This window comes from Thalassospira sp. (assembly GCF_040218635.1).
Taxonomy (GTDB): Bacteria; Pseudomonadota; Alphaproteobacteria; order Rhodospirillales; family Thalassospiraceae; genus Thalassospira.
This window is the reverse complement of record NZ_JAVJRB010000013.1, coordinates 172,441-228,994: the sequence shown is the minus strand read 5'-3', so window position 1 is coordinate 228,994 and position 56,554 is coordinate 172,441. Positions and strand designations below refer to the sequence as shown.

Below are 56,554 nucleotides of genomic sequence, written 5' to 3'. Positions count from 1 at the left end.
ACTGTCGGTACGTTCGGCAAATTGCCTGAAGAACGACAATATCATCTATATCGGTGATCTTGTTCAGAAGACCGAAGCAGAAATGCTTCGTACGCCGAACTTCGGTCGTAAGTCGCTGAACGAAATCAAAGATGTTCTTGCTCAGATGGGCTTGCATCTCGGTATGGAAGTCGGCGGTTGGCCGCCGGAAAACATCGAAGAACTTGCTCGCAAGTTCGAAGATCCGTTCTAAGAACGGGTCTTCGGCCTTCGGGCTGTTATCGGAGCATTCTTGCTCCAAACCGGAAAGATCGAATTGTTTGGCATTTCCGGCGGGCTAGTTGCCCACACCGCACGTGCATGACCTGACTTTGTTCAGGGTGGCGGCGCGGTTTTACAATCGGTTTCGTGAGCGAAGCCAGGTTATTAAGGAGAGTTACCATGCGTCACGGTATGCACGGCCGTAAGCTTAATCGTACGTCGTCCCATCGTAAGGCGATGTTTGCCAACATGGCAGTTTCGCTGCTCACCCACGAGCAGATCAAAACGACTCTTCCGAAGGCCAAAGATCTTCGCCCGTATGTCGAAAAACTGATTACGCTGGGCAAGCGGGGCGACCTGCATGCACGCCGTCAGGCTATTTCGATCCTGCGTGATGACAAAATCGTAGCCAAGCTGTTCGGCGAAATTGCCGAGCGTTATAAAGAGCGTTCGGGTGGTTACACCCGTGTTCTTAAAGCCGGCTTCCGCTATGGCGATGCAGCACCTGTTGCTGTTATCGAACTTGTTGAGCGTAATGCAGATGCAAAGGGTGCAGAAGACCGCGCCCGTGTTGAAGCAGAGGGCGAAGGCGAAGAAGCAGCTGCTGAATAAGCAACGCTTCGGCCTTTAAGAAACAAAAACGGGCGACGCCAAATGGTGTCGCCCGTTTTCTTTTGACCATTGGTCTTTGAATTTTTGGTCAATTTGTCCATATTTCCGACACGGTTACGCGGCAGTTCTAGTTTTCCTAATGCAATAATTCTGGCCGGGCGTATCCAACACGCCCAATGTTAGATTAAACAAACCGACCAAACACAGATTGACAGAAATGAGAGAGAGCGACGTGCAGCTAAGATGGACCCCGACCATTTTGACAATTGCGCTGATCACGATGATGGCAGTTGTTGGCGTAAATCATACAGCCCATGCCCAAAGTGATGACCGGCGCTTGCCGACCAGTCAGACCGAAATCAAGATGTCGTTTTCACCGCTGGTCAAACAAACCGCACCGGCTGTGGTCAACATCTATACCAAAAAGGTGGTCAGTGAACGTCAGCGCACGCCGTTCTTTAACGACCCGTTTTTCAAACAGTTCTTTGGTGATCGCTTTGGCGGCGCAGTCGGTGCACCGCGCCAGCGTGTTGAACGTTCGCTGGGCTCCGGGGTGATTGTTTCGGGCGACGGCACAATCGTTACCAATCATCACGTGATCAACGGTGCCAGCGAAATTCGCGTGGTCCTGCATGATAACCGCGAATTTGATGCCGATCTGGTAGGCTCGGATGAACGTACCGATCTTGCCGTTTTGAAACTGCGCGATGTCGAAAATGAACTTCCGGCCGTTACCTTTGGCGATTCGGATGCTGTTGATGTCGGGGACCTGGTCTTGGCCATCGGTAACCCGTTCGGGGTCGGCCAAACGGTAACCAGCGGTATTGTTTCGGCCCTTGCGCGTGCCGGTGTCACCGGACAGGATTACCAGTCTTTCATTCAGACCGATGCGGCGATTAATCCGGGGAATTCTGGCGGGGCATTGATCGATATTGACGGGAAACTGATTGGCGTAAACTCGGCGATCTTTACAAAGTCAGGTGGATCAAACGGTATTGGCTTTGCCGTGCCGGTCAATATGGTCAAAGTCGTCATGCGCGGCCTGATCAGTGGTGATTTGCGCCGTCCATGGCTGGGGGCAGCTGGGCAGGCGGTAACAGCCGATCTTGCATCATCGCTTGAACTTGATCGCCCGCACGGGGTTTTGATCAGTGATGTGCGCGAAGGCAGCCCGGCCGCGCGGGGTGGTCTGCGCGCCGGGGATGTTGTGATCGCGGTCAACGGGTTGGCAGTTGATAACCCCAACGAGCTGAAATTCCGCATCGCGACGCTGGAACTTGATAAAGGGGCCGAACTTTCTGTCCTGCGTCAGGGTAAGGAGGTCGTGCTTCCGATGCCGCTTGAAGTCGCCCCGGAATTGCCCGCACGTGACGAAAGCGTGATTGATGGTGCCAATCCTTTCAGCGGTTCCAAGATTGCCAATATGAACCCGGCACTGGCCGATGAACTTGGCATTGATACGCTGAGCCAAGGGGTGGTTGTTCTTGCCGTCGCACGTGACAGCCTTGCCCGACGTACCCGTCTTCAGGCCGGTGACTATATTGTCGAAATCAACGGGCAGAAGATTGATACGGTGGCACGGCTTAAAGAAGTGATCCGTGCAGGCGAACGCAGCCGCGACTGGAAAATTGCGGTCAAACGCGATGGCAAAGTTCTGACCGGCGAGTTTACGCTGTAATCAGGTTCCGTCATTCATCTGCACACCAAACCCCAAAGGCGCGATCCGACTATCACACGGGTCGCGCCTTTTTTGTGTCTGTATGACGCAGCATAAACAATGCGCCACAGGTCAATATCCCCAGAAGGATGGTCAGGATAATGGCGTATTGTCCATAATCATCAATCAGCACGCCAAACAGAAACGGTGCAGCGGCCTGCGCAAAGCGCGACGGGGCCATGACATATCCTTGCCGTGCACCGTAACCAACCGGGCCAAAGATCACTAAGGGTAATGTGCCCTTGGCAATGGTCAGAATACCGTTGCCAACCCCGTGCAGGCTGGTGAACAGCATCCCGACCGGACCACCAAACACCAAAAGCAACACGGCCCCAATCGGGTGCGTGATTGCGGCCAGCCGTGATGAAATCAACGGATGCATTTTCTTTAGGAAACCAAATTCCAGAAGGCGGCCTGCAACCTGTGCCGGACCGACAAGCGATGCGGCAATCAGCGCATCTGTTGTATCCATTCCCGATAATTGCAGCAATCTGGGCAAATGGGTCGCCATGGCGGTTGCGGTAAACCAGCTTGCAGCAAAGACAATGGCAAGCAACACCATCTGAAGATTAAAAATGTCCTTGCGCGCGAGCTTGACCGGGACAGGCGAGTTCGTTCCTAAGGGCTTATCATCGCTGCTTTCTATCCCATCATCTGACGGCGTGTGTTTGGCGCGCGGGATCAAAAGCAGGTTTAAGGGCAATCCAAGAACGATATGCATGGCAGCCCAGAAATAGCATGCCGTGCGCCAGCCAAATTCAACTTCAAGTCCGGCGGTAATCGGCCAGCAGATCGTACTGGCAAAACCGGCAATCAGGGTGATCCCGGTAATGGGCCCACGCGCATCATGGCCAAAAATCCAGCTAAGCGTGGCAAAGGCAGATTCATAAAGCCCCATCGACATGCCAACCCCGATCACGCACCATGCAATGCACATCATGGTCAGGCTGTCCGACATTCCCAAAAGTGCTAATCCGGCCGCAAAAATCACACTGGAAACCGCAAGAACCGTACGCCCGCCAAATTGATCAATGCGCGCCCCCGCAGATGGCCCAAACAAGGCGGCAACGACAAGGGCGAGTGAAAAGGCCCCGAATGCCCAGCCGGGCGGGATGCCCAATTCATTGGCCATCGGTTCGGCAAGGATGGCGGGCAGATAAAGCGTGGTGCCAAACGCCAATGTCTGACCCGTGCCAAGCCCAATCACGATGGGCAATTTGGCCGGTGCATTCACTGCTGTCATCTTACACCGTAATCATGATGGTATAGGGCGCTGACAAAGGGTTATTCACAGCAGGTGCCTCCGTCCAAGCTTGGGGATTGAAAACCCGGTTCGGTCGCCATATCGCGGCTGGCGACAATATGCTGGGTGACTTCCATCCATGCCTCGGTCGCGATCAAAAAGGCATCGCGGCCTTTGTCGGTCAGGGCATAGACTTTGCGTTTTCGGCCCTGAACGGTTTCAGGCCGGGATGTGAGATAACCGCCCGCTTCGAATTCATTAAGCACCGGATAGACTGTGCCTTCGGATGGGGAACAACAGCCATTTGTGGTTTTTTCAACCGCTTGCACGACCTCGTAGCCATGCATCGGCTTTCGGTGCAGAACGCACAGCACGAAAAACTTCGACAGGGACATCTTGATCGTTCCCTGCCAATAGGCCCGGTTGGTGTAATCAACATTAGGTGTCATGACGGTTGGCTTTCGAACTGCAGATGCCGCTGAACGCTATGCCTCGACCATCGAGGTGTCAATCGACAATGTTTCGTCTGTCATCCGTCTTGGCGGCATGGTAGTTTTCGCAAAAGTCACCCGTTTCCAATCAGCATAGTAATGATTTTGCATGGTTTCCCTGTTTGAAAGTCAGGTAACGCGCCCGTTGGCCGACAGACTACGTCCGGCAAAGCTTGACGAAGTGGTCGGGCAGGGACATTTGTTTGGCGAAGACGGCCCGATCACGCGCATGATCAAGACCAGTCGGGTGCCTTCTGTTGTGTTGTGGGGCCCGCCGGGCTGTGGCAAGACCACATTGGCACGCCTGATGGCCGATGTTGCCGATATGGCGTTTGAGCCGTTATCGGCGATCTTTTCCGGGGTGGCCGATCTTCGCAAGGTGTTTGAACGTGCGCGTGGGCGTCGGTCCACCGGCGGGGCGACATTGCTGTTTATCGATGAAATCCATCGTTTCAACAAAGCCCAGCAAGACAGTTTCCTGCCCTATGTCGAAGACGGCACCATTACCCTGATCGGGGCAACAACCGAAAATCCGTCGTTCGAACTTAATGCCGCGTTGTTATCGCGCTGTCAGGTGCTTGTGCTGAAGCGTCTTGACGATCAGGGGCTTGAAGAACTTCTGGTGCGTGCAGAAAAGGAAATGGGGTTTGATCTTCCGGTCACCCCCGAAGCCCGCGAAACCCTGTGTGCGATGGCCGATGGTGACGGACGCTATTTGCTGAATCTGGCGGAAGAATTGTTTTCCATGCCGCCAAGTGATGATGGCCCGCTTGGCGTTGCCGAACTTGCCCGCACTGTGCAAAAGCGAATGCCGATCTATGACAAGGGCGATGACAGCCATTACAATCTGATCAGTGCGCTGCATAAATCCATTCGCGGATCTGACCCGGATGCCGCACTTTACTGGTTTAACCGGATGTTGGCCGGGGGCGAAGACCCGAAATTTCTTGCCCGGCGTCTCACCCGAATGGCGGTCGAAGATATCGGTTTGGCCGATCCGCAAGCCCAACAGTTTTGCATCAGTGCGTGGGAATCTTATGAGCGGCTTGGCAGCCCCGAAGGCGAGTTGGCCTTGGCACAGGCGGTGATTTACCTTGCCCTTGCGCCGAAATCGAATGCCGGCTATTCGGCCTATAAAAAGTCCCTGAAAATTGCACGGGAAACCGGATCTCTTACGCCACCGGCCCATATTCTTAATGCGCCAACCAAACTGATGAAAGATATCGGGTATGGCAATGGGTATGCCTATGACCATGATCAGGAAGACGGTTTTTCCGGGCAGAACTATTTCCCCGAAGGCATGCGCCGGCAAAATTTCTATGAGCCGGTTGAACGTGGGTTTGAACGCGATCTTAAAAAGCGGGTCGAATATTTCGATAAGCTGCGTCAGGAACGTCAGAAGAAACGCGGTGATGAATAGCTGACTATTGGTTAGTTGTTATTTTGGAAACAATCTGGTGAAGACTCTTGGGATAAACACCAAACAGAAGACAGGTTAGGTTCAGGTCAACAAATTAACACCGATCTGGAGACCCCAAATGACCAATATTCTGCACGTGAATGCATCTGTGAATGGTGAGAATTCCAACTCCCGCCAGGTCGCGTCCAAACTGATCAACCGTATTGTTTCCGCAAACAGCTCTGCCAATGTTGTCGAGCGCGATACCAACGCGCTTACCGCCCTGACGGGCGAAGTTGTTGGCGCATTCTACACGCCGGAAGAAAACCGCACTGACGCCCAGAAAGAAGTCATTGCTGTTTCCGACAAAATGGTTGCCGAACTTCAAGCTGCTGACGTCGTTGTCATTGGTGCGCCAATGTATAACTTCAGCGTTCCTTCGACACTTAAAGCATGGGTCGATCTGATTGCCCGCGTTGGTGTGACTTTCCAGTACACCGAAAATGGCCCGGTTGGCCTGTTGACCGGCAAGAAAGCCTATGTCGTTGTTGCGACGGGTGGCGTTCCGGTTAACAGCCCGGCTGACTTCGCATCGCCATATCTGAAACAGGTTCTTGGTTTCGTTGGCATTTCCGACATTGAAATCATCGATGCATCCGGTTTCGCGGTAAATGCCGAAGAAGCCATGGCACGTGCGATCTCGAATGTCGAAGCCGTTGCCCTTCCGTCTGTTGCCTAAGATCAGGCCAAGTTTACCAAACGTAATGCGAACCCGGTAATCAACGAGCTTCCCCTTCCCCCCGTATCGTTGGGTGCCGGATTTAGCATAAAAAGAATGCCCGACTGTTTCCTCAGTCGGGCATTTTGATTCCAGTGAAATCCGTACTATTGTGATGTCCTATCGGCGTTCGGTGGTTTTGACCAAGAAGCGTTTTGAACAGGTGGGTGGTGCAATTGAAACGGTTTGCGATGGTTGCTATTTGGGGACTTCTCGTGCTGGCCGGGCTCTTTGTGGTCGTGCGCTTTTCCGGCCTGATTGATCATATGCTGCCTGCAGGTGATCCACCCAATTACACATTTGATCCGGGGGCTGATATACCCCAAAGCAATAACTTCTTTATCGCATGCCCGGATCGGTTGGCCCCCAAGACGGACCGGAAAATGCAAAGTCCGGTCTTTGATGCGGCTGCCTCGACCTTGGCGGATCTTTTGATTGAAACCGCACCGGCGCACGGCATGACCTTGATGCGCGGTGCAAATGGCGCAAAGCCGGGAAAACTGTATTTTCTGGCACGCAGCCCTGTTTTTCATTTTCCCGACTGGGTTGAAGTCGAACTCATTTTACCAGAAACCGGCAATGAAGTGACCTTCTGCATGTTTGCCCAATCGGTGTATGGCAGTGAGGACCTTGGCCAAAATGAAAAGCGTACACGTGCGTGGATTGCTGATGTAACGGTCAGAATGGGGCAGGCGGGCTAGATCAAACTTAGGCAATTGAAAATACGTGTATATTGCGGTCTGATAGCAGATCGAATTCACGATCAGGCTTTGGTTGAATTAAGGCCCTGTTATTGCCTTGGCCCTATACCGTTTTCACACGTGACTTTTGATCCTTGAAAGAATAGGTTCCGCGCCATGCAATTTTCACCGTTGTTAATCGCTTCCATTGCCTTGGGCGGCGCCATTGGTGCGGTCGCACGTCACAGTGTGTCTGTTATGATGGGCTCTATGCTCGGCAGTGGATTTCCCTGGGGAACCTTGACGGTCAATATCGTCGGTTCGTTCCTGATGGGGGTGTTGATCGAAGTCTCGGCCTTTAAGCTTTCGATGGGGCCTGAGATGCGCGCACTCCTTGTGACCGGTTTTCTTGGGGCGTTTACAACTTTTTCGACTTTCTCGCTGGATGTAGCGACCCTATATGAACGGGGCAATATGGGCGCAGCCGCCCTTTATGTGATTGTTTCCGTCGTGGTTGGTATTTCGGCATTGTTTGGCGCAATCGCGCTGGTAAGGGGTATTCTGCAATGAGTGGTGTCACTCTGCGCAAGGTCAAGGCTGACGAAGCTGATATTCGGCTTGATCGTTGGTTTAAGCGCAACTGTCCTGAATTTACCTTCGGGCAGGTTCAAAAGTTCCTGCGCGGCGGTCAGATCCGTGTCGATGGCAAACGTGCCAAGGCCAACCAGCGTGTTGAACCGGGACAGGAAATTCGTGTCCCGCCGGTTCCTGTCATGTCGGGTGGCGGGGAAGAACCATGGTCAAAAGACGGGTCTTACGATCCGTCCGAAGTCCAGCAGCGCAAACATGCCGGTCCGGCAAAGTCCGATGCCAGCGAAGCAGAACTTCAGGCCTTGCGCGATTCTGTCCTTTTCTATGACGAAGTTGTCATGGCGATCAATAAACCTGCGGGCTTGGCCGTGCAGGGCGGGACCAACACATCCTTGCATATTGATGGGATGCTTGATGCGCTGAAACTTGATAGCAAGGAACGTCCTAAGCTTGTTCACCGTCTGGATAAAGACACCAGTGGTGTCTTGCTTTTGGCCCGTTCGTCATCCGCAGCCAATGCGCTGACCAAGGCGTTTAAAGACAAATCAACCCGCAAACTTTATTGGGCCATCGTCACCGGTGCGCCGGTTGACCGCGAAGGCCTGATTGATGCGCCATTGGCAAAACTGTCTGGCAAAGGCGGGGAGAAAATGGTCATCGATGAAAAGCAGGGTAAATCAGCCCAGACCGTTTACCGCCAATTGCACCGTGCAGGGCGTCGGGCGGCTTGGTTGGCATTGTCACCATTGACCGGCCGTACCCATCAGCTGCGCGTTCACTGCGAAGCCATGGAATGTCCGATCTTGGGCGATGGTAAATATGGTGGGCCAAAGGCCTTTGTTGATGGCATGTCCAATCAGATGCATCTGCATGCGCGCGCGATTGATTTCCCGCATCCGGTCACCGGACATCGTGTGGTGATCGAAGCACCGGTGCCTGCGCATTTTGCCGAAAGCCTCAAGGCGCTTAACTTTGATCCGAAAACGCCGACCAAATTCCTGACCCCGGAAATTCACCGGGAAAAGGAAGAAAAGCCGAAACCAAAGGCAAAACCGTCGCGTCTGCGCAAAAGATGACGCCGATCTGATTATGGCCTAAAACCGCGAAAAGCCGACGCAGTGCGTCGGCTTTTTCGTCCCTGTCAGAGGTCAAAACCAAAAGGCGTTGAATGACATTTGTAGGTGATAGCGGTAATTAGTGTTTTCTGAAACGTTCGATGAAGGCATCTCGCACCCGGTTCAAATGTTGGGCATGAACCGTGTTTCCCGTACGTTCACACATTTCAGCTTGGCCTTTTATCATGACCGCAATCCGTTTGCGGCCTTGCGGTGTGTGGATCATGCTTTCGCCTTCCTCCAAGGCGGTTACAATTGGGACTTGCTCACACTCAGCAATAGCGAGAATTTCTTCCTCCTTAAGATCGCTGAAATCGATACAGTCACGTAGCGTGAGCATCTTCTGCCTCCGCTGTTATGAGCCAGACCAAAATCATACGCCTCCTTACGGATGATCAAAAGTCGATCAAAATTAACCATTGATTTCCATTGCTTCGGCGGCAGTGAAAAATGCTTCCGCATTGCAGCAGTGAGAGACTCGATCTTTGGCGTCCGATCTATTAGTCTCCGCCTTTCTGAAAATCAGGATGAAAGACCCCACATGGCCAATGACCCGCTTAGACTTGTAATATTTGATTGTGACGGCACCCTTGTTGATAGCCAGCATGCGATTGCACATTGCATGGATCATGCGTTTTCAGAGCATGGGCTGGATTGCCCGGGATTGGAAAATACCCGCACAATCATTGGTCTGAGCCTGCCGGAAGCCATTTCAAAGCTAGCAGCCCCCAAGCGTATTGAAAACGATCTGATTGATGCGGTGACGGCTGCTTATAAGAATGCGTTCTTTGCCTTGCGCCAGACGCCTGATTTCCACGAACCGCTTTTCCCCGGTGTGCGCGAAGTTCTTGCCGAACTGGATCGTCGTCAATGGCTGAGCGGTGTGGCGACGGGTAAGGCCCGCCGTGGGCTTGATGCTGTTTTGGCGCGCAACGAGTTGGAAGGCCGTTTCGTAACGCTCCAGACTTGCGACAATCATCCGTCAAAACCCAATCCGGCGATGTTGATGGCGGCCCTTGAAGAAACCGGGGTTGATGCACCCAATGCGGTGATTGTGGGCGATACCAGCTATGATATCGAAATGGGCCGTGCGGCAGGAATGATCGCCATCGGGGTTGACTGGGGCTATCATGACGTTGATACGCTGCATGCATCCGGTGCGCATGCCGTGATTAGTCATTTTGACGAACTTGCCTTTGTTCTCGACAAGATCTGGGAAAATAACCGTGACGCCGCTTAAAAATCCCGAACTTGCCCCGATCCGCTTTGAATTGACCGTGGCAATTGATCCAGAAGATGCGTTTGACGCCTTTACCAAGGGATTTGGTGACTGGTGGCCAACCGATAGTCATTCCCTGTCTAAAAAGGACTGCATCGCGATTGAGTTCAACTCAGGCGTTGATGGCAAGATCATTGAACGGGCCAAAGGGCAAAAGGATGTGGTTTGGGGCACCGTTAAAAAATGGCAGCCCGGCGAACATCTGTCCTTTACCTGGCATCCGGGATGGGGGGCAGGCGACTTTACCCTGATTGATGTGAGCTTTGATCTCAATGACTTTGGCCGATGTGTTATCCGGCTTGAACATAAGGCATGGGAAAATCTCGGCGAAATCGCGCCGACCTTGCGCGATGGGTATCTTTCGGGTTGGGAATTTGTCTTTGGCGAATGTTTTGCCAATTACCTGCGCACATCACGCAAATAGAAGTCGGTAAAGACCAACAGGTCCAAACGTACGAAAAAGGGCACCCGTTGAGGTGCCCTTTGCGATGTCGGATATGTGTTGGTTTTAGAACAAGCGTTCTTCGATCAGTTCACGCTGCAATTTGACCGGGTCGCGGAACCAATGGGTGTGAAAACCCATTTCGCGGGCTTGCTGGATGTTCTTTTCACTGTCATCGATAAACAGCGTTTCGCGCGGGTTCAGTTTGAACCGTTCACAGACCAGATCAAAAATCCGTGGATCAGGTTTGGCGAGTTTTTCCTGACCAGACACCAGAATGCCTTCGAAATGGTTCAAGAATTCAAACCGCTCCAACGCATGCGGCCAGGTTTCCGCGGACCAGTTGGTCAGGGCGAACAGGCGGACTTTCTTGCGTGTTTTCAAATCTTCAAGAATGCCGACGGTGCGTTCAATCGCACTTTTCATCATCTCCGGCCAGCGGTCCTGCCATGCGGCAATTTCATCATGATAGTGCGGATAGCGATGCTGCAAATCCGGGATCGAATTGGCAAAGCTCAGCGCACCCTTATCATGCAAGAAATTCCAATGCGGATGACAAACTTCATTCAGAAATTTTTCCATCTCGGCCGGATCGTCAAAGATTTTGCGATACAGATGACGCGGGTCCCAATCGACAAGAACACCCCCAAGGTCAAACAGAACGGTTTCGATGTCGCGCATGATATTTCCTTGCAGCAATAGCGTAATATTGCCCCGTTAAATCAGGTGAGGGACGCATTCGCAAGCGGCAGTTTCTTGAAAGCTGTCCGATGTCCTGATCTTATTGCGCAACAATGTCGTAAAGAACCAGACGGCAACCAAGTGGCTGATTGAACGCAGATGACACGATTGTCATTTGCCAATCAGGCATGCTGTCGCAAATGATGGAAATCCAACAAACAAGAATCAGAGGAGGCTTGAACATGTGTACGCTTGATGGATGTGGTTCCCACGAACATCTCGGTCCGCCGCCCAAGGCAACCGACGAAGATCGCCGACTGTTTCTCAAAGGTGCTGTTGCCCTGCCACTCGCCGTTATTCTTGCCGACCCGATGCTGGCCCATGCGGCGGGATCAATGCTTGATAAGGTCACCATCACAACGCCGGAAGGTGACAGCATGGTCGCCGAAATCGCCATGCCGGCAACATTGCCTGCGCCGACCGTCATTCTGATCCATGAATGGTGGGGGCTTAATGATCATATCCGCGCGGTTGCTGCGGAATATGCCAAGCAGGGATATATCGCCCTTGCGGTTGATCTGTATGGTCAACCACCTGCAACCACGCCCGATGGTGCGAAGGCCTTGATGTCGGGGATGGACCCGGTCGCCGCAACGCGCAAATTGCAGTCATCGGTCGAGTTCCTGAGAAACCATAAGGATTCAACAGGTAAGGTCGGATCGGTTGGCTGGTGCTTTGGCGGTGGCTGGTCGCTTAATACCGCCCTTGCCACCGATATTGATGCGGCTGTGATCTATTACGGCAATGTCAATAAAACACCCGAACAGGTCGCGACCTTGAACGCGCCATTGATGGGGCATTTCGGTAGCCTTGATAAAAGCATCAACAAGGAAATGGTGGATGGTTTTGAGCGGTCCTTACGGATCGGGGGCAAGTCGCTTTATAAATTCTACTGGTATGACGCCGATCATGCGTTCGCCAACCCGACCGGTGGCCGCTATGACAGCGAGGATGCCATGCTTGCCTGGGATCGCACCATGGCATTCTTTAAATACCATTTGAACAAGGCATAGCGCGGATCACGGATCTTGTGCGCAACAAAGAAGGCCGGGCATGATACCCGGCCTTCTTGCTTTTAATCTTTGAACGGGTCTGAATTTCTTAAACGCTTTGATTGCCGCGGTTGGCCCATTTGGTCGAACGGCGTTCAATGACGTTAAAGATTTCATACATCGCAATCCCCATCACCGCGATCACCAGAAGACCGGCAAACACCAGCGGCATGTTGAATTTCGACGATGCCGACAGCATCAGATACCCAACGCCGACATTCGATGCCACGGTTTCGGAAATGACCGATCCGACAAAGGCCAGCGTGATCGCGACTTTAAGCGATGCAAAGAAATACGGCATCGCGCGCGGGAACCCGACCTTGATCAGGATGTCACGGCGGGTGGCACCAAGGGAACGCAACACATCACGCAATTCCGGCTCAAGCGTTGCAAGCCCGGTCGCCACATTGACCACAATCGGGAAGAACGAAATCAGGAACGCGGTGATAATCGCCGGCACGGTTCCAATGCCAAACCACATGACCAGAACCGGGACAAGGGCGACTTTCGGGACGGAGTTAAACCCGACCAAAAGCGGATTGGCTGCGTCATAGATCGCCCGGCTTGATCCGACAAGTGCGCCAAGGACCACGCCAAACACCACCGCAATGGCAAAGCCCGCCAGCGTTGTATAAAGCGTATGAACCGCATGCATCCAGATCGCTTCATGAAACTGCCAGCCGACAATGATGCTTTCGGACGGGGTTGGCAGGACATAGGGCGGGATGTTGAAAATGCGGACAATCAATTCCCACAGGACGAACAGGCCGATGGCGCTAAGCCACGGGGCTGCTTTGGAAAGGTTGAGTTTCTTGGTCATAATATCTGCCCGTCCCCCTTCAAGATTCTCGCACGTCACGGATGTGACTGCGCAGTTCGTGGACAAGATCAATGAAAGGCGGGGTAAAGGTCACTTCCTGATCCCTTGGACGGGGCAGGGTGTTTTTACGTTCAACCAGAATTTTACCCGGACGTTTGGACATCACATAAATGGTGTCCGCCAGATAGGAAGCTTCGCGCAGATCGTGGGTCACCAGAATGACGGTAAAGGGACGCACCATCCAAAGATTCTGCAAAATGTCCCAAAGCTCTTCACGGGTGAAGGCATCAAGCGCGCCAAATGGCTCGTCCAGCATCAGAAGATCTGGTTCATGGATCAGCGACCGGCAAAGGGATGCACGTTGTTGCATGCCGCCGGATAGTTCCCACGGGAATTTGCCTTCGTGGCCTTCAAGGCCAACACTTGCCAGAAGTTTGCGCGCACGTTCTTCATATTCTGCGCGATGTTTGCGCAGACGATTGCGATGCGGTTTGACGATTTCCATGGGCAACAGCACGTTATCAAGGGTTGTGCGCCATGGCAAAAGGGTCGGGTTCTGAAACGCCATGCCAACAATCTTGAGCGGCCCGGTGACTTCCTGATTATCCACAATGACGGAACCCTCAGAGGCGGGCATCAGGCCGGATACCAGCTTAAGCAAGGAAGACTTGCCGCAACCTGATGGGCCAACAACAGCGATAAACTCACCCTTGTCGATCTTCATGTTGGTGGTATCAAGTGCCAGTTCATCGCCTTCGCTATAGCGAAGTGTTACGTCATTGAGTTCGACAAAGCTCTTCGACACTGCAGTTATTCCCCCTGCTTGTCTCGGTCGTTTTTATTATATGTTTGGATCAAAGTGATCCGGGGCAGCACAGCCGCCCCGGATATCATAGGTGATTACTTGATCTTACGGTCTTCTTCGCCCGGCATAAATATATCGGTGAAGACATCGCCAACGGTTGGCTTGTTTTCAAAGCCGAATGCCAGTGCAACCTGATCGATGGCCTTTGCCATACGGTCGGTCTTCACAAGGCCCATGCCGTTTGCGATGCTATCGGGGGTGACGACGTTTTCATCAATCGCCATCTGCAGACGCTGCAATTCCAGATCAGAATCGATCAGCGGATCGACTTCTTTCAGGGCCGCGATGGCCGATGCCGGATCGGCAATGGCTGCGCGCCAGCCTTTGACAACACCGCGCAGGAAGGCCCGCAGTTCTTCAGGATGGTCTTCCATCATTTCTGGCGATGCCAGAAGGCCGTTGCCATAGAAGTCCATGCCGAAATCTTTGTATTGGAAGACGGTCAGGTCATCTTTGGTGATACCCTGTGCCTGCAAGTTCAGGACCGAGGTGAAATAGTGACCGGAAATCGCATCCACATCGCCACGCACCAACATCGGTTCACGAAGCGGCGGGTCCATGCTTTCCCAAGTCACGGCATCCAGCTCAAGGCCGGTTGCCGATGCAAAAGCCGGATACAGTTTACGCGATGCATCAAAGACCGGTGCGCCAAGGGTCTTGCCAATCAGGTCTTCAGGTTTGGTGATGCCTGATTTTTTCAGCATGAACAGCGCGAAAGGCGGGCGGTCATAGACCATAAAGATCGATTTCATCGCCCGGTCCGGGTTCGATGCATTAAACTCGACCAGCGAGTTGATATCGGCAAGCGATACGTCATAAGCACCACTGGCAACGCGGGTGATCGCACCGACCGAGCCATTGCCCGAATCAATGGTCACATCCAGACCTTCTTCTTCAAAATATCCGTTCTTCTTGGCCAGAAGATACGGTGCAGCCGGGCCTTCATATTTCCAGTCGAGTGAAAATTTGATCGCCATTTCTGCCATGGCAGAATGTGCGCCAAGTGCGAATGCCGCACCAACAGCCGCACCCAAAAGACGGTTCGTAAACGTTGTCATTTTATTAGAAGCCTCCTGTTTCGGGTCGATTATGCCGACCCTGAACCCGAATAAATTCCCTGAGAACATAGCAATGTGCATGCCATGTCACGAATTCGCCCGCTTTTCGCGGATTTGTAATTTCCATATCGCACAGTAGTGTTGTTTGTTTTTTGGTCAATGGGGTAAATTGACCAAAAATTATACAGAATTTCTTGATAATCGCTCATTTGGCGATCTGAGCCTGTTAAACCCCTTGCACAGAGCGCCGCTTTTAGGCATATGGCGATCATGCTTACAAAAACGATCAATCGATTCTACAAAAAAGCCGAAGCTGTCGCAGATGACAGCGGTTCGGGCTGGCGCGTGCATCTTGATGGGCGTGCGGTGAAATCACCGGCAAAGGCCGAGTTTCTCTTGCCTTCCGAAGTTCTGGCACAAGAAATTGCGGCCGAATGGGAAGCACAGGGTGAAAAAATCCTGCCCCATACCATGCCGATCATGCAGCGTGCTGCAACCGCCATCGACCGTGTGGCACATCACCGTCCCATGGTGATTGGCGAGATTGTCGGGTATGGGCGGTCTGACCTGTTATGTTATCGGGCGACATTCCCCGAAGACCTGATTGAACGTCAGGCAAAGGCATGGCAGCCGCTTCTCGATTGGGCGCAAAGTGATCTCGGCGTTGCCTTGGCCGTAACCGAAGGCGTCATGCCGATCGATCAGGATGATCACGCCTTGCTGCGCCTGCAGGATCATGTCGAAGGCCTGGATGACTATTACCTGACGGCGTTGCACGGTCTGACAACAGTATCTGGCTCCGTGATCATTGGTCTGGCAACGGTCAAAGGCCATATTGATGCGCAGAAGGCATTTGAATGCGCCATGCTTGATGACGAATACGCCATCGAACAATGGGGCGACGACGCCGAAGCCGTCATCCGCCGCGACCGCCACAAGGCAGAATTGCTTGCGACCGGGCGCTATCTTGGTCTTTTGACGAAGTAATCCAAAAATCATCGAACTGAAATTTGTCGAATTCAAAAGGAGCGGGTGACCGCTCCTTTTTCTTTGGCAGAATGCGGCGAGCGGAGGCCGATCAGGGCAGAACAACAAACCCAATCGGGTGCGTTGCCATAATCCTTTGGTCGTAAAACAAAAATGCTGTTGGGGGCAATTTGTTTACTGCGCGAAGGTTGAAGCCTCTTTTTGATCTATTCCAAAGAAAGTGCCGCAAAAAGGACTTTTCTGCTCATTGGTATAGCTGTAAAGGATCCTTCCTATACCAATGTATCGTACTTTTAAAAGTGCTAATAAGTTTGCAATTGCGCGTCTGTGCCTAGGACCTTGGGTCGTCTTTCAGTGTGTCTCGCGCAATTGAGTGAGGCGCAGAATGCTGAAATCGACGGAATCAAAAAACATTACCGAGAACGAACGTGACCCTGTTGAAGTGGGATGTTTCGGTGTGCTGAATTTCCTGGAAAAGGGGATTACGGGACACTTTCCGGAAAATATTCTGTACGAATATGATTGCGAAAACCCGGCGCGTAGCTTCGTCAGTCAAAGTGTGCAGCGTGTCTTGGGTTATCGGCCTGATGAATTCGATCTCATGTGTGACAGTTGGTGGCGCATTTATATTCATTCTGACGACCACGCAAAAATAGAGGCACAAGCAGATCCGGCTGTTTGGACCGAGGGCGAAATCAAACGTACTTTCCGTCTGCGTCACAAACATGGTCACTGGGTTGAGATGTTCGATCAGGCTATTGTCCGCGAACGGGCTGGCGGCGGAAAAATCGTCAGTGGGTGTCTACGGGATATTTCGTCTAGGCAAAGTATGCAGTCGGCCCTGCTAACAAGCAGCCATCGTTATCAACGATTACTTGGGTCTTTGGCCGAAGGTGTCGTTGTCCACAACGTGAATGGCGAGATTGTCGACTTTAACAATGCATCCTTGCGGATACTGGGTCTGAATCGCGACGAATTAAGTGGTGTGACGCCGATTGACCCGCGCTGGAGTTGTGTTCGCGAAAATGGGGAGCCCTTCCCTGGCGATGAACATCCGGCGGCAATCGTGCTGAAAACAACCAAACGCCAATATGGTGTGGTGATGGGAGTCCGTCGCCCTCAAGCCGGTTTTGCCTGGATCAGGATCAATGCGGAGCCGCTGTTCAAAGAAGAAACTGGCGACTTTGACGGTGTGATTGTTTCTTTTGCCGACATCACGCAGATCAAGGAAGTCGAAATCGCCCTGAACGAGCGCGAGCAACGCTACCGTCAGATGTTTCAGAATACGACAGCGGTCAACTTGCTGGTGGACCCGTCAAACGGCCAAATTGAAGATGCCAATCTTGCCGCACTCGCCTTTTACGGGTTTGAACGTGAAGGCCTGATTGGGCGCACAATGGACGACATCAACCTTGAGAAGGTCGAAACCGTACGTCGTTGTATGGCGACTGTGACCGAAACCGGGGTCGGTACATTTTCTTTCCGCCATCAATTGGCTTCGGGGGATGTGCGTGATGTGATTGAGCATGCAGGATTGGTTTTGCTGCATGATCAAAAATACATCCATTCCACGATCTTTGATGTGACAGAACGCAAGCTTTATGAACGCCAACTTGAAGCGGTCAACCAAGAGCTTGATAGCGAACGCCAGCGCCTGAATGAGATCATTTGGGGGACCAATGTCGGCACATGGGAATGGCATGTCCAGACCGGGGATGTACGTTTCAATGAACGCTGGGCGGAGATTATTGGCTATCGTCTCGAAGAGCTGGGCGATGAAGGGATCCAGACCTGGATGAAATATTGCCATCCGGACGATCTTGAACACTCCAACAGATTGCTGCAGCGCGTCTTTGACAGGAAAGACGGGTATTACGAGTGCGAATGCCGCATGCGCCATCGCAACGGTGAATGGGTTTGGGTTCTTGATCGTGGCAAGGTCGTAGAATGGGATGCCAATGGCAAACCCCTTCGTATGTCAGGAACCCATACTGACATTACTCTGTCCAAGAAAACCGAAGAGAAAATTCGCCATCTTGCCCAAACCGATCATCTGACGGGCTTGGCAAATCGTCACCAGTTTAACGGAATGTTGTCACAACTTGTCCATTTGAACCGGCGACTGGGCAAGCATGTTGTTCTGATGCTGCTTGATCTGGACTATTTCAAGTCGGTGAATGACACCTATGGCCATCCAGTAGGGGATAAGTTGTTGATGCAGGTGGCCAAGATCATCAAGGCCCATTCGCGTGACGCCGACGTCGTTGCGCGTCTTGGCGGGGATGAATTTGCTGTCATTTTGCCGCTGATTGATGATGTGCGCGATGCCGCGACACCGGCCAAGCGCATTATCGAGGAAGTATCGCAGCTTCATAACATTGATGGGCATGAAATTCGCATCGGGATCAGTGTCGGCATTTCGACCTGTCGCAGCCGCGAAAGTGATGCTGAAGTGATCTACCGAGATGCCGACAAGGCGCTATATCAGGCCAAGAAATGCGGGCGTAACCGGTTTTGTTATTATGACAGTGAAGTTGGCGGCGATTGCAGTGCGGTTGACCCGAAGCTTTGCGGTCGTTGCGTTCTGGGCGGTGACGTCGCCAAATAAGTGTAATAACAGTGTGCTGAAATCCAGAACGATCCGTGCTGTACTCTAGACTTTAGTTCAGAGCATCCGCATTTAACGCAATGACGCTAGGGAAATCAGGCCTTTGCGGCTTAAAGTGGGGTGGCTCGCGAGTGCTAAAAATAATTGGCATTCCAGTACCGAATAATGCTATTTGAATCCCATGACCCGTGCATTGGGCGAAATGCGCGGACCGGCCGGTTACAGCAAGGAAAACGCAATATGCAAGATATCGTCGCCAAACTCGAAGCGAAACGCGCCGAAGCCGCCATGGGCGGTGGTCAGCGCCGCATTGATAATCAACATGCCAAAGGCAAGCTTACCGCGCGAGAGCGGCTTGACGTGTTGCTCGATGTTGGTTCGTTCGAAGAATGGGATATGTTTGTCGAACATGATTGTGTCGATTTCGGCATGACCGAAAACCGCATTCCCGGCGATGGTGTGGTCACCGGCCACGGCACGATCAATGGTCGTCTGGTCTTTGTTTTCTCACAGGATTTCACGGTCTTTGGTGGCGCACTTTCGGGCGCGCATGCCCGTAAAATCGGCAAAATCATGGATCAGGCGATGAAGGTCGGCGCCCCTGTGATCGGCATCAATGATTCAGGCGGTGCCCGTATCCAGGAAGGCGTCGAAAGCCTTGCCGGCTATGCCGATGTGTTTCAACGCAATGTCGAGGCATCCGGCGTCATTCCGCAAATTTCCCTGATCATGGGACCCTGTGCCGGTGGTGCGGTCTATAGCCCGGCCATGACCGACTTTATCTTCATGGTACGTGACAGCTCCTATATGTTTGTCACCGGCCCGGATGTTGTCAAAACCGTCACCCATGAAGAAGTCACCCATGAACAACTTGGCGGGGCATCAACCCATACCAGTGTGTCGGGTGTGGCGGACCTTGCCTTTGACAATGATGTGGATCTTTTGCTGCAAACCCGGCGTTTCATGGACTTCCTACCACTGTGCAACAAGGAAGACCCACCCGCGCATCTGTGCGAAGACCCGATCACGCGTGATGACATCTCGCTTGATACCCTGGTGCCCGAAAACCCCAACATGCCCTATGACATGAAGGAATTGATCACCAAGGTCGTCGATGAAGGCGATTTCTTTGAAGTTCAGTCCGATTACGCCAAAAACATTATCATTGGCATGGCGCGCATGGATGGCCGCACGGTCGGTATTGTTGCCAACCAACCCATGGTTCTGGCCGGCTGCCTTGATATCGACAGTTCGAAAAAGGCCGCACGCTTTGTGCGCTTCTGCGATGCCTATAACATTCCGATTGTGACCTTTGTTGATGTTCCGGGCTTCATGCCGGGCACCGCACAGGAATATGGCGGCATCATCAAACATGGTGCGAAACTGCTTTATGCCTATGCCGAGGCAACTGTTCCCAAGGTCACCGTGATCACGCGCAAAGCTTACGGTGGCGCCTATGACGTTATGGCGTCCAAGCATCTGCGCGGCGATGTCAATTATGCCTGGCCAACGGCGGAAATTGCCGTGATGGGGCCAAAGGGGGCGGTTGAAATCATCTTCCGCGCGGATATGAATGATCCGGCCAAGATCGAAGCCCGCACCGAAGAATACCGCGAAAAATTCGCCAACCCGTTCGTCGCGGGTCGCAAGGGTTTCATTGATGATGTCATCATGCCGCACGGTACGCGCCGTCGCGTGTGCAAAGCACTTGGCATGCTGCGCAACAAAGACATCAAGAACCCGGAAAAGAAACACGGCAACATTCCGTTATAAGTCGCGAAGACAATTTGGGAGATAGAAGAATGTTTACGAAAATCCTGATTGCCAACCGCGGTGAAATTGCCTGCCGTGTGATCAAATCAGCCCGCAAAATGGGCATCAAAACCGTTGCGGTTTATTCCGATGCCGATAAATCGGCCCTGCATGTGCAAATGGCCGATGAAGCCGTGCATATCGGCCCGGCCCCGACCAACCAGTCCTATCTGATCATTGATAAGATCATTGCCGCCTGCAAATCCACCGGGGCGCAGGCAGTCCATCCGGGCTATGGGTTCCTGTCGGAAAATCAGGCCTTTGCCAAGGCGCTGGATGCCGAAAAAATTGCCTTCATCGGCCCGCCAAACGGCGCAATTGCCGCCATGGGCGATAAAATCACATCCAAAAAGATCGCTTCTGATGCCGGTGTTTCAACCGTTCCGGGCTATATGGGCGTGATCAAGGATACCGATGAGGCGGTTAAAATCGCCAATGAAGTCGGCTATCCGGTGATGCTCAAAGCATCGGCTGGCGGTGGCGGCAAGGGTATGCGTATTGCGCGCAATGACGCCGAATGCCGCGAAGGGTTCGAACGCGCCACGTCTGAGGCCGCAAGCTCGTTTGGTGATGACCGCGTCTTTGTCGAAAAGTTCGTCGAAGAACCGCGCCACATTGAAATTCAGGTGCTGGCCGATAAGCACGGCAACGCGATTTATTTGGGTGAACGCGAGTGTTCAATACAGCGTCGCCACCAGAAGGTCGTCGAAGAAGCCCCTTCACCCTTTATCGATCCCGCCACCCGCAAAGCCATGGGCGAACAGGCCGTGGCACTGGCGCGTGCTGTTGATTACTGTTCGGCCGGGACGGTGGAATTCATCGTTGATAAGGACAAAAATTTCTACTTCCTTGAAATGAACACCCGTCTTCAGGTCGAACATCCGGTGACCGAGCTTGTCACCGGCCAAGACCTTGTCGAATGGATGATCAAGATCGCCGATGGTCAGGAACTGACCCTTAAACAGGATGACGTCACCTTGACCGGCTGGGCGATGGAAAACCGCGTCTATGCCGAAGACCCGTTCCGCGAATTCCTGCCATCCACCGGGCGTCTGGTGCGCTATCAGCCACCAGCCGAAAGTGCGACGGTGCGTGTCGATACCGGCGTTTTCGAAGGCGGCGAGATTTCGATGTATTACGACCCGATGGTCGCCAAACTGATCACCTATGGCGAAACTCGTGATCAGGCGATTGCCGAAATGCGAAGCGCGCTTGATGCCTATTACATTCGTGGTATTTCGCACAATATCCCGTTCCTGGCCGCTGTTATGGCCAATAAACGGTTCCAGGACGGCAACATCACCACCAATTTCATTGCCGAAGAATACCCCAACGGGTTCTCGGCGGATGATTTGCCAAATGATGATCCGGCAACCCTGATCGTGGTCGCGGCCTATCTTAACCAACGCTATGTCGAACGTAATTCCGGCATCACCGGACAGGTCAGCGACCATCCGCTGGAAGTCGCCGAAAGCTGGGTTGCGGTCAGCGGCGATGAGCACACCCCGTTTGATATCGAATTTGACGGTGTTAACGGCGATTACATTGTCGCGATCGGGGATCGCAGTTACGGCGTCGTATCAGACTGGAAGATCGGCGATGCGATGTTTGTCGGTGAAATTGATGGCGCGCCGGTCTGTGTGCAGATCGATATTGACGGCATCGGCTTCCGCCTTTCATCGAACGGTGTTCAGCGCGGCTTCAAGGTTCTGCTGCCCCGCGTTGCTGAACTGCAAAAACTGATGCCGTTCAAAGCCCCGCCAGATATGTCGAACTTCCTGCTGTCGCCGATGCCGGGCTTGCTGGTCAAAGTTTCGGTCGAAGAAGGCCAAACCGTTCAGCCGGGGCAGGAGCTTTGCATTCTTGAAGCGATGAAAATGGAAAACGTCCTGAAATGCGAAAGCAAAGGTGTGGTCAAAAAAATCCATGCCGAACAGGGCGCAAACCTGTCGGTTGATGCCATCATCATCGAGTTTGAAAAAGAGGAATAGGCCGCCCGATCCCTCTGTGGCGATGCTTGATAAAGACGCTGGCGATCAAATCGTCAGCGTCTTTTGTTTTAACCTGTTCAAACTGTTGTCGTTTCAACCCCTTTCGAACGATCCAAACGCATATTAAATACACATAACGGGTCTTTACGCAGGATTTGGCGTGCCATATGGTCGTTAATCAAGGGTGCGATACCCGCATGCAAAGGCCATCCAATAACAAGAAACGAGGCGTGAATATGTATAAACTGATTGCTTTTGATGGCGATGATACCCTGTGGCACAACGAGCCACTTTTCCGCGAAGCCCACATCCAGCTGCGCGAAATGCTCGGTCATTATGTTCCCGCAGAACAGGTCGATGACCGTCTGTATCAGGCCGAACTGGCCAATCTTTCGATCTATGGCTATGGCGTGACCGGCTTTACGCTTTCAATGATCGAAACAGCGATTGAACTTTCAGATCGCAAGATCAGTGCCGAAGACATTCACAAGCTTGCCGAGATCGGCAAATCCATGTTGCGCGCGCCGACCCGTATTATGGACGGGGCCGAAAAAGTGTTGCGCCAATATGCGAAAAACCCGCGCTATAAGGTGGTTCTGATCACCAAGGGCGATCTGATTGCCCAGCAGCTTAAAATCGACCGGTCCGGGTTCGAAGACCTGTTTGACGGGATCGAGATCGTTTCGGAAAAAGATCCGCTGACCTATCGCAATATCTTCGGGCGATATGGCGTAGAGCCGGAAGACGCGATCATGATCGGCAATTCGATGAAATCCGATATCTTGCCGGTCCTTGCGTGCGGTGGTGCTGCGATCCACATTCCTTATGAAATCACCTGGGTCCATGAAATGGTCGACCAGACCGAAATCGAAAACCAGAATGTCGTGACGGCGGAAACCATTGCCGATGTGCCCGGGATCATAGAAAAACTTGAAAGCGAAAAGACCAGCGGGAGTATGGAGCATGTCTGATTGCGCCGGTTCTGAAATGTCGACACAGGCTGTCTTGGCCAACGGTCCGGCCGCCGATCTTGATCCGCAAACCAAGCTTGAACTTGAAGCTGCGGCTTTTCGCGGGCTTGTCGCGCATCTTCAGGACCGTAAGGACGTTCAGAACATTGATCTGATGAACCTTGCCGGGTTCTGTCGCAATTGCCTGTCGAAATGGTATCTGGCAGCGGCGCGCGAAAAGGATGTTGCAATGGATTATGACGGGGCGCGCGAAGTCGTCTACGGCATGACCTATGACGCATGGAAAGATACCCATCAGGCAGCGGCATCGGATGAACAGAAACAAAAGTTTCAGGACACCGCGCATCTGCATGCCAAAATTCCCGGTGCGAAGTAACCGGCATATAAGCAAACCGGCAAAGGAGGAGGCCTGTCATGACCGATACGCGTCCCGATCCCGCAACCGGGTCTGGCAATATTTCCGTGCATGTGCGGATAGAAGGCAAGGTACAGGGTGTCTGGTATCGTGCCTGGACGGTTGAACAGGCGACCAAGCGGGGGTTGACCGGCTGGGTGCGCAATCGCACCGATCATACTGTTGAAGCCGTTTTTTGCGGCCCGGTCGAGGTCGTGCAATCCATGGTCGTCGCCTGCCACGAAGGACCGCCTCATGCGCGGGTGGACCGCATTCATGAAGAACCCGGTCTTGAAGACGGGTTCACATCGTTTGAAAAGCGGCCAACGGCCTGAAACGCCTGCGTTTGGCGCTATTGTCAAAATACCTTCATAAGCCTTTTTCCATGGAATACTGGAAAAAGGCTTTTTAATTGCTGCGGTGCGGTGGCATGCTGTTTCAATCTTGTCTGGATGGTCAGCATCCACCAGACGGGAAACCAACAGGGAGAATGAAAATGACTTTTATCGCTAAATCATTTGGCGTTGCTGCCATTGTCGCGACCGGTGCGTTTGTTGCATTTGGCGCACAAGCAGAAGAACCTGCACAGAATGATGGTTTGAACGGCACACTTTGGCTGCAAACATCGGTTGAATATAAAACAACTGCGATGTCGGTCTATGCCGGTGCGACCCGTTTGCTGGGTGCGGCCATTGGCGATCACAGCTGGACCGCCGCCCTTGAGCAGGACGGCAACTATATGGCCAAGCCGCCAGCCGTGATTTTGGATGTGGATGAAACGGTTCTTGATAACTCCAAATATCAGTCTTGGGTTGTGACCGAAAATTCCTATTACAGCTCCAAAACCTGGGCGAAATTCGTCCATGACATGGTTTCGACCCCGACACCGGGCGCGCTTGAATTCACCAAGGCTGCTGCTGCACACGGTGTTGAAGTTTTCTATATTTCAAATCGTAAGGCACCGGAAGAAGCCCCGACGATTGAAAACCTGAAAAAATACGGCTTCCCGTATGCTGATGAAAAACACGTCATGCTGCGCGGTGAGATCGAAGCATGGGGTTCCGCCAAAGCGCCGCGTCGTCAGGCCGTTGCTGATGACTACCGTGTCATCATGATGTTTGGCGATAACTTCGGCGACTTCACCGACGATATCGATGGCACCATTGATGAGCGCCTTGAAGTCATGGACAAATACGGATCCTACTGGGGTGAACGTTGGTTCATGTTGCCAAACCCGAGCTACGGTTCATGGGAAGAAGCAGCATTTGGTGGCGACTGGGGCAAGTCAGGCGAAGAACGCCGTCAGGACAAGCTGAACGCAATGGACCCATGGGCTGGTCCGGGCGAATAAGCTTGTCTGATAAGCCGATCTGTTTAAGGGCGTCCCGATGGGGCGCCCTTTTTTGATCTGCGGATGGTGGGGGATGGGAACCCTGAGCTAAACGACTTTGCCGGGATTAAGACGGTTGTTCGGATCAATCGCGGTCTTGATCGCACGCAGCAGTTTCATCTTTTCATCACTGGCATACCGCGCCAGCTCGTCGCGTTTAAGTTGACCAATGCCATGTTCGGCACTGATCGATCCGCCAAGATCGGCGACGATGTCGTGAATGACGCTGTTCAAGCTTTCCCAACGTGCCAGATAATCGGATTTCTCCATGCCGACCGGCTGGCTGAAATTAAAGTGGATATTACCATCGCCAACATGCCCGAACGGGCAGGGGCGGATACCGGGAATAAGCGCCTGTGCCGCAGCCATACCGCGTTCGAGAAGATCAGGCACACGTGATACCGGAACCGATACATCATGCTTGATTGATCCGCCTTCAAACCCTTGTGCTTCGGGGATGCCTTCGCGGATCGCCCACAGGTTTTTGCGCTGCGCATCTGATTGGGCAATTGTCGCATCACTTGCCAGACCGATTTCAATCGCCTTGCCCAGCAAATCGACCAGAAGCGTTTGCAAATCGTCATCCGGGCGCGACGAGGTCAGCTCGATCAAAACATGCCAATCCGTTTTGGTCGCCAAGGGCCGTGTCAGGTTGGGTAAGTAGGTGACGGGCAAATCGTGGGCAAAGTGGCTTAGCAACTCAAACGCCGATACCGCATCCCCGCTGTGGCGGCGCGACAGGGCCAGAAGATCAATCGCGCATTCCGGCGATGGCACGGCAATCCATGCGGTGGCAATGTGGATCGGCTGGACAAAAAGCTTCAAGGTTGCCTTGGTGATAATGCCAAGCGTTCCCTCGGACCCGATAAACAGATCCCGCAGATCATAGCCGGTATTGTCCTTGCGAAGCTTTGAGAGCCCGTTCCAGATGCTGCCATCGGGCAAGACGACCTCAAGCCCTAAGACAAGATCGCGCGCATTGCCATATCGAATAACGTTCAAACCACCGGCATTGGTCGCAAGGTTCCCGCCGATCTGGCAGCTTCCTTCGGCCCCTAAGGACAGGGGGAATAACAGTTCATGTTCGGATGCGGCGTCCTGAATGGTCTGAAGGATCGCACCGGCTTCGACGGTTGCCGTGAAATCGCGTGGATCAATTTCGATGATGCGGTTCATGTGTTTGAGGTTCACCAGAACCTGTTTGCGCTCCGCCACAGCACCGCCACAGCGCCCGGTATTGCCGCCTTGTGGGACGATGCTGATATTGTGTGCGGCACAAATCGCAACGGCCTTGGCAACTTCGTCGGTGTTTTTCGGGAACAGGATAAGTTCGGCATGACCCTTGAACTTGCCGCGTGCCTCGTGATTATGCGTGCTCAGAACATCAAGATCCATGCTCCAGCCCTTGGGGCCAAGCAGGTCTTTCAATTCGTTGATCACGGCATCGGGCAGAAAGGGCATATCGTTGGTTCCGCTTAAGGCGACGGGTGCGGCGCGCGCGGGGCGGCTGCCCGTTTCATCCGGTCATTGATCGCAAGGCCAAGTCCCTGATCAGGGATCGGCGCAATGGCAATGCCGTCAAAACGTTTCTGATCGGCTTCGTGAAGCTTGGCAAACAGATTGGCAGCAGCCTCAACATCATCGCCCTTTTTCGACAGCCACAAAACCGCATCAAACCCCTTGGTAGTGCAATCGCCAAACGCGAGTAAGATTTCATTGCCGTATTTCGCCGTGTTGGCGGTGGTGGCATCAAGGCGCACAGGCAGGCCCGGCGCATAATGGCTGGTCAGCATGCCGGGGCTTTTGGGTGCTGTGTCATCGGTTTCGGCCATGACAACATCGGTTCCAAGTATGTCGGCAACCTGATCACGCGTGATGCCACCCGGGCGCAACATCACTACCCGATCCGTCGTCAGATCAATCACCGTGCTTTCCAAACCAACACCACAGGGCCCACCATCAAGGATCATGCCAATGGCATTGCCCAGCGAATGGGCGACATGGCCTGCCGTCGTCGGGCTGATGCGCCCGGACCGGTTGGCCGAGGGGGCGGCAATCGGGCGGTTCACCGCACGCAGCAACTCACGCGCCATCGGATGGGCCGGAACACGCACCGCAATGCTGGACAGGCCCGCTGTTACCAACTCACACACGGTGCTTTCTTTGCGTTTTGGCAGAACAAGGGTCAGGGCACCGGGCCAGAATGCATCGGCAAGTTTATCGGCACGCGCGTCAAACACAGCATGCTGTGCGGCCGCATCGCGGTCGGGAAAATGGCTGATCAGGGGATTGAAGCTTGGTCGCTTCTTGGCGGCATAAATACCGGCAACCGCATCGGCATTGGTGGCATCCGCACCCAATCCGTAAACGGTCTCAGTCGGAAAGGCGACCAATTCGCCCGCGCGCAGTTTTCCTGCGGCCTGACTAATGGCGCCTTCGGAATAGGGGCGAATGGTAAGTGCAGGGCACATGCAACAATCTCTGAAAAGATAAGCTACTCAAATACCTAGCGACGATACTTGCCGAAGACAAGGACGATTGCGGAATTGACGGTGAGGATTGCTAAAAATATCGGGACATAGAAGGGGGATTTGCCCCAAACAGCTCAGAGCCGCCATAAAGAATGGCGGCTCCAATTTACGCTCTAGCCCGGTTTCGCCCTGCAGTGGTGAAACAAGACCGCGTCGCCGTGATTCCGGCGGCTATTTACGTCACCTACACTGTGTGTGGCGATAAGATGTGTGTAATCTAAAATACGCGAAAAGTCAATAAAACTGCGGGTTTTTGCGATGAAAACTTCACCGGAAACAAAAGCGGCCTACATAATGTGCGCTGCACACAACACAAGCCGCTGATCAGGCGTATTAATTTATAAATGCCTTCGCTGCGCGGCAAATTACGCTTGGTATTTTACCGGAACGGATGGGCTGCGTGCGATGAAGAATGGATTGCGAAAATCGGCTTTGCCATAAAGGAATCGACTGCCATCCATATTTTCAACCAAACCACCGGCAGCAAGTAAAACCGCATGACCAGCCCCGATGTCCCATTCCATGGTCGGGCCAAGGCGCGGATAAAGGTCTGCTTCCCCCGCTGCCACCAGACAAAGCTTTAACGAACTTCCCGCAGGGCGCAGTTCCTTGACCGGAAGATCGCCGAGAAACGCCTTCATGGCTTCAGGGTCGCCATGCGATCGTGATCCAACCACAACAACGCCGTCTTCTGGCATGTCGCGCACGGTGATGTTGGTTGTGACCGGGGCGGCATCGCCATCAATCAATTTCGCACCATCGGGCCCGCCGTAATAAAGCTTTTCAATCGCCGGGGCATAGACCACGCCCAGAACCGGCTGTCCTTTGGCGATCAGGGCGATATTGACGGTGAACTCGCCATTGCGTTTGATGAATTCCTTCGTACCGTCCAGCGGATCGACCAGCCAGAAAAAATCCGTATCCGCACTAACGTCCGGCACATCGCCCTTCGCAGCACTTTCTTCCGAGACGATTTTAACATCCGGGGTCAGTGCGCGCAGGCCCGGCAGGATAACGGCCTCTGCCGCGTCATCGGCTTCGGTTACGGGCGATGCATCATCCTTCGAACGCACGTCGAAATCGATTTTATAGATTTCCATCATCGCTGCACCCGCCTTGCGGGCAATTTCGATCAATCCGTTTTCAAGCGCATCGGCATTGGCGGGCAGGGCAAGGGGCATTGCGATCTCGTTTGTTGGCGTGAAGTCACTTGTCTCACTGTCCTGTTGGGATAGGGAATTTTCGCACCAAGGTCCAGCCTGTGATGACGCAAAACCAGGATTTCAGGATTTTTTCCTGAACCGGGCGGTCATAACGGCCTTAAGGGCGCTTAGCAAATCTGCGCTAAACCGATCAGGATCAACCACGACCGGGCCAAGGGCAGGTGTCGGGGTAATGCCCGGTAAAATATCCTGATCACGCCACTCCGGGATCAAATCTTCCATCATCTCGACCAGTGTAATCGCGGTGGCGACATGGTTGGTCTGAATGCTCGCACCCCAGCTTTGGGCATCTTCGCGGCTGGCAAACAATGGGCAGAATTTTTGTCCATCATTCGTGGTATGGAGCAACCAGCCATTATGATACAGCGCCCAGACCCCTTCCCACTTTGCGACCTTTGCAATGAAATCGCTATATCTATCGTCGCTCATCGGGAAGTTGCAATCTGCCAGAAACCGGTCGGTCGAACGTCCTTGGCCGACAGGCCGCGCGTAATAAACCGCTCAGCCCGCAGGGTATCGGACCAATGATCCATCGGAAGCCCGGCCTTGCGTTTGAGATGGGCCAAAAAGTCGGCGGGTTCGGGCAATTGATCCCAGACTTGCGGCAGGAACAATCCCCGCCGATTGCCGTCTGACAAAATAATCCCGTCTTCAAACGGGGTAAGTTTACCGATTAAATCGGCCTGACTGGTAAACGGAAAAGGATGCGGCGGCGACAGGACCGAGATCGATAATTCCAGATCATCCTTGATCTCGTCCATGCTTAATCCCGGAAAACGCGGATCGCGAAAGGCGGCCTTAAACGCATTCTCGCACAGATCATTTGCAAGCCCCGTATGGGCAATAATCGATCCGATGCAGCCGCGCAATTGCCCGGCTTTTTTCAAGGTGACAAAGCTTGCACCGGGGGCATTAAGCGCCGGGTCAATGTCATTTGGCGAAACGCGAAGCGGCATTCCGTGTTCAAGCCCATGCAGGATCGATTTGCGGCACAGATCAAGCATCGCCGCACCATGGTTGCTGATCAGCTTTTCGGTCGCACCGGTAAAGTCATTTTCCTGATCGTTTGTTGATGTCACTTGCGCAACCCCGTCATAAAGCGCCCACGCGCCATATCCGACCACACGGGATTTATCCCCGGTAACATCGCCGGAATTGCGCATGCCAAGGGTTGCAATCCGCATGTTGCGTTTGCGTGCCGATAACAACATCCCGGCAACCGGAAGCGCGCCACAGGCATCATCGCTTCCGATGTTTTCCGCATCAAAGGCCTCGATCATGGCGCGTGTGCGGCCATCCATGTTTTTGGCGGTGTCATAATCATGGAAATGCGACAGATCGGACGAAATCACGATCAATGTTTCCGGCCCGCCCCAAAGCTTCTCAATCACTTCATTGACCTGACGCGGGCTGCACCGACCAACCAAAAGCGGCACAATGCCGATATCCGCATTCTCGCCAAACAGGCGCTGGATGAACGGCAATTCGATCTCAAGCCCGTGTTCCTGCTTATGCGCGTCATCAAGGATCTGAACCTGCGGCAGGGCAAGGGCAGTTTGCAGCGCGCCAAGATCACAGCGCAAATTGCCAAGCGGTGTGGCAAAGCCGTCTGCCTTAGCCAAGGCAATGCCCTGAAACGCCATGCGGTGCGCCGGACCAATGATCAGGATGCGCTTTATCTTGCCTTTCAACGCCCGAACCGTCGCAAAACCAAGGGCTGCAATCGCACCTGAAAACATCAATCCGGCATGCGGCACAATGATCGCCTTGGGGATCGCGTCATCCTGCGTCACATCGGAATGCAAAGCGGCATCAATCAGCCCGTCAATCTCGCTGCGCAGAATATCGGCATCAGCAGGATAAAACGATCCGGCAACGGCAGGTGGTCGGATGATGGTCATTTCTCAACCTAGTCAGAGGCAGTTAGTTTTTTCGTTCGAGGTATGTTTCGACGATATATAGAAGGTTGGCAGTCGCATGGTGTATCGCAAGGCGGACAGCTTTATCTGAAACATTTCTATCTGGTGCGCCATGACCCCCCTCTTTATTTCGTATTTCTCCTAATGCTTTCAATTCATTTGCAATAGGGACAGCTTTATCTCTCGAAATTGTTGGGAAGAGGTCATTTTCCATCGCCCTTTGGATCAGCGGCATATATGTGTCTTTGGGGCCGTAAACAATATTTAGGTCATCAAAAATGATCTTAAGAGTTGCTTCAATAGACTTAACTGTATTGTCAATTGCGGTTTGGAGACTCTCTTGCGTTCCGCTTTTGTAATCAATGAACGCTTGCCTTAAGTACCCATATGGCTCGGCTAGGAAATCTTGGTTTAAAAGACTGATAGTCGGAATAACTGCATCGTTCGTTAGCATCTCGTCATCAATTGGGATCAAGTTATCTCCACTAAACTTGAAGCCAACTCCAGCTAATTTCAGTCTGTAATTTATGCGTTCAATTGTGTCTTGTTTTCTTTGGTTTTCATCGCATTCTTTAACCAGCAACTCGATTACAGTTAGGGCGTGCTCGACGTCACGGAGAGTATGACCTCCATCAAGACCGGAATGCAAAAAAGTTTGCAGTTCTATATCGTAGTTGTGCGCCATATCGTCAAAGCCGTTTTGATTCAGATAGTAAACTCCCAAGGCATGTCGAAGCCGGATTACAGTGTTATACGGATTGATTTGGCTTCCTTCTAGAAGTTGCCAGCACTGCGTTCGAGCTTCGTTTGGAAAATGATCTTTTTCAAAAGTCTTAGGCCATTCTCCGCGTTGTGTTTTCATTCTCTCAAAGAACAGCATCGAACGATTTCCTTAATTGTGTTCGCTTTCGGCTTCTCAATCATTAAATGATAACCTAAGAATTGATTGGGAAAATAAGGTTTTCTGCATTTATGTTGAGAAACACTGCAACCGACACCGTCCCCGGACGCTACTGGCATCATCTAGAAGATGGCCGGATTCAGTGCGATGTCTGCCCGCGTTTTTGCAAGCTGAAAGACGGGCAGCGCGGGCTTTGTTTTGTCCGGGCACGCCAGGACGATCAGATGGTTCTGACCACATGGGGGCGATCTTCGGGCTTTTGCATCGATCCGGTTGAAAAGAAACCGCTGAACCACTTTTTGCCCGGCACCCCGATCCTGTCCTTTGGCACGGCGGGCTGTAACCTGACCTGCAAGTTCTGCCAGAATTACGAGATTTCCAAAGCACGCGAGATGGATAAGCTAGGCTCGCTCGCTACCCCGGAAATGATCGCCAAAACTGCCAAGGCGCATGGCTGCTCGTCGGTTGCCTTTACCTATAACGATCCGGTGATCTTTCTTGAATATGCCGTCGATGTTGCGCAGGCCTGCCGCGAATTGGGGCTGCGCACCGTGGCGGTGACGGCGGGCTATATCGGCGATAAAGCCCGCGAAGAATTCTTCCGCCATATGGATGCGGCTAATGTCGATCTTAAGGGCTTTACCGAGGGGTTCTATCACAAGCTTTGCTCGGCCCATCTCAATGACGTTCTGGAAACGCTGAAATACCTGAAACATGAAACCGGTGTGTGGTTCGAACTCACCAACCTTGTCATTCCCGGTGAAAATGACGGGGACGCGGAATTTGATGAAATGACAAATTGGGTGCGCGATGAACTTGGCCCCGATGTGCCCATGCATTTCACCGCCTTTCACCCCGACTGGAAAATGATGGATCATCCGCGCACGCCGCCCGAAACCCTGTTGCGGGCGCGTGATATCGCGATGAAGAACGGCATTCGCTATCCTTACGTCGGCAATGTCCATGACAAATCGGGATCAAGCACCTATTGCCATTCCTGTGGTGATGTTTTGATCGGCCGTGACTGGTATCAGTTGTCGGACTGGAACCTTGATGCCCATGGCAAATGCAACAATTGCGGCACTGAATGCGCTGGCGTGTTTCAAGCCCGGCCGGGTACGTGGGGCCCGAAACGCCAACCGGTTCGGTTGATCACCAAGTCATAGTCACAAGTCATAGTTAAAAGACAGATTAGGAAGCTTATCATGGAAATCAAACGCGCCGGATCACAGGCATCCACCATCGGATCACCGGAATATTTCACCGGACAGGTGCGCATTGAACCCATCATCAGTGCGTCTGATCCGGCACGGGTTGCCGCGGCCAATGTAACGTTTGAACCGGGCGCACGGACAACCTGGCACACTCATCCTTTGGGCCAGACAATTATCATCACCGCCGGATTTGGCCGCGCCCAGCGCGAAGGCGGCCCGGTCGAGGAAATCCGCCCCGGTGATATCGTATGGTTCGCACCGGGCGAAAAGCATTGGCACGGTGCCGGACCCGATACCGCCATGACCCACATCGCCATTCAGGAAAAGCTCAACGGGTCGCCGGTTGATTGGCTGGAACCGGTCAGTGATGCGGATTATCTCGGGGCTTAAACAAAGCCCCTGTGACGTTTTTGCTGGTGCATTATCCCATCTTGGCTAAAGTGCCGCCGGTTTGGAACGCGTATGGAAAGAACAGCATGGCCGGGATGAAAATTCGCAAAGCACGCTTGGGCGATGTCGGGGCAATCTTTGCCATCCGAAGCCGCGTGCGTGAAAACCATCTTTCCGCGTCTGAGCTGGCCGAACGCGGCATCACCAAGGCGGCCTTTGGCAAATGGCTGGAACAGGGCTATGGCATCTGGATTGCCGATCTGGATGGATCGGCAGCAGGCTTTGCCATCGCCATCCCGCATGAATCCACCCTTTGGGCCTTGTTCGTTGATCCCGATTTTGAAGGGCGTGGCGTTGGCGCAGCTCTTTTGCGCATGGCCGAAGAATGGCTGTTTGCCCAAGGATGCGATGACATATCCCTGACAACCGGGGCCGATCCCAAAAACCGTGCACATGGATTTTATGACATGCATGGCTGGCACAGCACGGGCGATGTCGACGGTGATGAAATTGAATACATCAAATCAAACCCGTCACTGTCGCTGTTTGATTTTGACTAGCCTTTAGACAAGATCAGTCCTTTGGTGAGATTGGCGTTTCCCGCTGTAAGATTTCAAGTGCTGCATCAACAACCGGTGCTCGGCGGTCATGAGCATAAAGACCATATTGGACTGTGATGGTATCGGGTACGCCGAGCGGCGGCTTGAACATACGCATTGTTGAGGAGCGAACGGCATCGGCGGGTAGTAAGCCGACACCAATGCCGTTTTCAATTGCTCCCTGTAGGGCGGTAATGCTTTGGCTTGTCATTGTCATGCGGTGGTCTATGCCAGCCGCAACCAGCGCGGCAATCATACGCTTTCGCCATGGGCAGCTTGGCGGGAACGCCACAAGATCAAATGCCTGGCCCGGATTACCAATGTTTGGCTCAATGTCATGATCTTTTGCACAGACCCAGTGCATCTCGGCATTCCATACCGTAAGCGCATCGGCACTGACCACGGATGTCGGCACAATCATCAAGTCAAGCCCGTGGTCATCCCAAAGTTGCCCAAGTCCGACACTGCTTTGAACCGTGATATCAAGACGGATGTCAGGATGTGCACGGTGTAGCCGTCCAAGGGCTGCTGGCAGGGTGGCTGTCGCGACTTCTTCCGCAAGACCAATGCGGACATTGCCGGTTATCGGGGTTTGGCGCACGCGTGCATGGGCTTCTTCATTAAGTGCCAGGATACGCTTGGCATATCCCAGAAACAATTCGCCTTCCGCCGTTGGCACAACCCCGCGCCCGGTGCGTAGTAACAGTGGCCGCTCAAGCAACCCTTCAAGCCGCTTGATCTGCATGCTGAGTGCCGATTGGGTTCGTCCGTTCTGATTCGCAACGCGGCTCATGCTGCCTTGCTGACAAACAGCAACAAACGTCCGTAAAAGGTCGGGGCTGATTTGATCAGATATCATAATTTTTGAACTCTGTTATTATCGATATCAGTCTACAGTGATGTTGGTGATCGCGCTATATCCCTTTCATACTAATTATTCGGTCCGGTTTCGGACCTCATGATATGAAGGGAATACCCAATGAAAGCCATTCGATTTCATCGTTATGGTGGGCCGGATGTCCTACAATACGAAGACGTGGAAACCCGCAATCCTGGGCCCGGCGAAATCCGCATCCGCAACCATGCCATCGGCGTTAACTTCATCGACATTTACATGCGAACAGGTGCCTATCCCGTACCGCAATTCCCGTTCAGTCCGGGTAAGGAAGGGGCGGGTGAAGTTATTGCGGTTGGCGATGGGGTCAGTGAATTTGCCATCGGCGATCGTGTCGCCTATGTCGAGGCGCCCGGTGCTTACAGTGAAGAACATAACGTTCCTGCCAGCGTTGCGGTGCATTTACCCATAACCATTTCCTATGAAACTGCGGCATCCATGATGCTCAAGGGGCTGACAGCGCAATATTTGTTGCGCCGGACTTATATGGTTACGTCTGACGACGTGGTTTTGATTCATGCCGCCGCTGGTGGTGTCGGCCAAATTGCCACTCAATGGGCAAAATATCTGGGCGCAACCGTGATCGGCACAGTCGGTTCTCGGCAAAAAGCCGAACTGGCGCGCTTGAATGGCTGCGATTATGTGATTGATTACAGTCAGGAGGATCTGGTCGCACGTGTACGCGATATCACGGGCAACAAGGGATGCGATGTCGTTTATGACGGGATTGGAAAAGCAACTTTTCCTGCGTCGCTCGATTGTCTGCGCCCGTTTGGCTATTTTGTCAGTTTCGGCACCGCATCCGGTCCGATTCCGCCCTTTGACATTATGATGCTGGCAGCCAAAGGCTCTTTATTTACCACTTGGCCTCTGCTTCCAACTCATATCGCAAAGCGCGAAAACCTGATTGCGATGAGCAATGATTTGTTTGATGTTGTTGCCAAAGGCGCCGTCAAAATCCCAACCCCGAACCGCGTTGAACTTGCTGATGCCGCCTTGGCCCATCATCGCCTTGAAACGCGGCAAACCACCGGGGCAACCATTCTGTTGCCCTAATAACCCAAATGCGGGGCTAAAGCCCCGCATTTGTTTTTACGCCAACGGAATACCGCACGTCTTTTTCTGGTGCAGTTTATCTGCGTGGCTAAAGTGTCGCCGATGAGCTGACGTCGGATTGAAAGGAAAATAGACGGGATGAAATTCGCCAAGCACGCTTGGGCGCTGTCGCTGTTTGATTTTTCCGAGGGCTAATTACGCCACTCGTCGTGTTTGTTCGTTGCTATTGCGTGAAATCGCATATGTTTTTCGATGATAAGCCTTTTCAAGCGGATATAACGCGCTAGATTAGGGGCAGCATTTTAAACATACGACGCATGACGTCGTACTGCCCCGAAACATGACAGGAGTCCTGTTCACCATGAAGATCACGTTTACCGATCTCGCCATCCCCGCCAGCGGTGCCGTTATTGCCTTTGCCACCGAAGGTGCCGATCTGATGCCAAGTGCGGTTGCACTTGATGAAGCAACGGGTGGTCTGATCACCAAGGCGATCCAGTCATCGACCTTTAAGGGCAAAGCAGGGCAAAGCCTGCAAATTCTTGCCCCGTCGAATGTCGATCTGTCGCGCGTGATTGTTTTCGGGATTGGCAAGGAAGCCGAATTTGACGTGATCGCCGCGCAAAAGCTTGGCGGATCGGTGGCCGTACGGGCGCTTTCAACCGGTGAAAAAGACCTTTCGGTTTTGTTTGATATGGAAGGTCTGGCTTGTGACTTCGCAACCGGTGCCATGCTGCGCGATTATCGTTTCGATAAATACCGCACCACCCAGACCAAAGATGACAAGCCGGTTCTTAAGGGCTTAAGCATCGCAGCCCGCGATCATAAGGAAGCCAAGAAACAGTTCGACAGCGCCAAAAAGGTCGTCGAAGGCGTGTTCTTCACCCGTGATCTGGTGTCTGAACCGGCCAATGTGCTGTATCCTGAAAGCTTCATGAAAGAAGTCAGCGCACTTGAAAAGCTCGGTGTCGAGATTGACGTGCTTGACGAAAAAGAAATGAAAAAGCTTGGCATGGGCGCACTTCTGGGCGTTGCCATGGGCTCGGCGCGCAAGCCTTATATGGTCATCATGCGCTGGAACGGCGGCAAGAAAAAAGAAGACCCCGTCGCCTTTGTTGGCAAGGGTGTGACCTTTGACACTGGCGGCATTTCGATCAAACCTGCTGCTGGCATGGAAGACATGAAGTTTGACATGGGCGGTGCCGGTGTTGTGTCCGGCCTGATGAAGGCCTTGGCAGGCCGTAAGGCGAAATGCAACGTGGTCGGGGTGATTGGTCTTGTTGAAAACATGCCGTCGTCAACTGCACAACGTCCGGGTGATGTTGTCACCTCGATGTCGGGTCAGACGATTGAAGTCATCAATACCGACGCCGAAGGCCGCCTGGTTCTGTGTGATGCCCTGACATATGTTCAGGAAAAGCATAATCCGCGTTTGATTGTCGATCTGGCGACCCTTACGGGGGCCGTGATCATTGCCCTTGGTCATGAAAATGCCGGTCTGTTTTCCAACAATGATGACTTGTCACAGCAAATCACCACGGCGGGTCTTTCGGTTGATGAAACCGTTTGGCGTTTGCCGCTGGGTGCGGGCTATGACAAGCAGATCAAATCTGACATTGCCGATATGAAAAACGTCGGTGGCCGTGCCGCGGGTTCGATCACCGCAGCCCAGTTCCTTAAACGCTTTATCACCAAAGATCGTCCGTGGGCGCATCTTGATATTGCCGCAACCGCATGGTCGACATCCGATAAGGAAGTCATACCAAAGGGCGCGACGGGCTTTGGCGTGCGTCTGCTGGATCGCTTTGTTGCAGATAACTACGAATCTTAAGCATCCAACCTGATTTTCAGGTTTAAGATCAAAACAATCGACGGGGCAGGGTGATGATCACCTTGCCCCGTTTTGGTGTTCGGGATAGAAACGCCTTATGGCTGATATCTGGTTTTATCATCTCACCAGCATGCCGCTGGAACGCGCACTCCCGACCCTGCTGTCCAAAACACTGGAGCGGGAAAAACGTGCTGTGGTGATGACGGGTAATGAACAGCGCATTGATGCGATCAACACGTTGCTCTGGACCTATGACGCGGCAAGCTGGCTGCCGCACGGGGCAAAGGCCGATGGCGATCCGGAAATGCAGCCGGTCTGGATTACGGCTGACGATGAAAACCCCAACGGGGCACAGTTCCTGTTTTTGACCGACCGCGCAATCAGCGACAAAATCACGGATTTTGAACGCGTCATCATGCTGTTTGATGACCGCGATCACGATGCAGTGTCCGAAGCCCGCACACGCTGGAAAGATTGGAAAGACGCAGGACATAAACTGTCCTACTGGCAGCAAACCCCGCAAGGTGCGTGGGAAAAAAAGGCCGAGAGCTAGGCCTTGCCCAAACTTTCCGGGATGTCCATCGCGCAGAACATCCGGGGCTGCGCACCATCATTTCGCTGAAGCCATCGCAAGGATGCGACCATAAATCGAATTTAATTGACTAGGAAACTTTACAGGTTTAGTTTCCTAGTCAATTAAATGGCCTGGGCCCAAAACAGGAACCCTTGATGTCGCAAAACCACCCCGTCTCGGAATTGACCGATCATCTCGGCTTTTGGTTGCGCCATGTGTCGAACCATGTGTCCCATGCCTTTGCCGCCAGACTGGCGGACAAGGATGTGACGGTTGCCGAATGGGTGATGATGCGCGCCCTTTATGGCAAGGACCCGACATTGCCCAGCCGCCTTGCCGATGACATGGGTATGACCCGTGGGGCAATTTCAAAGCTGGCCGACCGTTTGATTGCAAAATCGCTGATCGTCCGAAAAGCCGATCGCACCGACGGGCGCGCGCAAACCCTTGCCCTGACCGGGGCAGGGGCGGATCTGGTGCCAAGGCTGGCCGAACTGGCCGATCAGAACGATGCGGCGTTTTTCGGCCATCTGTCTGACAGTGACCGTGCCGTGATGGAGCAGATCCTTAAACGTGTGGTCGAACAATGCCGCCTGACGACCCTGCCACTTGCCTGATGTAAGGCGCACTCATTTGATTGGAAACGCAGATGGAAAACTCTCAAAAGTCGGTGGCGCAAACCTGCCTGAACGGGGCAGAAGACGGCACGATGACGTTCCCGGAAATCGTCGGCACCTTGATGCAGGCGGGATTTGAAAGCTATGCGGTCGATTTTCGCAGATCCCTTGCCGTCTATTACCTTGCCGATGGCCAAAGCGTCGCGTTTCCGACCCATAATGCAGGCAGCCCCGTCGCTGCGGATTTTAACCGTGATGCCATCATGTCTGCCATCCGCGAGGCCCAGCAACTCATCCCCGGTTACACTTATAAGGGGTTTTGCGCAAAAGTCGCGGCAGCGGGCTGTGCCGGATATGTTGTCTCGTTTTCCGGACGTCGGGCGCTTTATCTTGGCCGAACGGCTGAAACCCATGTGGAACATTTCCCGGATTAGAAGGATGCTTAAAGGCCGGAAGCAGATTGCCCCCGGCCTTTTGCTGTCCCTAGATTTCCTTGATCAGCAAGACCCAGTTTTCACCGGGGTTCTTCCAATCATCCTTGACGATCCTGCGCGACGCTATTTGGGTATAGCCATGGCGTTGATAAAGTCGAACAGCGCCGGGATTGCCATCAGATGCGATAATGCTGACGGTTAATTTCCCGGCCTGTCTGGCATTGCGTTCGGCCCGTGCTATCAATTCGGATCCAACACCGCGATTGCGAAATTCCGGGAAAACGGCCAGCACATTGATGTACCAGCTGCCCGGTGCAAGATTTTCAAGTTCGATCATTGGCACAAACATTGCCGGGACGTCTGCCGGATCAAACGGTTCAGGCGTGTTTGGCTGGGCATATCCGACCAGTGATCCGACAACTTCATCGCCAATGCAGGCAAGCGTCGTGTTGCGGTATGAAAACCCGCCTTCATCACGTTGTGCGCGACGGCGCCCAACATCCCAGACCGTTTCATTACCTTCGATCATGTCTTGCCACAAATATGCCGGAAGACCTTCACCGGCAAAGTTGATCAGCTGCGCCATTGCATCGCCGTCATCCTTGGTGGCGTCGCGAAAAGTCGGTTTCGGGAACGATTGGACAGCACTGTTTGGTGCTGCCCGTTCGTGCAGTTTATTCATTGCTCGTGTCCTGTTATTCGGTGCGTGTTATTCCGCCGCCTGAAGGCGCGGTAAGGCATGTTTGGTCATTGCCGCGACATGACGGTGATCCGTGCCGCAACATCCGCCGATGACCGCAAGATTGGGCAACAGTTTTGCCAGATGGTCATAAAGCCGGCCAAGCTCATCGGGGTTGCCATCATCTAGATGCTCGCAGGCATCAAGTTCTGCATGGCTTTGGCGCGATGCATTGGCCCGAACCCCGCAGATGCGGTTTTTCCAAGCGCCGTCATTTTCAAGCTTGTCGCTGAAATGGTCCGGATGGGCGCAATTAATCATGTAATAGGCAACGTAATGATCAGTGCTGTCATCGACCAGTTCGATGGCCTGTTGGATCGTATCGCCACTTGGCAGGGTGCCGTCGGTTTCAACGGTAAACGAAATGACGCACGGAATGTTTGCATCCCGGCTTGCCAGAACAATGCCAATGGCCTCTTGCGGATAATTGATCGTCACGGCCGACACCATATCGACACCGGATTTGACAAAATTGACGATCTGCGTGGCGTGATAGGTGCGCGCCTGATGGGTGGTCATGCGATTGGATGGAACATACCCGTCGCCGCGCGGCCCGATATTGCCGCTGATCAGACACGGTGTGTCTTCTGACTGGTGGCGGTTGCGCAGATCAGACATCATTTCAATGGCACGATGATTGATGTCCGCCAGTTCTGCGTCGCTATATCCCATCTTTTGTCCCCAGTCGCTGCTCGCGCGCCATGTCGGGCTTTCAAGGACAAAACCGGTCTTTGCCGCCTTGGCGATTTCAAGGTAACGCTCGTAATAGGCAAAAACGCGGTCATAGCCGTCTTTGGTTTTCAAAAGATCGAATGACGCGAAATGGGGAATGTCGATCCCGTCATGGAAAATAAGCGTGGTTTCAAGGCCGCCATCTGTAATGAATTTCGTTCTCCCGTGCGGTGGAAGGTTTGGATTTACTATGTTCATCGGTCCCGGTTTCACATTTTGGTGTTAAATTTTCTACCCTGAGGGTATTTAGGCGAGAGGCTGAAATCTCGCTCCGATTGGGTTTTGCTTCTAGTAGGCACGCGGTCCGGTTTGGCGAGATTTCATATAGATATGAAAAACAATGACTTATGGAATGCTGGTGGGTGTTCGGCGCGGCTGGGAACGGTCCGGGCGACGAAAAACTGTACCGGCGGTAGGGTAAAGTGATGACTGAAGTGGTAAGCCGCGCAATCGATGGCGATGCTGACATTGCCAAAGGCAAGGGACAGCGCACCCGCGAACGCATTCTTGAAATTGCGGCAAACGCGGTGCTTGCAAAGGGATTTGGCGCGACCTCTATCGAAGAAATCATCAGCGAAGCCGGATTGACCAAAAGCGGCTTTTTCTATCATTTCCGCGACAAGAACGAACTCGCCCGTGCCCTGCTGGAACAGCATATCGCACAGGATGACGTCATCTTTGATCAGGTCTTTAACCGGGCGCGTGAACTGGTCGATGATCCACTGCAACAATTGCTGGCTGCACTTAAAATGCTGGCCGAGATCCTTGAAGACCTGCCAAACGGTCATCCGGGCTGCATTGTTGCGGTCTATTGCTATCAGGAACGGCTGTTTGACAAAGAGGTCCGCGATCTCAACCGTATGGCTGTTCTGGGATGGCGCATCAGGTTTCGCGAAATTCTTGAAGAAATCGCCGCGCAATATGAAACCCGTGAACCGGTTGATCTTGAAGAAGTCGCCGATATGGTCTCGACCGTGTTGGAAGGCGGGATTGTCATGTCCAAGGCACTGAATGAACCACGCAAAGTGGCTGATCAGATATTGTTGCTGCGCAGCTTTGTGAAAATGCTGTTCACGCGCAGCCAGGGAGTGGCCTAAAGACAGGTTTTTTGTGTAATATATTTCGCTTTCATAAAAGCCATGCGTAAAATGCATGCTCATTGTGATTGATGAACTGCGTTCAGTCGGTTACATATTGCACATCGAACGCGCCGATTTGCTCCTCAGCTTGCGGGCGCGATAAAAATGCGGCTAAAGCGAGAGGGCGTATATGCTCTGTATGTACGACCGCCTCGGTAAAGCCGCGGCGGTTTTTTTGTATGTACGGAAAGGTTGAGACCGATGATCAGGCTCTCGAACGTCCAGAAGACTTATCCTGCCCGACGCGGTAGCGAAGCACACGCAGCATTGCGCGGTATCGATCTTGATATTGCAGCAGGCGAAATTGTCGGTGTGATTGGCCGCTCGGGTGCCGGGAAATCAACCCTGATCCGTTGCATCAATTTGCTTGAAGTGCCGACATCGGGTTCCGTGATTGTTGATGGAACCGATGTGACAACGCTTTCCAAGCGCGATTTGCCGTTGTTCCGCCGTCAGCTTGGCATGGTGTTTCAGCATTTCAATCTTTTGTCCTCACGCACGGTTTACGACAATATTGCATTGCCGCTTGAACTTGCCGGGGCGAGTAAGGCCGAAATCGCTGCTGCGGTTGATCCGCTTTTGCCGCTGGTCGGGCTAGATGACAAACGCGATCGTTATCCGGCTGAATTGTCGGGCGGTCAGAAACAGCGTGTTGGCATTGCCCGCGCACTTTCATCCAATCCTAAGGTTCTTTTATGTGACGAGGTCACATCCGCCCTTGATCCGGAAACCACCCGTCAGATCTTGAACCTGCTTAAAGACATCAACAGTCGTCTTGGCCTGACAATGGTGGTGATTACCCACGAAATGGCGGTGGTCAAAGCACTGTGTGACCGTGTTGCGGTTATGGATAGCGGTGTGATTGTCGAAGAAGGCGACGTTGCCGGTATTTTCGCCAATCCTGCCCATGCGACAACCAAGTCGCTTTTGGCTGATGAGTTTATTGAATTTCGCGCCGGTACGGATGCCGGAATAGCCGACGGGCAGGAGGGCTAAACCATGTTTTCAACACTTGCACCAATTCTGCTTCAGGCGACTTGGGAAACGCTGTATATGGTCGGTGTTTCGCTGTTTCTGGCGACCGCACTTGGCTTGCCACTTGGCGTGTTGCTTGCAACATCTGGCCGCGGGGAGCTTCTTGAAGCACCACTGTTTCAAAAGGTTATCGGCCCGATTGTCAATGCGACCCGGTCTGTGCCGTTTATCATTTTGGCCGTGGCGATCATTCCGTTTACGCGCCTGATTGTCGGAACGTCGATTGGCACGTCAGCGGCCATCGTGCCCCTGACAGTGGCGGCGATCCCGTTCATTGCGCGCATCATCGAAGGTGCGATCCGTGAAGTCGATAGTGGCCTGATCGAAGCCGCCCAAGCCATGGGCGCACGTCCGTTACAGGTGGTCTCCAAGGTCCTTCTGCCCGAAGCCCTGCCGGGCATTATTCATGGCCTGACCCTGACGGCCGTTACCCTGATTGGCTATTCTGCCATGGTTGGTGCGGTCGGTGCTGGTGGCCTTGGTGATCTTGGCATTCGTTATGGGTATCAGCGGTTCCGGCCCGATGTGATGGCGCTGGTCGTGATTACCCTGATTGTTGTGGTTCAGACGGTGCAGATGCTGGGCGATCGTCTGGCGCGCAAGGCTGATAAACGCAACATCTGATCCAAAAGTACAGAATTGACGCCCCACATTCGATTTTTCGAATTCCCGCAAAACCCAAAGAAAACACCAAAGCACATAAGGAGCTTTATCATGCGGTTTCTACTTAAACTGACGGCTGCCGCCGTTCTGACCGCCGTCTTTACCGGACAGGCCATCGCCAATGACAAAATCAAGGTCGCAGTGACCCCGGGTGCCCATGAAGAAGTCATGGAACAGGTTGCCAAAGTTGCAGCCACCAAGGGCCTTGATATCGAAATTATCAGCTTCTCGGATTATGTTATTCCGAATCAAGCACTTGATGATGGCGATCTGGATGCCAACAGCTTCCAGCATAAGCCGTATCTTGATAACCAGATCAAAGACCGTGGCTATGACCTTGCGGTGGTGGGCTATAACATCCTGACCCCGATGGGCATTTATTCCGATAAAATCAAAAGCCTGGACGAGCTCAAAGACGGTGCGGAAATCGGTATTCCGAACGATCCGACCAATGGTGGCCGTGCGCTTCTGGTGCTTCAGTCACAGGGTTTGATCAAGGTCGATCCGGCGGCTGGTCTGGTTGTCAGCCCGCTTGATATTATCGAAAACCCGAAGAATATCAGCTTTGTAGAGCTTGATGCCGCACAGCTTCCGCGCTCCTTGGCCGATCTGGATGCATCTGCGATCAACACCAATTACGCCCTTGAAGCCGGTCTGAACCCGGTGAAGGATTCGATTGTGATTGAAGGCAATGACAGCCCGTATGCCAACGTGATCGTCACCCGCACCCAGGACAAAGACGCACCTTGGGTCAAGACACTGGTTGAATCCTATCACGATGATTCGATCCGCGAATTCATCGAAACCAAATACGAAGGTTCGGTCCTTCCGGTATTCAAAATTTCTGAATAATCACGCCGATTATTCAAAAAAAGTAAAAAGTCCGCGTGCCAAATCAGGCGCGCGGGCTTTTTATTTTTGTAGGATTTAGTGACAGCAGGAATCGGTCTTTTTGTAATCCTCATACAAATCATGCAGCTTCACCCAGTTCATCACCCCGTCCTCGTTTCGACCCTTCGGGGTCATGTCGAGAAATGTGTGTGCGCCGATCAAGGCATCACCGGCACGGGCATAACTGGAATAGGTGTGGAAAATCTCGCCGGTGTCGGAATCGCGGACAAAGACGCTTTCGCCGTGCAGGTCTTCCATCTTGCCTTGATAGGGGCGGAAGTTATAGGTCGCGGTGCCCGCTGCGACGTCTTCCGGGCGGAAAGAAGCATCAAAATCATAATTGAAGTCCGACCCGGCCGAAGAAAACCACGGGAAGTCCCAGTTCATGCGTTTCTTGAACGGTTCAAATTCGGCAAGCGGTGCGCGCGAGACGACAACCAGCGTCACATCATGATGTTTAAGATGCAGGTTGGCGCCGTCAAAATGATCGGCAAGGAAGGAACAGCCAACACAGCCTTCTTTCCAGCCCGGCCCGAACATGAAGTGATAGACAATCAGCTGGCTGCGCCCGTCAAACAGATCGGCCAGCGACTTTTTGCCATCGGGCGTGTCAAAGACATAGTCCTTGTCCACCCGGACCCAGGGTAAAGCACGGCGTTCTTCACACAGGCGGTCATAGGCCCGCATATGGTCTTTTTCACGTTTCAAATGGGCCTGACGTGCTGTGAGCCATTCGGCACGCGATACAATGTCGGGGCGCGTCATATCGGTTCTCCTTGTCTGTTATCAGTCGGTGAAGTCCATCGGTTTTCTGCGTCATTTCGGTAAGGCCGGTAAGTCCGGTAAGGCATGGTGGATCGGTTCTGTTCGTTCGGTTTGCGCTTGCGCGGTTCCCTGTTCCCAGACATGGCGGTGCAGGGACCAGTCGATTTCGGTCCAGCCGCGTTCGACCATCCAGTCGGGGCCGGGGCGTTCGGCGGTGATTTCCGCCCCGAACCAGTTGGCCAGTTTGGCAATGCGTTTATTGCCGCTGGCGGTATCGCCGATGATTGTCACAAGATCGAGTTCGCGAAAACTTTAAAGCATGTTGTATTTAATCTGCACCATTTTGCCGGAGACAGCCTTCTGTCCGGCGAGGAAAGGGCCGCAGGACGTAGCGGGGCTACGTTCAAGGGGTTTGACGCTGCGGGACAGAAGACTGTCCCGGCCCGAAGGGTTTGATTTTGGCGGCCTTTGGCGTCGTTACACCGTTTGACCGATGCGCCGCATCGCTCTGCACGCTGTGCCTTGCCAAACGACACGCCAAAAACAAACAAAATGATGCAGATTAAATGCAACATGCTTTCGGCAATCATCAGGGCCGCTGCCTCGACCGCGGCACGGTAACGGCCCCAATGGGCGGGGGAGAGTTCGATGCCGAACGTCGCACTGTTGGCCGGTGTATCGCGGCAGCGCAGGCCGGTACATCCAATGAGTTCCGATCAAAAATCCCGATCTGGAAATTGCGGCGCGGCTGCGCGTGCTGCCAGTCAAGAAAACGGTCAAACAGGGCGTTGCTGCGATCACGCGTTTCGGCGCTATCGGGATGGCCATATAACGCACGGTAGCGTTCATCCATCTGACAGGCGATGAAACCGGCCCGGTCGGTTTCGATGAAATCGCGAAAGACGAACCGTGTGCTGTGCAAATGCACGGGAAATTCAGGTCCTCGCATGGCTGTCCTCCCCTAATCGATGGTGCCCGACACATAGGCGGGCTGTTTTAGGGCCGGATCAATCACGGCATCGCCGTCCGCCCCGGCATCGTCACTGGCGTCGTGACTGTCGCTGGCGTCACAGTGTGCATCGCGCAGTGACATCAGGGTGCCAATGGCCGATAGAACCATCAAAATGGTGCAGATGATCGAAATGACCTGAAGCCCGTCGGTAAAGGCGGCGCGTGCCATGGGCAAGATGTCGGACGACAGGGCCACAGGAAGATCGGTCAGCGCATTGACCGCCCCGCCCAGCGTGCTGCGAATGGCATCTGCGGCCGTGGCGTCAATGTTTGATGGCACGGCGTTAAGCATAACACCGCGATAGATGGCGGTGCCGACACTGCCCAAAATGGCAATGCCAAGTGCGCCGCCAAGCTCGGCACTGGTTTCTGACATGGCGGCGGCCGATCCGGCCCGATCCGACGGGGCAGAGGCCACGACCATATCGGTGCAGATCATGGCAACCGGTGTGATGCCCAGTGAAAAGATCGTTGCCCCGGCGACAAGCATATAGAGACTGACGACACTGCCCGGCCAGGACAGCATACCAAAGCCAAGTGCGGTCAGGATCAAGGCGGCAGTCATCACCTGTCCGGGCTTATAACGGCCGATCAGAACCGGTGCGCCCATCGATCCGACGATCCCGGCAACCGTTGCGGGCAACATCGAAAGCCCGGCCTGAATCGGGGTAAGCCCGATGACAAGTTGCAGGGCCTGGGACAGGAACATGAAATAGGCCATCCCGGCAAAGATCACTGCCGTTTGAATGACAATCGGCAGTGCGATGGTTTTCTGTTTAAGCAGATCCAGATCAAGCAACGGGTCGGCCAGTTTGCGCTGACGGCGAAAGAAAACCCACGCCCCAAATAGACCAAAGACAAGGGACGCAAGCGCATCGATGCCAAAGCCGTAAGCAGCAAAGACCTTGACCCCGTAAATGATCGCAAGAACCGAGCAAAGCGAGAGGGCGGCACTGAACAGATCAAGCCGGCCAAAGCTTTCGGCCTTGTGTTCGGGCAGCAGGATCGGGGCGACGATCAACAACAGCGCCATCACCGGCACATTGAGCAAAAACACCGCCCCCCACCAGAAATAGCTGAGCACCACACCGCCCAGAAGCGGCCCGGCCGCCGTGCCGACCATGAAGGTGGTCATCCATGCGGCAATGGCAAAGGAGCGTTCCTTGTCATTGTGAAACATGGTGCGGATCAGCGACAGGGTAGAGGGCATCAAGGTCGCCCCGGCAACGCCCAGAACACCGCGGGCGAAAATCAGCATTTCCGGCGTATCGGAAAAGGCGGCAAGGACGGAGGCCGCGCCAAAGCACCCGCCGCCAATCATCAGAAGTTTGCGACGCCCGATCCGGTCGCCAAGGGTGCCCATCGTGATCAGCGATCCGGCGATGAAAAAGCCGTAGATATCGACAATCCACAGCAACTGGTCGCTGGTCGGGTTGAGGCTTGCAGTCAGATGGGGCACGGCAAGATGCAGGACCGTCATATCCATGGCGATCAGAAGGCACGGCAAGGTCAGAACCAGAAGACCGATCCATTCCTTGCTGGTGGCTTTGGTGTCATGCGGGGCGGTGTCGGGATGGTTTGGGGCGCTCATGTCTTGTTCCTGTATTTCCATGGTGGTGGCTTGTGTTTAGCTGCTTTGTGTTCTGTGTCGGCGCATTGTCCGGGTTCCCGCCTTTGCTGCAATGACGGAACTGTGGGGCGTTTCGGTTCCGTTCGTCACGCCCGCGAAGGCGGCGTCCAGTATGCTCGGCGGTCTTACGTCGGGGCGATGGTCGGACCTTAACCATGGTTAAGGTCAAGGGTGTTATGTGATGCTTGCGCAAAAGGTTTCGAGTTTGTCCAATGTGCTGTTCCAGCCGCCTTCGTGACCGTCGCGGGCGGCCTGATCGGCGAATTGTTCGTGATGCAGAACAAGGATGGTTGCCGTGCCGTTCGCATCCGGTGCAAGGGTAACTGTGACGTGGGATACGCGTTCGGGCATGGTGATCCATTGCCAGCTAAAGGACAGCTTTCGGTCGGTTTCAACCGCATCATAGGTGCCGCTGACATCGTGAATTTCCCCGTCTTGGCCGGGTTCCCTGAACCGGATGCGAAAGCCGCCGCCAACCCGGACATCGACCTTGGCATCAATCATTTCGCAGTCATGCGGTGACCACCATTGCGCAAGTTTTTGCCCATCGGTCCAGGCGGCAAAAACCGTTGCCGGTGGGGCGGCAAGGCGGCGCCGGATCGTCAGGCTTGGTTTTTGTCGTTCCATTACGAGGCCTTTTTTGCGGTTGGCTTGGGCCGTTTGGGCGATTTGGCCGATTTGGCGGTTTCAGGGCCCAAACCGGTATCGGGGGCGGCTTCGACAAAGGCGGCAAGTCGATCGAGGCGTTCGGCCCAGAAATGTTCATAGCGCGACAGCCATTCCATGGCGTGTGCCATCTTTTCGGGCTGAAGCCGGATATTGACGGTGCGCCCGGTTTTTTGCCGACGGATCAGCCCGGCATCGGACAGGACGGTCAAATGCTTCATCACGGCGGGCAGCGAGACATCAAACGGTTGTGCGAGTTCGCTGACCGACAGGCCGTCTTCGCCTTCCTCCAACCGGGCCAGCAGCGCGCGGCGCGTCGGATCGGCGAGGGCGGCGAAAATGTTGTTCAGGTCGGCTTCTTGATACTTAACCATGGGGTTAAGTATTGAATGAAAAAATCCGGTGAGTCAATCACGGGTTGTTGATTGGTGATGGATAAAACAATGCTCCTGACAGGCTGGTGTCAGGAGCATTACTGAAATCCCGGATTTTCAGGCAGGAAGGAAGGGGGGTTGCGCGGCAACCGGAGAGGTAACCGGACGGGCGCGCTCAATCCGTTCGCGGCGATCCGGGATGTTCAGGGCATCCCACAGGTCGTTCCGCGTCTGGATGTTGATCCAGAATTCGGCACTGTTGCCAAAGACGCGGGCGAGAATAAGGGCGGTATCGGCGGTAATCCGGCGGCGATTGTTGCTCAACTCGTTCACATGCTTGCGCGGAACCCCCATGGCGTCGGCGAAGGCGGTCTGGGTTAGTGCCATCGGTTCCATAAAGTTGTGCGACTAGCCAACTCAATAGTGCCATTTTCAGTTCAGTGATAACAAAACGGGGTAGTTGACTTGCTATCTATGCTTCGTTGAAGTCGGGTAGGCCAAAGTTAGAATTGATATCATGAAGGTAGGAGAAGGGATTGCGTGCGCGGGTTTTTTGGTTAGACAAATATCCCCGAACACCGATATCTGCCGCAGCGAGAGCGGCCCCTGCGCCCAGCAATGCCGGTCCAGTTAAACCTGTAAAGTAGGCTAGTGCCCCTGCAGACGGTACTGAAATTGTAAGTGCTCTATATGCGCCTTCCCAAACAGTGGCAATTGATTGCTGTTCGAGTTCTTTCTTCAGAGCACGTAGGCTGGGTTCTATGTCTTTGGTATAAACGTTTTGTGCACGAGAAAAAATCTCACGCCCTTCTAATTCGCCGTTACAGGTAAGCTGCTCGGATAATTCGTTTATTTTGTTCGAAAAGTCCAAGTATTGGTCTTTTCTTTTTTCTCTGAATTTGATCAGTTTGGAAACTGGAACGGATGGGTCGACTTTCAACCCACGCATGACAACCCCGACCATTGCTCCTTCTGCGTTTTTTGGAGATGAATCTACGATATCGTCAAACATAAACCGGAATGACATGCTTTGGGCCCGCTCAAACGATGTTAATGGGGAGATTGCCAATTTCTGAGAGAGCTGGGAGGCTAATGCCGACATATAGGCATCTGCAAAACGACTGTCGACTAATAACCATTCTTCATTGGGCATATCATATGTTTGGCTCCTCTCGAACAAATCGCGCATCACATGAGGCATCTTCTCTGGATGCATTTGTGCCATCTTAACATCACGAAACATACGACGTATGCTTGGAGGAACTTTCCCCCGATGCATGTGAGCCAAACCAAATTGGAAGGCTAATTCTCTGACTTCGGGCGACATTTTTCTCGGATGCATTCCAATCTCATAGAATGCATCTTCTATGTCCCAACCAACTTCATCGGCCAAATGAATTGTCTCAAATACATGGTTCCTCGTTCCTTTAGCCTGCCGCCAGTCATTATTATTTCGTTCTGCCAAGCGTAAGATTTTGCGGCCTAGTTCGTCGATCACATGAGGATGCAAATCACATCTTAGAGGTTTCAAGTAACCCTCTGCGAAGCAAATTTGTGTATCTTCATTCCGATAGGGGTCTTCAATTGCGCTTGGAGCAATTGTCTGAATTTCGTCCCAAAATAGAATTGCGGATCGAAGCCAAATTGGATCATGAATATCAATATGTGGAAAATACAAAGCTGAACCAAGCATCAATTAATCCTCCCTTATTCAATTTAAAATATATATTCAATAATTAGGAAAGTTAAATAAATAAAAGGTCGTAGCATTCGCAAATTGGTATATTTTTGGGTTTATTGTGCAAACATTCGAAAAAGGGGACCGTCCCCTTTTTAGGCGCCACAGGAACTTTGGCGCCAGGCCAACCATGATGCCCTGACCGGTCTTCCGAACCGCTTGTTGTTTGAAGATCGTCTGGAAGTCGCCTGTGGACATGCCGAGAATGAAGGCCATTCAATCGCGCTTCTCTATATCGATCTGGACGGGTTCAAACCGATCAATGACCGTTACGGCCATGAAGTGGGGGATCAGGTTCTGCGCAAAGTTGGCGAACGGGTCAAAAACACGATCCGTCAGGGCGATACGGTTGCCCGTCTTGGCGGCGATGAATTTGCCGTCATTGCCGATGATGTCAAAGGACGGGAAGAAGCCGAATGGGTGGCACAGAAAATTACCGCATCGATCCAGCGCGTGATGGAAATTGGCGGGATTAATGTGTCGGTCGGGGCCAGTATCGGGATCGCGATATTCCCGACCGATAGCCGCGAAACGGTCGCACTCCTTGGCCTTGCCGATGATAAAATGTATCAGCAAAAGCGGATCAGAAAGTCAGTGGACGAGCGACAGAACATATCCTCATGATCTGGGCGCGTTGCCCCAATAAAAAAGGACAGGCCGGAGATTTCTGCCTGTCCTTTTTGTTGTGCATTTCTCAAAACTGCGATGCTGCGGCTAGGCCACCATCGCGTCATATTCTTCCTGCTTTTCGATCCATTTCTGTTCGACCATGGCGAGGTCGTTTTCGACTTTCGAAAGCTCCTGGCGGGTTTTGGCCAGTTTGTCGGCATGGGCTTCTATCAATCTGGATCCTGATTTTCCGGCGTCTCGTTTTGGCGGGCAAGGACGCGCTGATAGAACAGTCCGATGCCAATCAAGACAATGCCAAGTCCGATAAATGACAAGGCACGCCAGATGCCTTCGAGGCTGGACATATCAAACATAAACGCCTTGGCAATTGCCAGGACGACGAATGCTGCTGATGCCATGCGCAGATGCTGCGACTTACGCCAGACGCCATAGGCAAGAAGAGCAATACCAAAGCCAAGCCATGCTATGGAATAGCTATAGAGTTCTGGTGACGACCAGCGCAGCGACATGCCGATGTAACCGCTGTGGAAAACATGGCGTATTTCAAGCGTAATCCAGCAAAAGGCCAATAGGATAGATAGAATGCCTGCTGTGCGACGATAGATCGACAGTTCGCCTACGGATAGCCGTGTGGCAAGGAGTCCTGTGAGGATTGCCGGAATCAAATAGGCCGAGAACAGCAGGTTGAACAGGAGCCCATCACCAATGAACTCGTTGGTAAACAAGGGGTTGAGGAACGCAAGGTTAAGGGCGCCGAGCAAAATGAACCCGAGAATCCCAAGGGCGTGAATACATTGCGTGATGACAGGGCTGCGCAGTGACAGATCCAGACGTTGCAGGCCAATGGCGGCGGATAGGGCAAGAAGGGCTTGTAAGCTCCATTCCATCAGGGTGTCGGGCGCTGAATAGAAGGCACCCTGATTGGTAGCGTGATGAAGGATAACAGCGCCGGTCGCAAGGCTTGTGAAAATTGCCAGCCCTTCGAAGGCAAGGCGATGGCGGACACCCCCGCTTTTATCCCCCATCTGACGGAGTTTCCAGACACAGGCCCAAAACGCCAGTGCCGGACCGCCATAGCCCCACAAAAGGGCATTGAAAACCGGGGTTGTGCCCAATTTGTCTACTGGAACAATGGTTGGTTGCCAGACAATTGCCAGAAGAACCAACATCCCAATGCCAAAGGCTGTCTTGGTAAGGCCTGGCAGTGGCCAACGGTCACTGACCCAGATTGTTGCGACAGCAAGGGAAGAAAGGCCCAGAGGCAGCCAGCCATCGCCAAGCAAAATAAACATCGCAGTCGCGATCATGCCGATTGTCCCGACGCAATAGGTCGCAAGTACGGGGTCGCGATCATGGGACGAAGATGGCATTTTGCGTTCAATGATGGCCAATGCGCCAAGGAAGGCGGCAGCAAGGGCCAGCGCAAATCCGCCAAAGAAAAGATCGACATCAAGAATCTCGCTGCGCCAAAGCGCAATCAGGAACAGACCGATGGGACCAGATACCCCGGCAACCGCCATAGACCGGCGCGCTGTGGAGAACAGGGCCCCTGCAAATCCACCAACCCAAAGCAAGAAGCCAAGCCCAAGTCCGGTCAGAAGGAAAGACTGTGCATCTGGCAGTACTCCGAATTTATCGACTGCATTGGTAAGGATGGGTTGATCAAATAGCAACGGATCAATGGAAATGCGTATATCCCATCCAAGATAGCCAATCAGGGCTAACAACGGTGCGGCTAATGCGATGTAGGATAGAACAGGGAAAAAGGCAGCGGTTGCCAGCAACAGGGTCAAAGTGATCATCAGGGTTGCAGTCCCGGTGGCATCATATCCGCTGTGATGAAGCAAATAGAGAACAAGCCAACCATTCCCTGCGATCAGGAGGGATGATTTCCAGTCAATGTCCCCCGGAATCTGTGCCCGATCACGGGGGTAAACGCCAAGGGCAAAAACACCAATTGCAGCCAAAAGAACTGCAATGTCATAAAAGGCCAATGCAGTGCTCATATCGGCAGGGGCGGCAAAGGCCAAAACATGACCCCAGATGAAACCGGCAATCGCAGTTGTCATGGCAAACCAATGCCATTTGCGCAACCGTGCAATCCCATAACTGCCAGCCGTAATGACCAACCCGTAAAACGCAAGAACCCAAGGGGCGGGATCATTAGACTGAACCAAGAATGGCACGATGTAACTGGCCAAAAGCCCGGTAGAGGCAACCAACGGTCCCTGCAATAGTGCAAGTGCGAGCGTACCGAGTGCGACAATTGCCATCAGGACAAAGGCTGTTGCCGGACCAATCATACCATAAAGCAAATGGGCCGAAAAAATGGTGGCAAAGGCGGTGGTTGTTCCAGCCAAGGTCAAAACACCGGGAATGTAACCTGCATTATTACCAGCACTGGCCGGAATCAGGGAGGGTTGGCGGCGCAAATATTCTCCGCTGCCAAACAAAGCGACAGCAAATAGGGCGGCTAGGATGATGCGTACAAGGGGGCTAACCAAGCCAGATTCGATGGAGTAGTGAACAAGGAAAATACCCCCTAAAACCAGCGTAAGTCCGCCGACCCAAACCGCCCAGCGCGTACCGATCTGTTCTTCAAAGCCGATGTCGCGCTGTTTTCGTGGTTCTGAAGTGGGGCTTTGCTGTTTTTGAGGCATTGCCGCAGACGTTGGCATGGCCGGTTTGTCGTTTGAAATCTGTGTGGTGCGGGCAACTTTCGGGGTGGTTTTGCTCGCTGATGGGGAAGGGGTGGTTTCCGCTTGTGCGGATTGTTGCGCGTGGCTTTCCGGGGTTGCCGATGTGGCTTGCAAAAGGCTGATCTGTTGTTCCAGCGCGTAGAGTTTCTGTTTGACCCGACGCATCTGGAAAAAGGCGATGATTCCCATGATCGCCCCGACGAACGTCATCAAGCCGATGACCCCTGTGAAAACCATCTCTGTTCAATCCTTCTTTACGCAGTGCACGGAGCGGGGTCAAAATTTCAACCTGTAATAGTCTTATTACAGTAATGGCAAAAACGCATTGGGAAAAGAGGGTTAAACATCAATGCGTAATGTGAAAGTCTAAATCACTGTAATTGGTTGGGCGAGGTGCGCATAAAAAAGGACAGGCTGGAAATTTCCGACCTGTCCTTTTTGTTGTGCATTTCTCAAAGCTACGATGCTGCGGCTAGGCCACCATCGCGTCATATTCTTCCTGCTTTTCGATCCATTTCTGTTCGACCATGGCGAGGTCGTTTTCGACTTTCGAAAGCTCTTGGCGGGTTTTGGCCAGTTTGTCGGCATTGGCGTCTTCGTAAAGGGTCGGGTCGGCCATATCGAGTTCGATCTTGGTCTTTTTGGCTGACAGTTTTTCCATGTCAGCTTCAAGCTTTTGAACTTCGCGTTTGACCGGGGCGGCGACTTTGCGTTTTTCCGCGGCCCGTTGGCGTTCGGCCTTACGGTCGCGTTTGGCGTCTTTGCCGTTGCCGTTGGAAGTGCCGTTGCTGTCGTCGTTGCCGTTTTTATTGGCACGGCGTTCCATGCGGGCACGGTCGAGAAGATATTGACGATATTCGGCAACGTCGCCTTCAAAGGCGGAGACTGTGCCATCAGAAACCAGAACAAGACGATCCGCGCAGGCTTCGATCAAATATGGATCGTGGCTGATGATAATCACCGCACCTTCATAGGCATTCAGCGCATGGTTGAGCGCATCGCGGCTGTCGATGTCCAAATGGTTGGTCGGCTCATCGAGGATGAGCATATGCGGGGCATCAAGGGTCATGAGCGCAAACAGCAAACGCGCCTTTTCGCCACCGGAAAGGTCTTTGACCTTGGTGTCGCCTTTCTGGCCTTCGAAGGCAAAGCGGCCCAACTGGGCGCGGACTTTATGTTCGATCACATCGGGCATCAGGGATGCCATATGCTGATAGGGGGTTTCATCGCCGCGGAGCTCATCGGTCTGGTGCTGGGCAAAATAGCCGATGCGCAGTTTGTTCGATGATGCCTTTTCACCCGACATCAGCTGCAAGCGGTCAGCCAGAAGCTTTGCCAGGGTCGATTTACCGTTCCCGTTCGCACCCAAAAGCGCGATGCGGTCATCCATATCAATGCGCAGGCTGATATTGCGCAAGACCGGCTTGCCTTCGGTATAGCCAACATCGCCCTCGTGAATATTGATCAGGGGCGGTGGTAGTTCTTTCGGGCTTGGGAAGTCAAACGAAATGCCGCGATCTTCGACAACCGGGATCGCCGGACCCATTTTCTCCAGCATCTTGATACGGCTTTGGGCCTGTTTGGCTTTGCTGGCCTTGGCCCGGAAGCGATCGATAAAGGATTGCAGGTGCTTTTGCTGGGCGATCTGTTTGTCGTAATGCTTGGAGGCAAGTTCAAGCTGTTCACGCCGGGTCTTGGCGAATTTGTCGTAATTGCCGCCATAGAGGGTTACCGTACCATCATGGAGATGGGCGATGGTTTTGACCGCACGGTTCAAAAGATCGCGATCGTGACTGATCAGAATGATCGTACCGGGATAATTGATCAGATAGTTTTCAAGCCAGATGGTGGCTTCAAGATCAAGGTGGTTGGTCGGCTCATCGAGCAGCAACAGATCAGGGCGCAGGAACAGGGTGGCGGCAAGGGCCACACGCATCCGCCAGCCACCGGAAAAGTCATCACAGGCACGTTGTTGCGCATCGGCATCAAAGCCAAGACCCGAAAGGATGGATGCAGCGCGCGCTTCGGCGGTGTGCGCATCAATATCGGCAAGGCGGGTATGGACTTCGGCAATCCGGTTGGGATCGGTGGTTGTTTCGGCTTCTTGCAGAAGGGATTCGCGTTCGGTATCGGCTGCCAGAACGGTTTCAAGCAAGGATCGGCTGCCAGACGGCGCTTCCTGGGAGACAACCCCCATGCGGGCGCGCTTGGACAGGCGCACATCGCCGCCATCGGTGGCCAGTTCCCCGGAAATCAGTTTGAGCAGGGTGGATTTACCCGCACCATTGCGCCCGATCAGGCCAACTTTGTGGCCAGCGGGGATGGTCAAGGAAACCTGGTCAAGAATGACGCGGCCACCAATGCGATAGGTGAGATCGGTAA

At 53.2% G+C, this 56,554-nt stretch carries 57 protein-coding genes, 2 pseudogenes and 1 riboswitch (2 of these 60 running past the window's edge); of the genes and pseudogenes, 32 read left to right on the top strand and 27 right to left on the bottom strand.

The annotated features are described in order from the left end of the window. The 3 genes from RIC05_RS20285 to RIC05_RS20275 all read left to right on the top strand — a co-directional run. On the top strand, positions 1-232 hold the end of the coding sequence (locus tag RIC05_RS20285) for a DNA-directed RNA polymerase subunit alpha (RefSeq protein WP_350041630.1). It extends 785 nt beyond the left edge of the window; 232 of the gene's 1,017 nt are visible here — the last part of the coding sequence; the start codon falls outside the window, past its left edge; its stop codon occupies positions 230-232. 188 nt (positions 233-420) lie between these two features. Further along, entirely contained in the window at positions 421-852 is a 432-nt protein-coding gene (gene rplQ, locus RIC05_RS20280) for a 50S ribosomal protein L17 (RefSeq protein WP_350041629.1), read from the top strand. Positions 853-1,069: 217 nt separating this feature from the next. Then, a complete protein-coding gene (locus RIC05_RS20275; RefSeq protein ID WP_350047204.1) occupies positions 1,070-2,530 on the top strand; it encodes a DegQ family serine endoprotease in 1,461 nt (486 codons plus the stop codon). A gap of 52 nt (positions 2,531-2,582) precedes the next feature. Here RIC05_RS20275 and RIC05_RS20270 read toward each other — a convergent pair whose 3' ends face one another. Together RIC05_RS20270 and RIC05_RS20265 are read right to left on the bottom strand one after the other, a co-directional pair. Next, positions 2,583-3,812, bottom strand: coding sequence for an MFS transporter (locus RIC05_RS20270; protein ID WP_350047203.1), 1,230 nt, complete (start codon positions 3,810-3,812; stop codon positions 2,583-2,585). A gap of 41 nt (positions 3,813-3,853) precedes the next feature. Then, the gene (locus RIC05_RS20265; RefSeq protein WP_350041626.1) at positions 3,854-4,261 is read right to left on the bottom strand and encodes a PadR family transcriptional regulator; all 408 of its coding nucleotides are present in this window, start codon (positions 4,259-4,261) and stop codon (positions 3,854-3,856) included. 151 nt (positions 4,262-4,412) lie between these two features. On the opposite strand from RIC05_RS20265, the gene RIC05_RS20260 reads away from it, so the two are divergent. The 5 genes from RIC05_RS20260 to RIC05_RS20240 all read left to right on the top strand — a co-directional run bounded on the left by RIC05_RS20260 (position 4,413) and on the right by RIC05_RS20240 (position 8,827). After that, entirely contained in the window at positions 4,413-5,723 is a 1,311-nt protein-coding gene (locus RIC05_RS20260; RefSeq protein ID WP_350041624.1) for a replication-associated recombination protein A, read from the top strand. A 118-nt stretch (positions 5,724-5,841) separates the two neighbouring features. Next, positions 5,842-6,441, top strand: a complete 600-nt coding sequence (locus RIC05_RS20255; RefSeq protein WP_350041623.1) for an FMN-dependent NADH-azoreductase — start codon at positions 5,842-5,844, stop codon at positions 6,439-6,441. Between the two features lie 215 nt (positions 6,442-6,656). Then, a complete protein-coding gene (locus tag RIC05_RS20250; RefSeq protein WP_350059770.1) occupies positions 6,657-7,181 on the top strand; it encodes a DUF1499 domain-containing protein in 525 nt (174 codons plus the stop codon). Positions 7,182-7,337: 156 nt separating this feature from the next. Next, the gene (crcB, locus tag RIC05_RS20245) at positions 7,338-7,730 is read left to right on the top strand and encodes a fluoride efflux transporter CrcB (protein ID WP_350047201.1); all 393 of its coding nucleotides are present in this window, start codon (positions 7,338-7,340) and stop codon (positions 7,728-7,730) included. After that, complete coding sequence (locus tag RIC05_RS20240) at positions 7,727-8,827, top strand: RluA family pseudouridine synthase (RefSeq protein WP_350047200.1); 1,101 nt, start codon at positions 7,727-7,729, stop codon at positions 8,825-8,827. Before crcB ends, RIC05_RS20240 begins: the two co-directional genes overlap by 4 nt. Before the next feature lie 118 nt (positions 8,828-8,945). Here RIC05_RS20240 and RIC05_RS20235 read toward each other — a convergent pair whose 3' ends face one another. Continuing rightward, positions 8,946-9,206, bottom strand: coding sequence for a hypothetical protein (locus RIC05_RS20235; protein WP_350047199.1), 261 nt, complete (start codon positions 9,204-9,206; stop codon positions 8,946-8,948). Between the two features lie 201 nt (positions 9,207-9,407). Between RIC05_RS20235 and RIC05_RS20230 the strand changes: the two genes are divergently transcribed. Together RIC05_RS20230 and RIC05_RS20225 are read left to right on the top strand one after the other, a co-directional pair. Continuing rightward, positions 9,408-10,106 carry an HAD-IA family hydrolase gene (locus RIC05_RS20230; protein ID WP_350041617.1) on the top strand — a complete coding sequence of 233 codons (699 nt, stop codon included), beginning with the start codon at positions 9,408-9,410 and terminating at the stop codon, positions 10,104-10,106. Beyond that, entirely contained in the window at positions 10,093-10,569 is a 477-nt protein-coding gene (locus RIC05_RS20225) for an SRPBCC domain-containing protein (protein WP_350047198.1), read from the top strand. Before RIC05_RS20230 ends, RIC05_RS20225 begins: the two co-directional genes overlap by 14 nt. Positions 10,570-10,653: 84 nt before the next feature. Here the strand turns inward: RIC05_RS20225 and RIC05_RS20220 are convergent, their stop codons facing one another. Continuing rightward, the gene (locus RIC05_RS20220) at positions 10,654-11,268 is read right to left on the bottom strand and encodes an HAD family hydrolase (RefSeq protein ID WP_350041615.1); all 615 of its coding nucleotides are present in this window, start codon (positions 11,266-11,268) and stop codon (positions 10,654-10,656) included. Positions 11,269-11,510: 242 nt separating this feature from the next. On the opposite strand from RIC05_RS20220, the gene RIC05_RS20215 reads away from it, so the two are divergent. Next, positions 11,511-12,341, top strand: coding sequence for a dienelactone hydrolase family protein (locus tag RIC05_RS20215; RefSeq protein WP_350047197.1), 831 nt, complete (start codon positions 11,511-11,513; stop codon positions 12,339-12,341). A gap of 88 nt (positions 12,342-12,429) precedes the next feature. On the opposite strand, the gene RIC05_RS20210 is transcribed toward RIC05_RS20215, so the two are convergent. From RIC05_RS20210 to RIC05_RS20200, 3 genes are all read right to left on the bottom strand, one after another. After that, the gene (locus RIC05_RS20210) at positions 12,430-13,200 is read right to left on the bottom strand and encodes an ABC transporter permease (protein ID WP_350041613.1); all 771 of its coding nucleotides are present in this window, start codon (positions 13,198-13,200) and stop codon (positions 12,430-12,432) included. Positions 13,201-13,219: 19 nt separating this feature from the next. Beyond that, on the bottom strand, positions 13,220-14,005 hold the full coding sequence (locus RIC05_RS20205) for an ABC transporter ATP-binding protein (RefSeq protein WP_350047196.1): 786 nt from the start codon (positions 14,003-14,005) through the stop codon (positions 13,220-13,222). A 95-nt stretch (positions 14,006-14,100) separates the two neighbouring features. Further along, a complete protein-coding gene (locus RIC05_RS20200; RefSeq protein ID WP_350047195.1) occupies positions 14,101-15,123 on the bottom strand; it encodes an ABC transporter substrate-binding protein in 1,023 nt (340 codons plus the stop codon). A 270-nt stretch (positions 15,124-15,393) separates the two neighbouring features. Here RIC05_RS20200 and RIC05_RS20195 point away from each other — a divergent pair, with 270 nt between their 5' ends. The 8 genes from RIC05_RS20195 (at position 15,394) to RIC05_RS20160 (ending at position 25,237) form a co-directional block, all read left to right on the top strand. Next, entirely contained in the window at positions 15,394-16,110 is a 717-nt protein-coding gene (locus RIC05_RS20195) for an ATP12 family chaperone protein (protein ID WP_350047194.1), read from the top strand. A 385-nt stretch (positions 16,111-16,495) separates the two neighbouring features. Further along, positions 16,496-18,718, top strand: coding sequence for a diguanylate cyclase domain-containing protein (locus RIC05_RS20190; protein ID WP_350047193.1), 2,223 nt, complete (start codon positions 16,496-16,498; stop codon positions 18,716-18,718). 240 nt (positions 18,719-18,958) lie between these two features. Continuing rightward, on the top strand, positions 18,959-20,491 hold the full coding sequence (locus RIC05_RS20185) for an acyl-CoA carboxylase subunit beta (RefSeq protein WP_350047192.1): 1,533 nt from the start codon (positions 18,959-18,961) through the stop codon (positions 20,489-20,491). Between the two features lie 29 nt (positions 20,492-20,520). After that, positions 20,521-22,521 (top strand): acetyl-CoA carboxylase biotin carboxylase subunit, encoded by a 2,001-nt coding sequence (gene accC / locus RIC05_RS20180; protein WP_350047191.1) that lies wholly within the window; start codon positions 20,521-20,523, stop codon positions 22,519-22,521. A 236-nt stretch (positions 22,522-22,757) separates the two neighbouring features. Further along, the gene (locus RIC05_RS20175) at positions 22,758-23,492 is read left to right on the top strand and encodes an HAD family hydrolase (protein WP_350047190.1); all 735 of its coding nucleotides are present in this window, start codon (positions 22,758-22,760) and stop codon (positions 23,490-23,492) included. Beyond that, positions 23,485-23,868: a DUF1244 domain-containing protein gene (locus RIC05_RS20170; protein WP_502989562.1), complete on the top strand. Its 384-nt coding sequence runs from the start codon at positions 23,485-23,487 to the stop codon at positions 23,866-23,868. Before RIC05_RS20175 ends, RIC05_RS20170 begins: the two co-directional genes overlap by 8 nt. Before the next feature lie 38 nt (positions 23,869-23,906). Then, a complete protein-coding gene (locus RIC05_RS20165) occupies positions 23,907-24,221 on the top strand; it encodes an acylphosphatase (protein WP_350047189.1) in 315 nt (104 codons plus the stop codon). A gap of 161 nt (positions 24,222-24,382) precedes the next feature. After that, positions 24,383-25,237, top strand: coding sequence for an HAD family acid phosphatase (locus tag RIC05_RS20160; protein WP_350047188.1), 855 nt, complete (start codon positions 24,383-24,385; stop codon positions 25,235-25,237). Positions 25,238-25,324: 87 nt separating this feature from the next. On the opposite strand, the gene RIC05_RS20155 is transcribed toward RIC05_RS20160, so the two are convergent. From RIC05_RS20155 to RIC05_RS20130, 6 genes are all read right to left on the bottom strand, one after another. Further along, positions 25,325-26,737 (bottom strand): FAD-binding oxidoreductase, encoded by a 1,413-nt coding sequence (locus tag RIC05_RS20155; RefSeq protein ID WP_350047187.1) that lies wholly within the window; start codon positions 26,735-26,737, stop codon positions 25,325-25,327. 14 nt (positions 26,738-26,751) lie between these two features. Further along, positions 26,752-27,747, bottom strand: a complete 996-nt coding sequence (locus tag RIC05_RS20150) for an L-threonylcarbamoyladenylate synthase (protein ID WP_350047186.1) — start codon at positions 27,745-27,747, stop codon at positions 26,752-26,754. Between the two features lie 425 nt (positions 27,748-28,172). Next, entirely contained in the window at positions 28,173-28,988 is an 816-nt protein-coding gene (gene cysQ / locus RIC05_RS20145; protein WP_350047185.1) for a 3'(2'),5'-bisphosphate nucleotidase CysQ, read from the bottom strand. 102 nt (positions 28,989-29,090) lie between these two features. Continuing rightward, a complete protein-coding gene (locus tag RIC05_RS20140; protein WP_350047184.1) occupies positions 29,091-29,459 on the bottom strand; it encodes a DUF2750 domain-containing protein in 369 nt (122 codons plus the stop codon). Further along, positions 29,456-30,931, bottom strand: coding sequence for an AmmeMemoRadiSam system protein B (gene amrB / locus RIC05_RS20135; RefSeq protein ID WP_350047183.1), 1,476 nt, complete (start codon positions 30,929-30,931; stop codon positions 29,456-29,458). Before amrB ends, RIC05_RS20140 begins: the two co-directional genes overlap by 4 nt. 22 nt (positions 30,932-30,953) lie before the next feature. Then, entirely contained in the window at positions 30,954-31,829 is an 876-nt protein-coding gene (locus RIC05_RS20130) for an abortive infection family protein (protein WP_350041595.1), read from the bottom strand. A gap of 92 nt (positions 31,830-31,921) precedes the next feature. Between RIC05_RS20130 and amrS the strand changes: the two genes are divergently transcribed. From amrS to RIC05_RS20115, 3 genes are all read left to right on the top strand, one after another. Next, positions 31,922-33,016 carry an AmmeMemoRadiSam system radical SAM enzyme gene (gene amrS / locus RIC05_RS20125; RefSeq protein ID WP_350047182.1) on the top strand — a complete coding sequence of 365 codons (1,095 nt, stop codon included), beginning with the start codon at positions 31,922-31,924 and terminating at the stop codon, positions 33,014-33,016. A gap of 39 nt (positions 33,017-33,055) precedes the next feature. Continuing rightward, complete coding sequence (locus tag RIC05_RS20120) at positions 33,056-33,454, top strand: (R)-mandelonitrile lyase (RefSeq protein WP_350047181.1); 399 nt, start codon at positions 33,056-33,058, stop codon at positions 33,452-33,454. A gap of 86 nt (positions 33,455-33,540) precedes the next feature. After that, positions 33,541-34,014, top strand: a complete 474-nt coding sequence (locus tag RIC05_RS20115; RefSeq protein ID WP_350047180.1) for a GNAT family N-acetyltransferase — start codon at positions 33,541-33,543, stop codon at positions 34,012-34,014. Between the two features lie 13 nt (positions 34,015-34,027). On the opposite strand, the gene RIC05_RS20110 is transcribed toward RIC05_RS20115, so the two are convergent. After that, a complete protein-coding gene (locus tag RIC05_RS20110) occupies positions 34,028-34,912 on the bottom strand; it encodes a LysR family transcriptional regulator (protein WP_350047179.1) in 885 nt (294 codons plus the stop codon). A 120-nt stretch (positions 34,913-35,032) separates the two neighbouring features. Here RIC05_RS20110 and RIC05_RS20105 point away from each other — a divergent pair, with 120 nt between their 5' ends. The 5 genes from RIC05_RS20105 (at position 35,033) to RIC05_RS20085 (ending at position 39,460) form a co-directional block, all read left to right on the top strand. Next, positions 35,033-36,004, top strand: coding sequence for a quinone oxidoreductase family protein (locus RIC05_RS20105; protein ID WP_350047178.1), 972 nt, complete (start codon positions 35,033-35,035; stop codon positions 36,002-36,004). A 361-nt stretch (positions 36,005-36,365) separates the two neighbouring features. Continuing rightward, the gene (locus RIC05_RS20100) at positions 36,366-37,835 is read left to right on the top strand and encodes a leucyl aminopeptidase (RefSeq protein ID WP_350047177.1); all 1,470 of its coding nucleotides are present in this window, start codon (positions 36,366-36,368) and stop codon (positions 37,833-37,835) included. Between the two features lie 97 nt (positions 37,836-37,932). Further along, a complete protein-coding gene (locus RIC05_RS20095; protein WP_350047176.1) occupies positions 37,933-38,388 on the top strand; it encodes a DNA polymerase III subunit chi in 456 nt (151 codons plus the stop codon). A 176-nt stretch (positions 38,389-38,564) separates the two neighbouring features. Next, positions 38,565-39,026, top strand: coding sequence for a MarR family winged helix-turn-helix transcriptional regulator (locus tag RIC05_RS20090; protein WP_350047175.1), 462 nt, complete (start codon positions 38,565-38,567; stop codon positions 39,024-39,026). Between the two features lie 32 nt (positions 39,027-39,058). Next, on the top strand, positions 39,059-39,460 hold the full coding sequence (locus RIC05_RS20085) for a DUF1398 domain-containing protein (RefSeq protein WP_350047174.1): 402 nt from the start codon (positions 39,059-39,061) through the stop codon (positions 39,458-39,460). 49 nt (positions 39,461-39,509) lie between these two features. On the opposite strand, the gene RIC05_RS20080 is transcribed toward RIC05_RS20085, so the two are convergent. After that, positions 39,510-40,142, bottom strand: a complete 633-nt coding sequence (locus RIC05_RS20080) for a GNAT family N-acetyltransferase (protein WP_350047173.1) — start codon at positions 40,140-40,142, stop codon at positions 39,510-39,512. Between the two features lie 27 nt (positions 40,143-40,169). Next, positions 40,170-41,129, bottom strand: a complete 960-nt coding sequence (locus tag RIC05_RS20075) for a homocysteine S-methyltransferase family protein (RefSeq protein ID WP_350047172.1) — start codon at positions 41,127-41,129, stop codon at positions 40,170-40,172. Between the two features lie 227 nt (positions 41,130-41,356). On the opposite strand from RIC05_RS20075, the gene RIC05_RS20070 reads away from it, so the two are divergent. The 4 genes and pseudogenes from RIC05_RS20070 to RIC05_RS20055 all read left to right on the top strand — a co-directional run bounded on the left by RIC05_RS20070 (position 41,357) and on the right by RIC05_RS20055 (position 44,620). Next, positions 41,357-42,028, top strand: coding sequence for a TetR/AcrR family transcriptional regulator (locus RIC05_RS20070; RefSeq protein ID WP_350047171.1), 672 nt, complete (start codon positions 41,357-41,359; stop codon positions 42,026-42,028). A 100-nt stretch (positions 42,029-42,128) separates the two neighbouring features. Beyond that, positions 42,129-42,206: riboswitch (SAM riboswitch) on the top strand. Positions 42,207-42,271: 65 nt separating this feature from the next. Beyond that, positions 42,272-43,000: pseudogene (locus RIC05_RS20065) on the top strand (methionine ABC transporter ATP-binding protein); the annotation flags it as partial. 69 nt (positions 43,001-43,069) lie between these two features. Further along, positions 43,070-43,729 (top strand): methionine ABC transporter permease, encoded by a 660-nt coding sequence (locus RIC05_RS20060; RefSeq protein ID WP_350047170.1) that lies wholly within the window; start codon positions 43,070-43,072, stop codon positions 43,727-43,729. A gap of 90 nt (positions 43,730-43,819) precedes the next feature. Next, positions 43,820-44,620, top strand: coding sequence for a MetQ/NlpA family ABC transporter substrate-binding protein (locus tag RIC05_RS20055; protein WP_350047169.1), 801 nt, complete (start codon positions 43,820-43,822; stop codon positions 44,618-44,620). 75 nt (positions 44,621-44,695) lie between these two features. Here the strand turns inward: RIC05_RS20055 and RIC05_RS20050 are convergent, their stop codons facing one another. The 8 genes from RIC05_RS20050 to RIC05_RS20015 all read right to left on the bottom strand — a co-directional run bounded on the left by RIC05_RS20050 (position 44,696) and on the right by RIC05_RS20015 (position 50,798). Next, positions 44,696-45,424, bottom strand: a complete 729-nt coding sequence (locus RIC05_RS20050; RefSeq protein ID WP_350047168.1) for a DUF899 domain-containing protein — start codon at positions 45,422-45,424, stop codon at positions 44,696-44,698. A gap of 51 nt (positions 45,425-45,475) precedes the next feature. Beyond that, complete coding sequence (locus RIC05_RS20045) at positions 45,476-45,715, bottom strand: hypothetical protein (protein WP_350047167.1); 240 nt, start codon at positions 45,713-45,715, stop codon at positions 45,476-45,478. Between the two features lie 298 nt (positions 45,716-46,013). Then, positions 46,014-46,373 carry a hypothetical protein gene (locus RIC05_RS20040; RefSeq protein ID WP_350047166.1) on the bottom strand — a complete coding sequence of 120 codons (360 nt, stop codon included), beginning with the start codon at positions 46,371-46,373 and terminating at the stop codon, positions 46,014-46,016. A gap of 12 nt (positions 46,374-46,385) precedes the next feature. Then, on the bottom strand, positions 46,386-48,026 hold the full coding sequence (locus tag RIC05_RS20035; RefSeq protein WP_350047165.1) for an MFS transporter: 1,641 nt from the start codon (positions 48,024-48,026) through the stop codon (positions 46,386-46,388). A gap of 213 nt (positions 48,027-48,239) precedes the next feature. Continuing rightward, entirely contained in the window at positions 48,240-48,692 is a 453-nt protein-coding gene (locus tag RIC05_RS20030) for an SRPBCC family protein (protein WP_350047164.1), read from the bottom strand. Continuing rightward, complete coding sequence (locus RIC05_RS20025) at positions 48,692-49,105, bottom strand: ArsR/SmtB family transcription factor (protein ID WP_350047163.1); 414 nt, start codon at positions 49,103-49,105, stop codon at positions 48,692-48,694. Before RIC05_RS20025 ends, RIC05_RS20030 begins: the two co-directional genes overlap by 1 nt. A 117-nt stretch (positions 49,106-49,222) precedes the next feature. Then, positions 49,223-49,501 (bottom strand): HigA family addiction module antitoxin, encoded by a 279-nt coding sequence (locus RIC05_RS20020; RefSeq protein ID WP_350047162.1) that lies wholly within the window; start codon positions 49,499-49,501, stop codon positions 49,223-49,225. A gap of 76 nt (positions 49,502-49,577) precedes the next feature. Then, positions 49,578-50,798 (bottom strand): DUF6236 family protein, encoded by a 1,221-nt coding sequence (locus RIC05_RS20015; protein ID WP_350047161.1) that lies wholly within the window; start codon positions 50,796-50,798, stop codon positions 49,578-49,580. Between the two features lie 174 nt (positions 50,799-50,972). On the opposite strand from RIC05_RS20015, the pseudogene RIC05_RS20010 reads away from it, so the two are divergent. Further along, positions 50,973-51,467 (top strand): annotated as a pseudogene (locus RIC05_RS20010) (diguanylate cyclase domain-containing protein); the annotation flags it as partial. Between the two features lie 90 nt (positions 51,468-51,557). Here the strand turns inward: RIC05_RS20010 and RIC05_RS20005 are convergent. From RIC05_RS20005 to RIC05_RS19995, 3 genes are all read right to left on the bottom strand, one after another. Next, positions 51,558-51,686 carry a hypothetical protein gene (locus RIC05_RS20005; RefSeq protein ID WP_350047160.1) on the bottom strand — a complete coding sequence of 43 codons (129 nt, stop codon included), beginning with the start codon at positions 51,684-51,686 and terminating at the stop codon, positions 51,558-51,560. Then, positions 51,683-54,409 (bottom strand): DUF2339 domain-containing protein, encoded by a 2,727-nt coding sequence (locus RIC05_RS20000; RefSeq protein WP_350047159.1) that lies wholly within the window; start codon positions 54,407-54,409, stop codon positions 51,683-51,685. Before RIC05_RS20000 ends, RIC05_RS20005 begins: the two co-directional genes overlap by 4 nt. A gap of 235 nt (positions 54,410-54,644) precedes the next feature. Further along, positions 54,645-56,554, bottom strand: partial view of an ABC-F family ATP-binding cassette domain-containing protein gene (locus tag RIC05_RS19995; protein WP_350047158.1) — the 3' portion only. Its footprint extends 10 nt past the window's final position; 1,910 of the gene's 1,920 nt are visible here — the last part of the coding sequence; its start codon lies beyond the right edge, outside the window; the stop codon is at positions 54,645-54,647.

What these genes read in the sequence shown, in the direction of transcription:
- RIC05_RS20240 (WP_350047200.1), top strand. Translation starts at nt 7,727, where the DNA reads ATGAGTGGTGTCACTCTGCGCAAGGTCAAGGCTGACGAAGCTGATATT.
- RIC05_RS20030 (WP_350047164.1), bottom strand. Translation starts at nt 48,692, where the DNA reads ATGGAACGACAAAAACCAAGCCTGACGATCCGGCGCCGCCTTGCCGCC.
- RIC05_RS20090 (WP_350047175.1), top strand. Translation starts at nt 38,565, where the DNA reads ATGTCGCAAAACCACCCCGTCTCGGAATTGACCGATCATCTCGGCTTT.
- RIC05_RS20025 (WP_350047163.1), bottom strand. Translation starts at nt 49,105, where the DNA reads ATGGTTAAGTATCAAGAAGCCGACCTGAACAACATTTTCGCCGCCCTC.
- RIC05_RS20220 (WP_350041615.1), bottom strand. Translation starts at nt 11,268, where the DNA reads ATGCGCGACATCGAAACCGTTCTGTTTGACCTTGGGGGTGTTCTTGTC.
- RIC05_RS20000 (WP_350047159.1), bottom strand. Translation starts at nt 54,409, where the DNA reads ATGGTTTTCACAGGGGTCATCGGCTTGATGACGTTCGTCGGGGCGATC.
- RIC05_RS20235 (WP_350047199.1), bottom strand. Translation starts at nt 9,206, where the DNA reads ATGCTCACGCTACGTGACTGTATCGATTTCAGCGATCTTAAGGAGGAA.
- RIC05_RS20035 (WP_350047165.1), bottom strand. Translation starts at nt 48,026, where the DNA reads ATGAGCGCCCCAAACCATCCCGACACCGCCCCGCATGACACCAAAGCC.
- RIC05_RS20105 (WP_350047178.1), top strand. Translation starts at nt 35,033, where the DNA reads ATGAAAGCCATTCGATTTCATCGTTATGGTGGGCCGGATGTCCTACAA.
- RIC05_RS20130 (WP_350041595.1), bottom strand. Translation starts at nt 31,829, where the DNA reads ATGCTGTTCTTTGAGAGAATGAAAACACAACGCGGAGAATGGCCTAAG.
- RIC05_RS20120 (WP_350047181.1), top strand. Translation starts at nt 33,056, where the DNA reads ATGGAAATCAAACGCGCCGGATCACAGGCATCCACCATCGGATCACCG.
- crcB (WP_350047201.1), top strand. Translation starts at nt 7,338, where the DNA reads ATGCAATTTTCACCGTTGTTAATCGCTTCCATTGCCTTGGGCGGCGCC.
- RIC05_RS20075 (WP_350047172.1), bottom strand. Translation starts at nt 41,129, where the DNA reads ATGAACATAGTAAATCCAAACCTTCCACCGCACGGGAGAACGAAATTC.
- RIC05_RS20100 (WP_350047177.1), top strand. Translation starts at nt 36,366, where the DNA reads ATGAAGATCACGTTTACCGATCTCGCCATCCCCGCCAGCGGTGCCGTT.
- RIC05_RS20175 (WP_350047190.1), top strand. Translation starts at nt 22,758, where the DNA reads ATGTATAAACTGATTGCTTTTGATGGCGATGATACCCTGTGGCACAAC.
- RIC05_RS20020 (WP_350047162.1), bottom strand. Translation starts at nt 49,501, where the DNA reads ATGGAACCGATGGCACTAACCCAGACCGCCTTCGCCGACGCCATGGGG.
- amrS (WP_350047182.1), top strand. Translation starts at nt 31,922, where the DNA reads ATGTTGAGAAACACTGCAACCGACACCGTCCCCGGACGCTACTGGCAT.
- RIC05_RS20085 (WP_350047174.1), top strand. Translation starts at nt 39,059, where the DNA reads ATGGAAAACTCTCAAAAGTCGGTGGCGCAAACCTGCCTGAACGGGGCA.
- RIC05_RS20255 (WP_350041623.1), top strand. Translation starts at nt 5,842, where the DNA reads ATGACCAATATTCTGCACGTGAATGCATCTGTGAATGGTGAGAATTCC.
- RIC05_RS20110 (WP_350047179.1), bottom strand. Translation starts at nt 34,912, where the DNA reads ATGATATCTGATCAAATCAGCCCCGACCTTTTACGGACGTTTGTTGCT.
- rplQ (WP_350041629.1), top strand. Translation starts at nt 421, where the DNA reads ATGCGTCACGGTATGCACGGCCGTAAGCTTAATCGTACGTCGTCCCAT.
- RIC05_RS20160 (WP_350047188.1), top strand. Translation starts at nt 24,383, where the DNA reads ATGACTTTTATCGCTAAATCATTTGGCGTTGCTGCCATTGTCGCGACC.
- RIC05_RS20260 (WP_350041624.1), top strand. Translation starts at nt 4,413, where the DNA reads ATGGTTTCCCTGTTTGAAAGTCAGGTAACGCGCCCGTTGGCCGACAGA.
- RIC05_RS20215 (WP_350047197.1), top strand. Translation starts at nt 11,511, where the DNA reads ATGTGTACGCTTGATGGATGTGGTTCCCACGAACATCTCGGTCCGCCG.
- RIC05_RS20210 (WP_350041613.1), bottom strand. Translation starts at nt 13,200, where the DNA reads ATGACCAAGAAACTCAACCTTTCCAAAGCAGCCCCGTGGCTTAGCGCC.
- RIC05_RS20055 (WP_350047169.1), top strand. Translation starts at nt 43,820, where the DNA reads ATGCGGTTTCTACTTAAACTGACGGCTGCCGCCGTTCTGACCGCCGTC.
- cysQ (WP_350047185.1), bottom strand. Translation starts at nt 28,988, where the DNA reads ATGCCCCTTGCCCTGCCCGCCAATGCCGATGCGCTTGAAAACGGATTG.
- RIC05_RS20190 (WP_350047193.1), top strand. Translation starts at nt 16,496, where the DNA reads ATGCTGAAATCGACGGAATCAAAAAACATTACCGAGAACGAACGTGAC.
- amrB (WP_350047183.1), bottom strand. Translation starts at nt 30,931, where the DNA reads ATGACCATCATCCGACCACCTGCCGTTGCCGGATCGTTTTATCCTGCT.
- RIC05_RS20275 (WP_350047204.1), top strand. Translation starts at nt 1,070, where the DNA reads ATGAGAGAGAGCGACGTGCAGCTAAGATGGACCCCGACCATTTTGACA.
- RIC05_RS20040 (WP_350047166.1), bottom strand. Translation starts at nt 46,373, where the DNA reads ATGCGAGGACCTGAATTTCCCGTGCATTTGCACAGCACACGGTTCGTC.
- RIC05_RS20170 (WP_502989562.1), top strand. Translation starts at nt 23,485, where the DNA reads ATGTCTGATTGCGCCGGTTCTGAAATGTCGACACAGGCTGTCTTGGCC.
- RIC05_RS20015 (WP_350047161.1), bottom strand. Translation starts at nt 50,798, where the DNA reads ATGCTTGGTTCAGCTTTGTATTTTCCACATATTGATATTCATGATCCA.
- RIC05_RS20230 (WP_350041617.1), top strand. Translation starts at nt 9,408, where the DNA reads ATGGCCAATGACCCGCTTAGACTTGTAATATTTGATTGTGACGGCACC.
- RIC05_RS20270 (WP_350047203.1), bottom strand. Translation starts at nt 3,812, where the DNA reads ATGACAGCAGTGAATGCACCGGCCAAATTGCCCATCGTGATTGGGCTT.
- RIC05_RS20165 (WP_350047189.1), top strand. Translation starts at nt 23,907, where the DNA reads ATGACCGATACGCGTCCCGATCCCGCAACCGGGTCTGGCAATATTTCC.
- RIC05_RS20080 (WP_350047173.1), bottom strand. Translation starts at nt 40,142, where the DNA reads ATGAATAAACTGCACGAACGGGCAGCACCAAACAGTGCTGTCCAATCG.
- RIC05_RS20070 (WP_350047171.1), top strand. Translation starts at nt 41,357, where the DNA reads ATGACTGAAGTGGTAAGCCGCGCAATCGATGGCGATGCTGACATTGCC.
- RIC05_RS20140 (WP_350047184.1), bottom strand. Translation starts at nt 29,459, where the DNA reads ATGAGCGACGATAGATATAGCGATTTCATTGCAAAGGTCGCAAAGTGG.
- RIC05_RS20095 (WP_350047176.1), top strand. Translation starts at nt 37,933, where the DNA reads ATGGCTGATATCTGGTTTTATCATCTCACCAGCATGCCGCTGGAACGC.
- RIC05_RS20195 (WP_350047194.1), top strand. Translation starts at nt 15,394, where the DNA reads ATGCTTACAAAAACGATCAATCGATTCTACAAAAAAGCCGAAGCTGTC.
- RIC05_RS20155 (WP_350047187.1), bottom strand. Translation starts at nt 26,737, where the DNA reads ATGCCCTTTCTGCCCGATGCCGTGATCAACGAATTGAAAGACCTGCTT.
- accC (WP_350047191.1), top strand. Translation starts at nt 20,521, where the DNA reads ATGTTTACGAAAATCCTGATTGCCAACCGCGGTGAAATTGCCTGCCGT.
- RIC05_RS20060 (WP_350047170.1), top strand. Translation starts at nt 43,070, where the DNA reads ATGTTTTCAACACTTGCACCAATTCTGCTTCAGGCGACTTGGGAAACG.
- RIC05_RS20185 (WP_350047192.1), top strand. Translation starts at nt 18,959, where the DNA reads ATGCAAGATATCGTCGCCAAACTCGAAGCGAAACGCGCCGAAGCCGCC.
- RIC05_RS20200 (WP_350047195.1), bottom strand. Translation starts at nt 15,123, where the DNA reads ATGACAACGTTTACGAACCGTCTTTTGGGTGCGGCTGTTGGTGCGGCA.
- RIC05_RS20265 (WP_350041626.1), bottom strand. Translation starts at nt 4,261, where the DNA reads ATGACACCTAATGTTGATTACACCAACCGGGCCTATTGGCAGGGAACG.
- RIC05_RS20050 (WP_350047168.1), bottom strand. Translation starts at nt 45,424, where the DNA reads ATGACGCGCCCCGACATTGTATCGCGTGCCGAATGGCTCACAGCACGT.
- RIC05_RS20115 (WP_350047180.1), top strand. Translation starts at nt 33,541, where the DNA reads ATGGCCGGGATGAAAATTCGCAAAGCACGCTTGGGCGATGTCGGGGCA.
- RIC05_RS20150 (WP_350047186.1), bottom strand. Translation starts at nt 27,747, where the DNA reads ATGTGCCCTGCACTTACCATTCGCCCCTATTCCGAAGGCGCCATTAGT.